This window comes from Longimicrobiales bacterium (assembly GCA_029245345.1).
GTDB lineage: Bacteria > Gemmatimonadota > Gemmatimonadetes > Longimicrobiales > Gaopeijiaceae > CALFPJ01.
In genome coordinates this window covers 461,372-515,795 of record JAQWPM010000021.1, presented here as the reverse complement: position 1 = coordinate 515,795, position 54,424 = coordinate 461,372, and the positions used below count along the sequence as shown (strand labels likewise).

The following is a 54,424-nucleotide window of genomic DNA, read 5'->3' as shown; positions in this document are numbered from 1 at the left end:
GCGGTGGTGGACGCTGTGGTGGCCGCGATTCCGGACGACGAGTGGGGTGAGATCGTTGGTGCCTTCGTCGTTGGCGTCGAGGGAGAATTCGACCTCGATGCAGTGGACGAGCATGCCAGGTCGGCGCTGAGCGATGCGAAGCGGCCCCGTCGTTGGCTGATCGATCACGAGCTCCCGCTCAATGCCAACGGGAAGGTGGATCGTTTGTTGGTGGCTGCGCTCCTGCGCGACGCCGAGGCCTAGGGTGAGGTCGAACACAACAAGGAAACGGCTGCGAGCATGGACCAGATCCAGGGGTTGGTGACCGGTCCGGAACAGGAACGGCCCACACCCGACAGCCTCTATTTCTTGCGGCGATCTCCTTGCTGTGGGAATCCGATGGAGATGCCGAATCTGAATGTCAGCAGGTTCGCTTCGGACACGTTCGGGAAGAGCGAGATGCTCCCGTCCGGGTGATCGACGATGTCGCCCTTGGTTAGGAACTCCGTCACTCCGTTCTCGTGACGTTCTACTCCGAAGTCGAGCGACACCGGCTTGTGGCCGTTCGCGATTCGCACTCTGAGTCCGCCCCCGGCGCGCCAGGCGAATATGACGTCGGCGAGATGTGTCGTGCTGAAGCTGTCGCCGTACTCGTCATCACCGAATGAGGAGCTCGTGAAGAATGTCGACAGACCCATCGTGGCGAACGCATAGGGTTCGACCGCGCCACGGGCCAAGACGATTTCCGGACCCATGCCCGCGAAGGCGATGTTGTTCGTGGTGGTGAGGTCCTCGTTGATCCGGCACCCAAAAGGGAGGGCATGGCAGAAGCGCTGGCGCTCGAGTCCATACACGAGTAAGCCCCCGTCCACTTTGAGGCGCACGTAGCCGTCTTCGTCTATCGGGAAGGCGAAACCGATCTGCGCCCCGAAAGCCTGATCGAAGAAGTAGCCGAGTTCTCCTTTGGCGTCCGCCACCAGAAAGCTGAAGTCGAAGTGGCCAGCAGGCTGCGTATGTATCCTGCGCTGCGCGCTTGCCTCGACTGCCGTCGAAAAGAGCCCGACAACCAGCATCATCCCCAACACCGCACGGCGTCTCATGATCTTCTCCCCTAGTGAGTTCGTTGGGGCCAAAGAGAGCATAAGGTGTGCCCGACTGCGCCGAGAGGTGTAAGTAGCTTGGTTACAACGAGTTAGCGTGTCTTGGGCGGCGGATTATTTCCGCTCGGGAGGGGCCTGTCGTCCCACTGAGGTGACATCCGAAGGGGACACAAAACAGCCCCGAGGCGACTGATTCGCCCCGGGGCTGTGCCTGCGCGGAACGCTGTTCTAGCGTTCGATCTTCTTCGCCGTCGCCCAAAACTGTTCGGGGCTTTCGCGTGGATCGAGCTCCGAGATATAGAGCGTCGCCGAGATCATCTCGTCCGCATACGTGCCGACCCAGATGTCGTAGAGACCGTCCGGAGCTTTCGGGATCTCGAGGATCGGGTCGCCGTCTCCGTAACTGTCATCGTCACAACGCCAGTCTGAGTTGGGCATGTTCACCAGGAGCGTCGTGTCGTCGCCCGCGATCACGTAGATGTACAGCGTAGAGCCGGAGCCATCCCAATAGAGGTCGACGTCAGGATCGTCTGCGACCTCACCGTAGCTGCAGCTTCCCTTGTCCACCGAAATCGAACCGCCAGCGGTGAGATCCATCTCCCATGGATCTGGAGTAAAACCGGCGTCTAAGGAGACGTCGCCGTAGGTCGGATCGCCTCCGGGGTCTTGCGCGGCTGCCTCGGTTGTGGCCACCGCAAAGAAGCCCAACAGGGCAAATGCGAGGATGCGATGCATGGAAATCTTCTCCGAATTAGGGGGATGGCAGGAGCCAATCATGACCTGCTCTCTCATTCGAACTTGCAAAAGTCGCACCAAGAATGAAAGGCCTGGGGGTCCCCCCGGGTTAACGCCCTCTGGCGGCCGTCCATTGGTTGGCTGAGCTCGAGGCCACTTTGCCCATCCATTTTGCAGCAACCATGGACACACTGACCTCAGTTTCCGTCGGAGCACGGTCTGTGATCCTGGCGTCCCTCGCCGTCTTTGCTTGGGTTGCGGTTCTCCTTGCCGCAGTGGGTAGGTGGGAAAGTGTGTCCCGATCTGTTGCGGACCGGAATCGCGAACTTGGCCTCCGGACGGCGTCGGGGGAAGGGTGCTCGCCTCCGGAATGCTCGAGTCCATTTTGTGGAGTACGGCGCCGTGGGACCCACTCACATACGGCGTTGGTGCCGTCCTTCTCATGGCCATCCTCATGCTGGCGAGCTACGTGTGGGCGCGTCGTGCGGTTCGGGTCGATACCGCTGAGGCGCTCAGGGCCGAATAGGTTTTACGGGACACCCTTGCTGCGATGAGGGCGCCCCGCCCATGTTCGCCTGACATGGACCAACCCAAACGACCTTCCCACTTCGTCCCGCGTACCCGCGAGGGCTGGATCGCGACGATCGCTTTTCTGGCGATCTTCCTACTCGCGATGCCTCCCGTCACGCATACGGTGCTCAATCGTGTCGAGCCGACAATCCTGGGACTCCCGTTTCTGTACGTCGCCTTACTCGTCATCTATACGGCGCTGATTGGGGTGCTCATCTGGGCACTTAGGAAGGGCGTCTGATGAGGGAGACGGCCTAGTGGAATCTTGGGTCGTGGCTACAGGATTGATCGTCCTGTACCTGTTGTTCACCATCGTTCTCGGGGTCGTCGCGAATAGGCGGCTGAGCGGGGACATGGAGGATTTCCTCCTCTACGGCCGCAAAGCCGGGTTCGTCGTCCTGTATCTGACCGTGGTCGCGTCGTTCCATTCGGCGTTCGCGTTCCTAGGGTCCGGCGGCTTCTTCTACACGCACGGAGTCGGCTTTTGGGCTGCCGGTACGTGGACGCTCTTGGTGGGTGCGATCACCTATGTGATCGGCGCTCGCATCTGGGCGCTAGGCAAAGCCTTCGGCTACATCACACCGGCTGACATGCTTGCCGACTTCTATGAGTCGGAGGCGGTCCGGGTCACCGTAGCCGTCGTCTCGGTGCTCTTCACTATTCTGTACATCCAAGTCCAGGCGCAGGGGCTCGGGTACATCATCAATATCGCGACCGATGGCAGGGTGTCCCTCAACCTCGGTACGCTGATCCTGTTGGTCGTGGCGGCGTTCTACTTAATGGCTGGTGGATTGCGGGCGGTCTACTGGACGGATGTACTCCAGGGCATCTGGATGTACGTCGCGGTTTGGGTGGGCGCGATCGTGCTCTCGTACGAACTGTTTGGCGGTCCGCTCCAGCTTTGGCAGGCCGTGATGACGGAACGGCCAGACCTCACAACGCTCCCGGGACCTAAGGGCTTCTTCTCGCCGGGCATGTGGGTGGGCATGTCGATCATGCTCTCGTTCGGCATCGTGTTCCAACCGCACATGCTGATCCGTTACTACACAGCAGTGGACGCTAAGACGATCAAGTTGTTGGGCGCGACCACGCCCATCTATCTCATGACGCTCTACCTCCCGGCGGCGCTTGTCGGCCTGGGCGGTGCGATCGTCATGCCAGGGCTCGAGGGCGCGGCGGCAGATCGGATCTTTCCGGAGCTGCTCTTCCAATACGCCTCCCCGTGGTTGACCGGGGCGATTCTTGCGGGGGCCACCGCAGCGGCGATGTCGACTCTCGACTCGATCTTGCATGCGAACATGACCGTCCTCACACGGGACATTTACCAGCGGTACGTAGCGCCTGACCGGAGTCAGGCGCATTACGTGACTGTTGGGCGCGTGATCATCGTGGCACTGCTGGTCGTCGGCTACTTCCTGACCGTGACCACTGCGGACTTCCTCGTGGTGCTCGTCACGTTGTCCGGTGCTGGTGCGCTTCAGCTCATGCCCGCGATTCTGGGGGTTTGTTTCCCGGGAGGGCGCACGCTCACACGCGTGGGCGTCGTGGCAGGGATCATTGCCGGGATGGTCACGCTGTACATCACGCTTTGGGTGTCACCGCACCCCATGGGAATGCACGGGGGTCTTTGGGGACTCCTGGTGAACACGGCAGTTGCGATGAACGTCTCGGCGTTCACCGAGGCGCCGTCACCTGAGACCATTGAACGCGTCCACGGTGAAGTGGAGCGGTTCGTATACGGAGACGGGAAATGAAGACGATCTCGAAGAAGGTGCGTCAGCAGCTGATCGCAGTGTTGTTGTTTGCAATCACTGCTGTGCCGGCGTCGGCTCAGCTCCAACAGTCCCCAGCTCCGCCGCAGGTGGGACCGGAGAACGGGTCCTTGGTCATCGTGGGCGGTGCCATGCGCTCGCCGGAGATCTTCCAGCGGTTTATCCAACTCGCTGGCGGGCCGGGTGCGCACATCGTGATGATTCCAACGGCCGGTGGTGCGGAGGAATACGACAAGTACTACCAAGGACTCAACGCGTGGCGAGAGAATGGCGCACACAACCTGACTGTTCTCCACACCACGGATCCTGCCGTCGCAGATTCGGACGAATTCGTCGCTCCGCTCAAGACCGCGGATGCCGTGTTCTTCTTTGGCGGACGGCAGTGGCGCCTCGTGGACGCGTATGGCGGGACACAAACCGAGCGTGAGATCCGTGCGGTCCTGGATCGTGGTGGCGTGATCGGGGGTTCGTCCGCTGGCGCGTCTATTCAAGGTTCGTATCTCGTTCGGGGCGACACCCGAACGAGCGAGATCATGATGGGCGACCACGAGGAAGGTTTCGGATACCTACGCAACGTAGGCATTGACCAGCACGTCCTGGCCCGCAACAGGCAGTTCGACATCATTGAGCTCATCGAGGCCCGTCCGGAACTGCTCGGTATCGGAATCGACGAGAACACAGCGATCATCGTACAGGGCGACAACTTCCAGGTTATCGGAGCGTCACAGGTATTGATCTACGACAACCAGATGACGACCGGCGACAACGGGAAGTTTTACTTCATGAAGTCGGGCGACCGCTTCAACCTGGCGACTCGTCAGTGGACGCGCGGAGCGCAGACACTGCGCCCGGGGCCGGGCGTCGAAAAGAAACCCTGGGGGAACTGAGTTAGCCTGACATGGAGACCTTCCTCACACTGAATGAGTGGCTGCTCGGGCTTGCCACCGGCTTTTCGTTCTTCGTCGAGTTCGCTCTGGTAAACCAGAATTGGGCGGCGGCGAGCAAGGTCGCCATCGGGATCCTGACCGGAATCGTCTTCATTTTGGTTGGTTCGGGGCTGTGGGTCACTGAGAACCGTGGCGAGGGATTTCTCAAGTTGTTTGCGCGGGCATTGAGCCTGGGAGGGAAGGAGTCCGGTGATCTCGTGAAGTCTCTGGCGCAGCCCACCGGTGCCAAGGAGCTGATCAAGGTCTTCGAAGCGATGGCGTCCTTGGACAAACACATCGTCGCCCGTGAGATCGAGATGATCGAGGAGTTCGCGGCGCGGTGGCGGGTCGAGCCGCCTTCGTTGAAGGAAGGGGAGCTAAGATGTGCCCGGTGATGTTGTCATGCTGCGCTTCAGCGCCGAGGATTATCTCGCGATCAAGCCGCCGGCGGAGCAGGCTGAGGAGCTGCTCGATGTCCTCCACCTCGTTGTCCAAGCGGATTCAAAGGTCTCGCCGGAAGAGGAAGTCGTCCTGGAAGAGCTGACGGGGATGATTACTCAGTATGTGACGGGCGAGGTCGGCGAGCACGAGATGTTGGAGATCGTGATCGTACCTCAGAGTGATGATCAGCTATACGCTGTGGAGTCCAGCCTTCCGGGCGTTGTCGCAAAGGAAGCGAGGGGCGGCATGGTCTTTTCTGCTGGACGGTTCTTTTCAACGCGGTACGCTGAGGCTGTGTGGGACAAATACATCCCGCTCGGCCTCTTTACAGCGAGGGTAGACGGATGATGAGGTCCTTGAAGCCAAGTCGGGCGGGAATGATGATGGGCGCGCTTTTGCTCGCGGCCTGCGAGGGCCCGCCCGAGCACATCGCCGTCGAGGAGGAGGAACACACTGCATCCGTGCAGGGCTTTCACGACGCCCGCGTGGCCGAGCTCGAAGCCCCCGACTCATGGCTGGCTCTGATTGCGCTTCATTGGCTGGAAGAAGGCGAGACGACCGTCGGCTCTGACCCGTCCAGCGACCTGGTATTGCCCGAAGGGAAGGCCGCACCGTTCGTAGGTACGGCCGTCGTGCAGGACGATGTGCTGACCTTCGTGGTTGCGGAGGGAGTGACCGTTACCCAGGGCGTAGACTCGACGCTCAACCTCCCGGCCGGCTCCGGAGCCTTCCCACCTGACATCTCGGGAGATCCCGTCGTCACTTCGGCGGAAATGGGCTCGGCAGGTCCTGGGAAGTCCAAGGTGCTTCGTAATGGGGACATCAACTGGATCCAAGTGCGCAGAAACGGCCAGTTCGCGCTTCGGGTTCGGGATAACAGCAATGCAGTGTACGAAGCCTTTACCGGCATCGATCGTTATCCGATCACCAGGGACTGGCGGGTCACGGCTCAGTGGGTTCCCCATAAGAAGACCGTTGCCGTGCCTAACGTGGTCGGCACCGTGTCAGAGCGGGAGTCTCCCGCGCACGTGGCGTTTTGGCTTGATGGGGAAAAGCACACGCTCGACGTTACGGGAGATCCGGACGCCGAGCGCTTCATGCTCGTCTTCGCCGACGAGACCAGTGGATCCACGAGCTACGGCGGCGGCCGCTACGTCTGGGTGTCGGCGCCGGACGAGGCAGGCAGAACTGTTCTGGACTTCAACTTGGCGTATAACCCTCCGTGCGTATGGACGCCGTTCGCGACTTGCCCGCTGCCGTCTCGGGACAACCGGTTGGCTACAGCCGTCGAAGCGGGTGAAATGGAATGGAAGCGCTAGCCATGGCCGACTCAAACGACCCCTCTGCACGTCCGTCCGTTACCGATCCGGAAACCCAGGAGCGCCACGCTGAGTATTGGCGGCGTAATCTCCGTTACCTCGCCGGACTCCTGGTCGTGTGGTTCGTGGCCTCGTTCGGCTTTGGGATCGTCCTCGCGGAGCCTCTGAACAACTTCACGATCCCGGGCACGGGCTTCCCGCTTGGCTTCTGGTTCGCCCAACAGGGGTCCATCTACGTCTTCGTTGTCTTGATCTTCGTCTACGTGAAGATCATGAACGACTTGGATGTCGAGTTCGGTGTAGATGAAGGGGGTGAAGCATGACGGTTCAGTCCTGGACCTTCTTGCTGGTCGCCGCATCGTTCGCGCTCTACATCGGGATCGCCATCTGGACGCGTGCGGGCTCGACGAAGGAGTTCTATGTCGCAGGTGGTGGGGTGTCGCCGCTCGCGAACGGCATGGCCACGGCCGCTGACTGGATGAGTGCAGCTTCCTTCATTTCGATGGCGGGCTTGATCTCGTTCATGGGGTACGACGGCTCGGTATACCTCATGGGGTGGACCGGTGGATACGTGCTTTTGGCGCTTCTGCTCGCTCCGTACCTGAGGAAGTTCGGTGCATTCACCGTGCCGGACTTCGTAGGCGATCGATACTACTCGCAGACCGCGCGCATCGTGGCGGTGATCTGCGCCATTTTCGTCTCGTTCACCTATGTGTCGGGGCAAATGCGAGGCGTCGGAATCGTCTTTTCGCGTTTCTTGGAAGTGGACGTGGAAGTCGGGGTGTACATCGGTATGGCCATCGTCTTCTTCTATGCCGTGCTCGGGGGCATGAAGGGGATCACGTACACGCAGGTGGCTCAGTACTGTGTGCTGATCTTTGCCTACATGGTTCCGGCGATCTACTTGTCGATAATGATCACCGGGAACCCGATCCCGCAGCTGGGCTTCGGTGGCGTCGATCCCGAGACTGGGGTGGCGTTACTGGAGGGACTGAACGGACTCCATGAACAGCTTGGGTTCGCGGCTTATACCTCGGGGACCAAGTCGACGCTGGACGTATTCTTCATTACGGCTGCGCTTATGGTGGGGACCGCAGGCCTCCCGCACGTGATTATCCGATTCTACACCGTGCCGAGGGTGAGGGACGCTCGAATCTCGGTCGGGTGGGCGCTGATCTTCATTGCCTTGCTCTACACCACGGCACCCGCTATCGCGGTATTCGCCCGAACCAATCTTCTCCACAGCGTGTCTGAGCTCCCTTACTCAGAGGCGCCTGCTTGGTTCACAAATTGGGAGGCAACGGGGCTGCTGGCGCACAACGATCTGAACGGTGACGGGCTGATTCAGTACACCGGCCCGGACTCTCCGATTGCTAACGAACTCACCGTGGACCGCGATATCATGGTGCTCGCGAACCCGGAAATCTCAGGCCTGCCTCCTTGGGTAGTCGGCCTCGTAGCTGCGGGTGGCTTGGCCGCTGCTTTGTCGACCGCGGCCGGGCTCCTACTCGTCGTGTCCTCTGCGGTCAGTCACGATCTCCTTAAGCGATCGTTATGGCCTGAAATCACCGAACGAAACGAGTTGATCGCGGCACGACTCGCGGCCGGAGCCGCCGTCGTGGTCGCTGGCTACTTAGGGATTCATCCGCCCGGCTTCGTCGCAGAAGTTGTGGCGTTCGCCTTCGGATTGGCGGCCTCCTCGTTCTTCCCAGTCATCATCCTGGGAATCTTCTCGAAGCGCACCACTCGTGAAGGAGCGATCCTGGGTATGGTAGTCGGGATCACCTTCACAGCAGCGTACATCGTCTGGTTCAAGTTCGTGCATCCTGAGATGAACTCTGCGGAGCATTGGTGGTTCGGCATCAGTCCGGAGGGCATCGGTACACTGGGCATGCTCCTTAACTTTGCGGTGACGATCGTCGTGTCGAGGTTCACACCGGCACCGCCCGCCGAAGTGCAGGCGTTGGTGGACTCAATTCGTGTGCCGCGAGGTGCCGGCGAGGCACACGAGATCAGCGCATAGGTGTGAGCGTCTTGAAGGTGTGGGTGGCGGTCGTTCTGGTAGTAGCTCTTTCCGCGTGCGCGGCGGACGAGCCTGAGCCCGAGTCGTTCGTGGATCAGGACACCAACGAGCAAAAGTTGGACGTGCTCGTCGAGCCATTCGAAGAGTTGGTGTTGCATCCTGATTCGGTCGACCAGCCGCTCGAAGGGACTGAATGGGTCCTCGAGTCGATTTTCGGCCAGCCCGTACCTGTGGGGTCACAGGCTACCCTGAGCTTCGACCGAGAAGTGGAGAGGGTCGACGGGCACACAGGCTGCAACGCGTTCACGGGGGTGTATGAACTGATGGGGACACGATTGCAGCTCAGCGGCTTCGGGCTGACCCGCCTCGCGTGCCCGTCGGGCTTTGACCGAGTCGAAGTGGATCTCCTCGAGGCGTTCCGAACGACCGGGTCGTTCAGGGTTGGACGAGACGTCCTAGAACTGATGTCGGAGACGGGCTCGGTCGCGAGTTACATCGCTCGGAACGAAGAGTGAGGCGGACCGGGTAACCCGGTCCGCCATCTGCTCAGCGCTTACGCCTCGGCGTCGCCTGCCCCTTCCTGCATCTTGAATACGGGCACCGCGGCCGCTGCGCCCACGATCGGCCCGACCGTGTAGAACCAAAGGTTCCCGAAGCCGCCGTCGCCGGCCAGCATGTCCACGAGGATCGGCCCGAACCCGACTGCCGGGTTGAACACGCCACCTGATACCCCCCCGACCGCGAAGGCCCCGCCCATGACGGTGAAGCCGATCGCCAGGCCGTAGTAGGAGTTCCCTTCGGTCGCCTTCGATGTCGCCACGTTCATGATCACGAGTGCGAGAGCGAACGTCATGAGCATCTCAGCCAGGAGCACCGACAGAGTCCCGTAGCCCTCGCCCGGAGCCGGTGCGAAGGTCCCGCCTGTAATCATGAGCACCGCGCAGGCAGCCAAGCACGCTCCTAAGAGCTGGGCCGCGATGTACGGTGCCAGGTGCTTGGCGTCGAGCGCTCCGCGTAGGTAGAGCGCGATGCTGATCGAGGGGTTGTAGTGCGCACCGGATACGTGCACGCCCATGTAAACTATGGCAATGAGTGTTGCGCCAATCGCGATGGGTGCGAGACCCACACCGGCGACTGCGGTCATGCCGATGGTGAAGACGAGAAAGAAGGTACCGATGAGTTCTGTCACATAGCGGACCATGCGTGTCCGGCTCCTGCGTGGAGGGTCGGCTACTTTTATCGACCCGCAGGACAACCCTACGGGGCGGACATTGCATCTACGGGTGTAGTTTACAATCAGCGCCCCTTCCGTCGGAGCGATACACGGATGTTACAACGTCGGTCACCTATGCGCCTTAGCGCCGCACCACTCCTTCTCGTCTTGGCCGTGATGTTACCTGGCCAACTGTTCGCCCAGGCGCCCCTTGGAGCGCCTAACGCCACGTTTCCAGAAGACTTTGGGACAATCCAAACCGTGCGTGAAATGCCGGACGGTCGGATCCTGGTCGCGGACCCTCTCGGCAAAGCTCTTTATATGGTCGACATGGACGCGGGTACGCGGACCGTGGTCGGATCTGAAGGGCAGGGCCCGGAGGAATACCTCCAGCCTGATGCCGTGTGGCCGCTCCCAGGTGACTCCACCCTGCTGGTGGATCTCGGCAATGGGCGTCTCGTCGCGCTGGGCCCAGGCCTCGGCTTTGGTCCGACCTCGCCCATCAGCTTGGGCGACCCGAGGAGCAACCTGACGCTGGCGCTTCCGCAGGGAGTTGACGGTCGCGGGAACGTGTATGCCCGGGCCATGGGTGGTCCCGGTGCCATGATGGAGGATTCGGCTGCGATCCTACGAATCAACCGTGCAACCTCGGTGATCGACGAGGTCGCCAGCTTCAAGCTCCAGGAACGAAAGCGGATTGAGTCGGGCAGTGCAGGGAACCAGAACGTCTCGATCACCCAGGTTCCGCTGTCACCAGAGGACGCTTGGGGCGTCGGCCCGGACGGATCTATCGCCATCGCGCGCGCCGGAGACTACCACGTCGACTGGATCGGGATTGATGGCACGATCGCGAGAGGTCCGGCGATCCCGTTCGATGCGGTTCGCATCGGGACCGCTGAGAAGGAAGAGTACGTTGCCGACCGAGGGCGGGCCGGGGGGGGCATCGGCATCAGCGTGGATATCAGCGACGGTGCCGTACAGATGAACTTCTCCCGCGGTGGGATGGGCGGCCCACAGGAAATCGATCAGTACGAGTGGCCGGACCGGAAGCCGCCGTTCTATAGCGGGCGTCTGAGCATCGACGGCCAGAGCAGAGTCTGGGTGCGCCGTCATGTGGACGCGGGTGACCCGTCCACGTACGACGTCTTCGACCGCCAGGGACAGCATGTCCGAACCGTGTCGTTCGAACATGGAAAACGCATTGTCGGCTTTGGCGAAGCGTCCATCTACGTGGTGTCGTTCGACCAGTTCGACCTGAGCTATCTCGAGCGGTATACACTGCCCGTGACCTGATACACAGGTGGTCGTTATGACGGAGAGGGGCGTCGGCCAATGCGGTCGACGCTCCTTATTCGCGCATCGGTTGTCCGGCGACGTACACCTGCGAAATCATCTGCGAGTTGGTGATGTCCTTCAGCGGATCCGCGTCCAGGACAATGAAATCCGCCCGCCGGCCCGCTTGGATTGTTCCCATGTCGTCCAACCCCAAGCAGTCGGCCGCCACGCCGGTGGCCGCACGTAGCGCCTGCTCGGGGGTGATGCCTGCGCCGACCATCAGCGCCAGCTCCATGTGTTCGAAGTACCCGGGGAATCGTCCCGCCGGCCCTGCGTCGGTGCCGAACGCTACGGGTGCGCCCGCGTCGATCAGCGCCTTCAGGTTACCTAACGCCTGAATCAGAGCGATCCGGTACCCGGCCGCCGTGGAACTCTCGCGGGTCCGCTCCATGAAATCCGGCTGGCTGACGCGCTCGATCTCTGACGAGTCGGCGTATTCCAAGAAGAAGTCGTCGTCGAAGTACCCTGGGCGGCTAGCGTAGATGAAGGTGCTGACCTCGCGGGTGAGTGTGGGGACGTAGCAGACCCCGCTCTCGGTCAGTGTGGTGATGAATTCCTCGTCCACATCGGTGTCGCGAACGGAATGGGCGACGAGGCCCGTACCCATTTCGAGCAGTCGTTTGGCGTCGTCGAGGTAGAAGAGATGCGTCGCGACGCTCAGCCCGCGCTCTCCGGCTACATCAAAGACGGCCTGAACCGCCTCCCATGGCATCTTCTGTGCGGTGCCCAGGTTGTCATCAACTCGGACCTTCAGCCAGTCGGCCCCCGCGTCCGCGTTGGCTTCCGCAGCAGCACGGGCCCCTTCGGCGCTCGTCGCTGCAATGACGGGCCCTGCGGCGAGAAGCCGAGCACGCGGGTCGTCCCAGGCTGCCGCGTCCCGGACTGCGAGAACCTCCTCGGAGTCACCCAGGCTATTCACGGTGGTCACACCGTATTTGGCGAACAACTCGAGGTCACTGCGGATGCGATCTGCTTCGCTTCGGACATCGTCGGGGGCCCACAGGCCGCTTACGTGTCCATGGGTGTTCACGAGTCCAGGGATGACGTACTTGCCCTCGAGGAAGACGATCTCGGCGCCTTCTGGGATCTGGCCGTCAGGCGAGACTGTCGTAAACCGACCGTCTTCAACAACGAGCGTGGCCGAAGAGGCCGGGGCTCCTGTGCCGTCCCAGACGGTCGCTCCGACGTAGGCGACCGCTTGGGCGTGGAGGTTAGAGGTCGCGATCAAGGCTGCGACGGCGAGGGTCGGGAGGATCTTTTGGGTAGTCATGAGCGCACCTTAGGACCGGGATGGCCGGTGCGCAAAGGTGCGGGCCACGTGAGAGGTCGGGCCGGCAGACCCGACCCGCTCGATCCTTCGAGTTGCGGCGCACCTCGCGGATGATCGTACTCGGACTCCGACCGAGTGATTGAGAGGTCTTGGCCTGAGAGCATCCTTGAGTTGGAGCAGCGCAGACCGTGCATACCTCTCTCCGGTCTCCGGAGGTGAGCTGGCGGTACGTCGCCTCGTGAGTCTCTCCCTGTTCTTGTCGGTTCAGGAAAGTTCTGCGGTCGCCAGCTCGCCTCCTCTTGTCTAGGGGACCACGGCTTGTCCTGTGTTGCACTTGCTTTGTGAATCCCAAAATCCGGTGTGCGGAGCGCCGTCATCAGCCACTCGTACGGGGTGCGCGCGTTCGGTGGAGATCCGGGAGTCGTCGGGCGTGAGACGATACTGAACGGACGACCGTTTGAGATTGTCGGGGTCGCGGTGAACGCTCAAGGACCCGATCCGTACACCGGCTCGCACGCCTCCTGCTCCCGCCCGGGCAGTGCCAGTCCGACCCAAAGAAGCAGCGTGGTGTCGCGTGCCTCACTCCACTGAGCCTTCAGGCTGAGTTGAGCTTGAGCGCCCGTCGTGTAGTTGAAGGTGACCGGTTCACCACCTTGGACGGACTCCTCAATGAGCCCGTCTCCGAGGGGATCTCGCACCTCGATGTCCCAGCGCCCTGACAGCCCTGGGTAGACCTGAGCGCATCCGGCGAGCGTCACACCCAACGTAGGAATTAACGGGGTAAGCAATGTGCCCTCGCCCCGTTCGACCGGGATACGTACCCAGCTGCCACCTTGCCTAATGCTCTGTAGCAGTTCGAGCGCGGATTGGCCTTGAACGGGGCTCGGGCTCATCCCCAGGAGCATCACAAACAAAGCGGCGTAGAGTTTTGACATTAGGAGGTCAGCAGTAGGCGCGGGACAACGATCCGATGATGCAATGTGTGAGCCATCAACGTGGGATCGGTTGACGCAACATGGAATTGACTCTGGCGTACGAGCAAGCGGACACGATTACATTTTCCACCATGATATCGATGAAGAGACGGCTTCCTGCCACGGTGTTGTTGAGTGCGCTCCTTCTAGCTGGGTGCGCGGAGAAGCAGCAGCCCTCAGTGAATCTAGGGGCCGAAGGCACACTTCCAGTGGATGGAGCACAGCTCCGCTATTGGACGGTTGGGAACGGTCCTCCGGTCATGATACTCCATGGGGGCCCTGGCATCGGTATCGGGTATCTGCTGTCTGAGTTGGACGCGCCTGGCTTCCCGCCAGAAGGCCTGAGGTGGGTCGCATACGATCAGCGCGGAAGTGGCCGCTCCACGGGGGCCGAAGACCCCTCTCAGATCAATATGGATCGATTTGTCGAAGACCTTGAAGCGATGCGCGTGGCGAGTGGCCAGGACCGAATCGCGTTGATGGGACATTCCTTTGGTGGCTTGTTGGCGATGCACTATGCCGTCAAATACCGAGAGCATCTCGCGGCGATGATCCTGATAGATCCGGATCCTGCAAGCCGGGCGCTGTGGTCTCGCCATGAGGAGCTCGTCGAGGCACGGCTCACCGAGAGCGATCGGATGCTGATGGCCGCGATCTCATCGGCGGAAGGCTGGGAGACGGACCCAGTACAGGTGGAGAACTACTATTTGGCGCAGTTCCAAGCTTATTTCGGGAATCGAGAGCCGTCCGTGCGGCTGCGCTTGGGGCTGGCCCAAGGTGTATACGGGAACTTCCCTGCTACTGCGCTTGTGATGCGGGAGTCGCTCGGCGACTGGGATATTTTCTCAGAGCTGGAGGGGATCGAAGTTCCTACGCTGATCCTCACTGGGGACCGCAGCGTGTTCCCGCTCAGCGCTCACGAGATGTTGCGCTCTGTCCTACCTGCGTCGGAGTTGGTCGTGTTGCCGGGTGTTGGACACTTCCCGCACATGGAGGACCCTGAGGCCTTTGCCACGATCACGACCGCATTTCTGGCCAGCGTGACGAACGGTGCCGGTTCTGAAGGTGCGGTGTCCAACTAGGTTGGACGCTCCGGTAGGTGCGCTCTAGGGCTGAGCAGCTCTAGCTTCGACCCGTTCTGCTGCATCTGCTGCATCTGCTGCATCTGCGGCTCTCTGTTTGTCCCAGTGCTTCTTCGCCTTGGCCCGGTTGCCGCAACGAGCCATCGAACACCACCTGCGCCGGCCGTTCTTGCTCGAATCGAGGAACCAGGTCACACAGGTGTTCGAAGCGCATTGACGAACGCGGTGTGGGTCGGCACCAGCCAACAGTTCGGCGGCTGAAGTCGCGATCGGGGCCAATAGAGTAAGGAGCTCCGACCCGGTCTCGTGTTCCGAGAGGCTCGAGGTGCCGTCCTCGCTCACCAGCCGGAGTGAGACCCGACTGGAGTCGAGCACCCGATTGATTGTGTGGAGACTCGAGAGGGGGATTGGGGCTTCTGAGGTGAACGCATGCATCGCTTGTTGGATTTCGTCGCGAAGTCGCGTGCCTTCTAAAAGAAGCGTTCGGGCTGCGGGAGGTGAGGCGGTGAACGAGGAACCTCCAGAGGGCAGGGCTCCACATTGGGCGAGCCACATTTCCAGTCGCCTTGGGGTGCTGATCCCCTCATGTCCCCGCCCTTGGTCGAAACGGCGTGTGTTCAAAAAGTCGAGGGACAGGGCTCCGGAGTCCCAAATGAAAACTTCTGAGTCATCAGTCATAACCTATAATATATTATTTGACCGGTTTTTTACAATATTAACCTACAAAATAAGATTAAGGGGGTTGGCTACAATGGATTGGGGAGTGATTGTCCAGGCGGTGTAACACGAGAAGGGCGACGACGTCGCTTGTCCAAAGCCCCTTCGAGCTGACGGAGGTGCGATGTATCATTCTTCCTGACCCATGCGGAGGCGGCACGAGATGAGACGCACCATTGGAGCACAGCGGGCATTCAGGGCGGCCGAGACGGTCGCGCTGGCCCTTTTGGTGACCGCTTTCGCTGTTTGGAGCCCGATTTCAGCGGTCGCACAGGCCCCGACCCTCCACTGGGTGTCTGCGGATGGGCACGCCTTGGCCGTGTGGGAGAAAAGCGTCGCCGGAGCGGACGCGGCCATTCTTCTGGTACATGGCCGAACCTGGAGCACCCTCCCGGACTTCGACCTGCAGGTGCCGGGCGAGTCACTTTCCCTCATGGATGGACTCAACGAGGAGAACATCTCCACGTACGGGGTCGATCTGAGGGGATATGGAGAGACCGACCGTGACGACACCGGTTGGAACACTCCAAATCGCGCGGTTGCTGATGTCGCGAGTGTACTTCGGTGGATCCGCGAGCGGCATCCTGATCAGCCGGTGCATTTGTTCGGTTGGTCATTGGGCTCAATGGTGTCCCAACTCACCGCCCAACGTCATCCGGACCTGATCGATCGTTTGGTGCTGTTCGGATATCCGACTCGACCGGGGGCGGAGCAGCCGTTCCAGGAGCCGTCTGCTGGTCCGCCAGCACGGGCGACGACCGCCGAAGCAGCGGCGAGCGACTTCCTTGTGGAAGGCTCCATCAGCGCACACGCCATCCAGGCTTATGTCGAAGCGGCGTTGGATGCTGACCCGGTCCGGTCTGATTGGACCTCCGGTCATCAATGGAATGACCTAGACCCAGCGGAGGTGACGACCCCCACGCTGGTTATCCACGGTGAACACGATCCTCTCGCTCCAATGGCCGCGCAGGCGGCGCTCGTGGAAGGTCTCGGCACGAGCGACAAGGCTTGGGTCGTTGTGCCGGGTGGCGATCATGCTGCGTTTCTCGAAGCGCCGAGGCCGTACTTCATTGCGGTCCTCGGAGCATTCTTATTGAGGGGCGGACTCTAGCGAGGTGCCCCATCAGGGCCAACCGAATCGCTCGAGGTCCACGCGTCGCTGGGCATTGAACTCCACGCCTTCGGCTTCGAGCAAGACTCGCTGAATGTTCTCGAACGCCGTGCCGCCCTTTCGCTCGCTTATCTCGCCCTTGGCGTTGATCACGCGTTGCCACGGCACGTCGGTACCTTCGGGAATGGCGGCCATGGCATATCCCACCTGGCGCGCGCGACCTGGAAGACCTGCCACGGTGGCGACGGTTCCGTAGGTCGTAACGCGACCCCTTGGGATCTGTCGTACGACAGCGTAGTACTGTTCGTAGGTAGCCATGGTGCCACGAGCCTGGGGAGGGCACGGCCCCGACGCAATACGGTCGTCGCCGAACATGACGACCATCACCAAGCATCGATCACCTGACTCATGAACCAGGACCGACGACAGATGACAGACCCCCGTTTCCCGAGCGGCCCGCTCGAGTTCAAGGGCAGCGCGCTCACTGCCGAAGAACGGACGGCGATGATCGAAGCGATTGCGGCACACCCGGCGAACATGCGAGCAGCGGTCGCGGAGTTGAATGACGAGCAACTGGACACGCCGTATCGCGACGATGGATGGACTGTTCGCCAGGTCGTCCATCATGTGGTCGACTCGCACCTCAACTCGTATCAGCGCTTCAAGCTGGCCCTGACCGAGGACAAGCCCACGATCCGCACCTACGACCAAGCCGCGTGGGCGGAATTGCCCGAGGCGAAGGCGGCACCGGTTGAGGTATCATTGGCACTTCTCGAGGCGCTGCACGTCCGCTGGGTCATGATGCTGAGAGATATGGAGGGAAGTGACTTCGAGAAACTCCTGGATCATCCCGAGGTGGGGGACATCAGCGCCGACCAGCTACTCGAGATCTACGGATGGCACTGCCCGCATCACGAGGGGCACATCACTGCGCTGCGGGATCGGATGGGCTGGTAGTGGATCCCTTGGAGAACAAATATGCGGCCCGCCAATCGAGCTGGCGTGCCGCATATTTTGCTTCAGGACATGCTACAGGTGCGACGTGTCCATATGCGGCTCGAAGATGACGGCGTTGATCGTCGTGTCGCCGATGTTCTCAACCGTGTGCGTCCACGACTCGTGATGCATCACGTGGCCGTCCGGGATATCGACTTCCATGGCGTCATCGCCAACGTAGATGCGTGCCTTTCCGCCACTGATGAAATACACGGTCTCGTCGGGGTGGGAATGCTGCGTGTCTTTGTGCCCCGGCGGGAGCGTCATTTCCACCACACGGAGCTTCTCGTTTTCAAAGAGCTTCTTGTAGTAGTGGGGTGAGACGTCACAAGGATCTACATAGGCCATGCGTTTTTCTCCGGTCGATGCGGAGGTGACGGGGGGCATACGGCTCATTCTGAGGCCTGGCATCGTACGGGGCGTCCACAAGAATCTCAAATTTCAAACGGAGGCTGATTCCGACCGGTCGCCGGGTGGACGCATTCCCATGGCTCGGCTACCCTTCGGCCCATGAGTGCCTTGATCGAAGAACTCCGCTGGCGCGGACTGTTACAGGACGCCACCGAGGGCGCCGCCGAACACTTGGCGGAGGCCCCCCGGTCGGCGTACATCGGATTCGACCCCACGGCTTCGAGTCTCCATGTCGGGAGCCTGTTGGTCATCATGGATCTCGTCCACCTCCAGCGACATGGCCACACTCCGATCGCCCTCGTAGGTGGTGGGACAGGGCTGATCGGCGACCCGTCCGGGAAGGAAGTCGAGCGACAGCTGATCACCAAGGAAAAAGCGGCTGAGAATGCCGAGGGCATTCGTGCTCAGCTCGACCATTTCCTGGACTTCGACGTAAAATCGAACGCCGCGGTCATGCGCAACAACTTGGACTGGCTCGGCGGATTGGCCCTGGTGGACTTTCTACGCGACATCGGAAAGCACTTCTCAGTGAATCAAATGCTGGCCAAGGAATCGGTGAAGCGCCGACTGGCTCAAGAAGACAGTGGCCTGTCGTTTACCGAGTTCGCATACGCCCTGCTCCAATCCTACGACTTCCTCGAGCTGTACCGCCGGGATGGCTGCACCATTCAGATGGGTGGCAGTGACCAGTGGGGCAACATCACCACCGGGACGGATCTCATTCGTCGTGTCGATGGCGGTAAGGCGTTCGGCGTCGTGTCACCACTCGTGACGAACTCCGCGGGCAAGAAGTTCGGGAAGAGTGAGGCCGGTAATATCTGGCTCGACCCCGAACTGACGTCGGCGTATCAGTTCTACCAGTTTTGGGTGAACACCGAGGACGCGGACGTCGTGAAGTATCTCAAGTACTTCTCGCTGCTCTCGCAGGATGAGATCTCCGAACTCGATCAGGCCACCCAAGTGGAAGCTCATCGTAGAGCCGCACAAAAAGCCCTCGCTGAAGACGTCACAAGACGTGTTCATGGTGAGACGGGTTTGGCGAAGGCCGTGCAGGCCACGGCCGCGTTGTTTGGGGGGGATCTGTCAGGCCTCTCAGCGGAGGACATCCAAGATGTATTCGCGGATGTGCCGTCCTCTGAGATCGTGCGTGATCGCCTGAGCGGCGAGGGAGTTTCGTTCATCGACCTATTGGTCGAGTCAGCTGTTGCCTCGTCGAAGGGGGACGCCCGGCGCTCCATCGAAGGTGGAGGGGTCTACCTCAACAACGTTCGAATTCAGGATGTCGAGTTCTCGGTCGAGGTGTCCAAAGCCATCGACGGCCGCTTCCTCGTGATTCGGAAGGGCAAGAAGAACTACCACCTGATAGCGCTCCAAGGCTGAACGGATCTCGGGGCATCCGAGCCAATAACGAACGGCCCAAAAAACGGGGCCGGCAGGTCTGTACGACCCGCCGGCCCCGTTTGGCCGCATCGGAATTCTAGAAATGGCTTAGAAGACGACCTGCCAACCCAGGACCATGCCCCAGTCCAGTCCGAGCTGCGGACCGGTGTACTCATGCGAGATCGGAAAGATCGCTTCCACCGAGAGACGATGGCCAGCGAAGCGGGAGCCTTCCGGCAGGTAGAAGTTCACGCCGATCGGAAGGTCGATGCGCTCACCCTCCAGGAAGAACCCGTCGTTGCCGGGGTCACGCACCGGATCGAGATCCGGATCTCCACCTTCGATCCCTGCCCAGTTCTGCCACTGGATGCGTCCGGAGACCGAGAAGTAGTCGTTGACCATGTGCGCGGCCCACATCGACGCGGTAACCGATCGTCCGAGCGCGAAGTCGCGGTCGTTGGTGCCAAGGGGCATCTGTGATTTCAGCTGTATGCCAGCCGATCCGAATTCGTTCTGCACAGAGGCCGAGATTCCGGGCAGCATCGCAAAAGTGCCAGCGCCCGGGCGCATGTCGTAAGGCAACGCCTCGGCGTTCGGAGTGCTGAACGGCGTCTCGCCGAACACGTCCTCTTTGCCGGTCGGGAGCAATGCCCCCAGCTGGATGTGCGCCTTGTACGGGCCACTATCGATGAAGTTGAACAAACCGCTGACGGATAGGTCGCCAAGCTCTTCGATCTGGTTCACGTAGAAGATGCCACCGGTGGTCAGCTGCTCGCGTTCGCGCGTGGAGTAATCCATGGTCGCGACAAACGTGAGGTTGTCTGTGGCTCCGACCGAAACCGAGAAGTTATGGGTCCGGTTCGTCAGCGTGAGGGGCGCCACCTCGTAGAACTCCAGCGTCGTCTCGAGGGCCAGCGAATCGTTCTCCAGCCAGACGCCTCGAGAACTCAACTGGCTGTAGCGATAGCTGAATTCCACGGCGCCGCGCTCGAGCGTGCGGCCGTTGGTGACGCCAATAGGCGCGTGCCCGTCCGGGCGTTTCGAGGACCAGACGTATTCTTCTTGTGCGGCGATTGGCGATGCGATCGCCAGCAATGCCACGACCAGCAGGCTCTTACGAACCATTGGATCTCCCTCCGACACGGTATTTAGCCCACACGAGGCCCCTGGGAATCTGGTGGAAAATGCCCCGACGCCCAGGAAGAAAACAAGTGTTTCCTATTTTGTCGTTGTTCGGGCGACTTCTGGGAGCACTGAATGCGGTATCCCAAAGCTATCCACAAGCAGTACAGCGTGCTCTCTCATGGCCGTGCAAAGTTCGTTCACTTGTGCCCGAATGGCGCGGGATTTCGGTGGGTCGATGTACCCGACTTCTAAGAACCAGCCTCGGTCTGCCTGGATTCTCGACAGAGCGAATACGGCGCGTACGGTCGCCAACATCTCGGACAGTCCGGGGGTCGGCGCTTTGGCGACTCCGTCGCTGAGTCGGTCGAGTAACACTCGCTCCGTATGGGCTCTCGCCAGGGTCACCACATGATCCTGGACCTCATTGAGGGCATCGAAGGAGTCCATGCCTCCGCTCAACCGCGACCGTAGCCGGCCTGCGAGGGTGCGTAGGAGGCGCTCTTCTCGATAGGCGAACGCCGCCGTGTGGAATTCGATGTCGAGGAGGTGTTTACGGTCCGTACGCCGTGTCACGACCGGATTGAGTTCGGTCAGGACCGTCTCGGCGCGTTCCGCGAGATAACGAACCACACGCCACAGCGACAGATCGTTCATTTCATCGCGGAACTGTGACAGCAGCCCTTTCGCGACCAATTGGTAGAGAACCAGGTTCGCGCCTTCGAACGTGGTGAACACGTCCGTGTCGGCCTTAAGAGCGGCGAAGCGGTTTTCAGCCAAATATCCCTGCCCGCCGCACGCCTCTCGACATACCTGTAGCGTCTCCACGGTGAGTTCGGAGGCATACGCCTTCAGGGCGGCAGCTGCCACTTCGAGCTCGGGGTCTTCACGTCCGACCGCCTCGGCGTAGTCCGACTGAAGCGCGCGGACGGCGAAGTGTGCCGCATACGTCGATGCCAACTTCGGCATCAGGGCGTTCTGGATGAGGCGGTAGTCGAGCAGGGGCTGTTCTTCCGCGCCTGCCGGTCCGAATTGTCTGCGTTGGTTGGTGTACGCGACTGCGATGGCCAGCCCGACCTTTGCCGCACTCACTGATGCAGCAGCGATGCTCACTCGACCTGCGACCAAGGTCCTGAGCATCGTAAAGAAGCGACGTCCTGAGCTGGGGATGTTGCTCTGATAGGCGCCCGCGTCATCGATCTCCGCGAACCGGTCGAGCAAGTTCTCTCTGGGGACGGCGACATGGTCGAACCAGATACGGCCGTTGTCGACTCCGTTGAGCCCCTCCTTAAATCCACGGTCTTCGATACGGACGCCGTCCAGCACTGTGCCTTGGTTGGACCGAATCGGAACGAGTATCGCGTGCACGCCGTGGTCCACGTTATCCACCAAAAGGCGAGCGAAGACTGTGGCGAGCTGTCCGTGGCAGGCGGCGTTTCCGATCCAGTCCTTGGCGGCCATGTCGTGTGGCGTGTTCACGACCAATTCGTCTGTGTCAGCGTCATACGTTGCTGTCGTCTCGAGATCGCGGACGTTGGATCCGTGACCGGTTTCAGTCATCGCGTAGCAGCCGGGCAGGTCCAATGAGCCAACAGCGGTGAGGTATCTGTTGTGATGCTGCGTCGTCCCGAGCTGTAGCACGCTCCCGCCGAACAGGCCGAATTGCACGCCGAACTTTATGACGACGCTCAGGTCTCCGTACGCGAGGGTCTCAAATGCGGCGATGGATGCGGCGGGGTCGTCTCTACCGCCAAACGCCTTTGGGTAGGCCAGCGACCCGACCCCTTCTTTCGCCAAGAACTGGATCGCGCCGAGTACGCGCTCTCGATACTCCGCCTTGTCCAATTCCAGAGGGATCGTCAGTTGTGGGGAGTCGAGCAGCTTCAGGATTCGAGTGCGTGTGTCGTTCTGGTCCCGGTCGAGGTAGGCGTTCAATGCGACCGAGTTGAAGGCCGGCTCGGGTCCCCGGGCGCTTTGTGCTGCCGGTGGTGCGCCAAACGCGCGGCGTGCTGCTTCGCCGCTGGACATACCCAATGCGTCCTCGAGCGCCCTGAGTCCCTGTATCGCTCCGTCGTGCGACCACGGCTCCTCCTGCTCGTTCGCTCGGCCCCAGAGTGCCAATCCGAGGTCGGTGAGCGAACGAAGGGCGACCGTCGGGTCAGACAGCGTTCCGATGCGGATGGAGTCGCGAAGGGAGCCGAGCTGAGAGGGTGTTGGTGGAGAGGTGGGGTCGAGCCAGCTGTATACGTGCTCTTTGGCGGAGTCCGACAGTGTCACTTGGCCATCGATATGCGTGCGCAGGGCTGCCAGTTCAGCTGCGGACAGCACTCCGTCCGCCCACGCTGTGTAGACAAAAGGAAGCAACGGCGTGACTTCGGTCACCGTTGTGGGCCAAACCTTGGGTTTGTTTTCGGAGTGTGTCACTTCAGAAGAGACTCCCTAATGAGGCCTGGGACTTGACCTCCATGCTCGCCATGTGCAACGTGCCGGCCTTCTCCGTACTTCAATATGAAGACTACTTGCGCAAGAGGCGAAAAACGATGGCCGGTCCGCTCGTTGGCGTTGTGATGGGCTCCAAGTCCGACTGGGGTACGATGGAACACTGTGTGTCTACCCTCGAGAGCCTGGGCATCGAATGCGAAGTGCGTGTTCTGTCCGCTCACAGAACACCCCACGTGGCTGCCGAGTTCGCTCAGACCGCTGAAGCGAGGGGCATTGAGGTGATGATCGCCGCCGCAGGTGGGGCCGCGCATCTCGCTGGCGTCGTTGCGTCGATGACCACTCTGCCCGTCTTGGGCGTGCCCATGGTGGGGTGGTCGCTGGACGGCATGGACTCCCTTCTGGCCACGGTTCAGATGCCCCGTGGAGTGCCCGTGGCGACCTTCGCCATTGGGAAGGCGGGTGCGGTCAATGCTGCGCTGTGCGCGGGTCAGATTCTCGGGCTCAAGCACGAAGCGATCCGCGAAGCGGTGAAGCGAGACCGTGAAGAGCGCCGTCAGGCGGTTTTGGCCGTGGGTGATCCGAGGGAGTAGTTGCTTCAGGCTGCCCCTCGCTTGAAGGCTCTGAGAGGCGGCCAGCACCTCTCGGAGGAACTTTCGGCGACCGTCGGACGGTCAGTCTCCCGCGGTTCCGTCTACGTGACGCTGGATCGCATGGAGGGAAGATCGCGACGTTCGTCACGATCCCTCTCATTCTGGGTGCTGTCGCGCCGTTCGCCGTCTATGTGCCGACTCGCCGGGCGAGCTCAGTCGATCCGGGTGGAGCCCTTAGGAGTGAATCGCTAGCAGATGAACGTCAGCCCGCGGGCGGCCCTTCTGGATGCAACGGACATTCGGGGGGCTGCGCGCGGGTCCAGCTCAGCCCAGCGATCTTCCAGCCGTCGTCGGTTTGGAGCAGGGTCGCCGCGTCGATTCCGCAGTGGCTGAACGTGGAGCCCGCATAGAAATCGTACGGAGCCCACACCGTCGCGATGGCTCCGTTGATCTGCACCTCGGGATCCCACATTCGCTCGATCAGAGGGACCTCGCTTGTGGTGATTCGTGTGGCGAGCCCGTCCAGATCAGCAGTGCCTGAAGTGCGCGTTCCGTTGCTGTCTTGGACGAAGTGCATGACGAGGTCTTCGTCGGCCAAAGACCGGAGCAGCGCTGCGTCGCCGGTAGCCAATGCATCGAAGACCCCTTGGAGGACGGCGATCACTTCGGCCTCTGCTTCATTTGGCGAGGCGGCGGCGGCGGTGGCCGGGGGTGTCTCGGGGTCGCATGCTGCGAGGACGACGAGACATGCGAGCAAGGGCAGACGCGGCATGGAGGGCCTCGGTGTAAAAGTCATGAGGTGATAGGGTGGATGAGCACCAACATGGCGACTCGTTGGAATGAGCGCACCAGGTGATACGCACTGACTTTCCGTCCTTTGAGCCAGCAAGCTTCCATCACATGCCTCTGGTACGTATCGTATGGGCGTGATCGCCGCCCCGGCTGGGACTCCGGGGCGGCGCTTCCTTTCCCCCCGGCCTGATCGGCCGGGTGAGCCACGTTGAAGCGGTCCGAGGTATTCCCAATGCTCGAAGAAATCAAAAGCAAAATCGAAGGCGAGATCGTCAAACTCATGCACGAGTTGAATGTTGAGCTTCCGGAACGCATCAAGATTGCGCTGGAGCACGGGGATCTTCGCGAGAACTCCGAGTTTAAGGCCGCGAAGGAGCGTCAGGTGTTCGTCCAGGCGCGCTTGAACCATCTGACGTCCAGGATGACGGAGTTGTCGAAGATCGACATCACCGAGATGTCGGCGGACAAGGTGGGCTTCGGCTCAAAGGTGAAAATTCGGGATCTCGAGATGGGTGAGGACTTTGAGTTCTCCGTCACCGCAGGTGATTTCATCGACCTGGACGGGGGGCAGGTGTCGCTGGCTTCGCCAATCGGTCAGGGCCTGCTAGGCGCGAGCGAAGGCGAGGAAGTCACGATCTCGCTGCCCAGGGGTGATCGGCAGTACAAGGTGCTCGAGCTGACGACGCTCCCTCAGCAGATGGACTCGGACGGGTAGGAACGGACCGTCGGGTCGTTCTCAATCGAGCGACTCCACGTAGTCGATCGCAGCTTGCACTTCCTCCGGCACGATCCAGTGCCCGATGGGATAGTCTTCCGCGGCAAACTGCACGCCTGCGGCCTGGAGTCGCTCTCGTCCGCGTATTGCGAGCTCGTGAGGGATGCTTGGGTCTCTCAGACCGTGACCCCAGAAGATGGGGGCGGGGCCCGGTGAGAGCGCCGAGAAGGGCACCTCGAGCGACGCCGGAACGAATCCCGAGAAATTTATAGCGGCCGCGATCTTCCCCGGTCGTGTGAGCGCGTACGACATGCTCATGGTGCCGCCTTGGGAAAAACCACCCAGGACGACCCGACCCGGCTGAAAGCCGACGATCTTGGGGATCTCCAAGAGGAACGCATCGAGCGAGGCTAAGCTCTGGGCAAGCGTGTCTTCCATCACGCGATCTTCTTCCACGTAACGGTACCACGCCCAGCCGGGGCCGTAGCCCCATGGATGGCCAGGGTAGGGAGCCTGCGGAGTAACGAGCACCCAGTCGTCGGGCAGCGCGGGGCGAAGGGCCTGCAAGTCTCCCCTGTGACTGCCACGGCCGTGCAGGAGCACGGCAACGGTCCCCCCATCGTGGTCCGAAGAGGACCGATTTATGTCGTATTGGAGCACGGTGTCAGTCTGTGTCGAAGCGTGTTGAACCGGGGAGAGCGAGTTCATTCTATCCCCACTTTGGTCGTTCACGGAAGCGGTGCGAGCGACGCTGCGATGGAAGAGCGTTGGGTTTCCAGCCATTCCGGGAGCTTCAGGTGTGTCCCCAGCTCGGTTTCGTCCTCGTCCACGGAGAAGCCTGGGCCGTCTGTGGCGATCTCGAGCAGCAGCCCGTCGGGAGCGCGGAAGTAGATGCTCTCGAAGTAGGTGCGCTCCATGACCGGGCTGACGTCCACGCCCAAAGCAACAAGGTGTTCACGCCATTCTAGCTGTTGCTCGGCGCTCTCAGCCCTGAACGCTATGTGGTGAGTCTGCCCGATTCCGGGTCGTTCCCGTAGCGTCGAGCCACTCCAATCGAACAGAGTCAGTGACGAATGTGGACTCACTGATTGGCCGTCGTAGTCCGCCCAGAAGTAGTGCTTCGTCTGCCCGTCGTCTTGGTTGTACGTCTTCTTCACCAGCTTTAGGCCGAGTGCCTCTTCATAGAAGGCACCCACTTGCTCCAGACGGTCCGTGATTGCGGAGATGTGGTGGATGCCCTGCAGGTGCATGTCAGGTGTGATGACCGGGACCGGCTCAGGGTGAACGGCGGACACGATGGCGGCATTGTCACGCCCGCTGGGGAGCCGTTCCTCGGGGGGGATGAGCAGCTCTCGCCCCAATGCGTGTGGTGGTTCGTCGATCGCATAGCCGGGACCCGCCGTGGCGATCTCTAGGATCTGTCCGTCGGGATCCGCGAAGTACAGTGACTTGAAGTACCCACGGTCGATCGGACCGTCCGAAGGCACCCCCGCGTCCGTCAGGCGACGCTTCCACTTGAGGAGGGCTTCTGGCGTGGCGACGCCGAGAGCGAGGTGGTGCACCCCGCCCGCGCCCCATTGTCCTTTGCGGGCGTGCGGCCACTCGAAGAAGGTGAGGATCGTTCCCGGACGCCCTCCATCGTTGCCGAAGTAGAGGTGGTACGCGCTTGGGTCGTCGAAGTTGACGGTCTTCTTTACGAGCCCGAGACCTAAGAGTTCACCGTAGAACGCAAGCGTTGTAGGCGCGTCCCGTGAGACCATCGTGATGTGGTGAAAGCCGCGCGTGGTAAGCGTGTTCGGCATCTTGACCTCGTTTTGTACAAAGCTGTACTACGAGACAATATTTGATCCTTAAGAGTTGTCAATTAATCAAAAGTACATCCGGGTCTTTCGGTGTCTCAGGCGTTCCGGTTACTGAGCCTCGGCAACAAAGGATGTCACCATCCCCAGGTTGAAATGCGGCTCCGCGTCAGGGGTGTCCCGGAAGTTGCACCGCAGCACATACGTCTGTCCCGCCTCGACATCGACCGTGAGGATGCCCCAACTCGTTTCCCCTGGGCTCGCGAAAAGCACACCACCAATGGCTTCGAACGTGCCCTGGCGTGACGCACTGTTCTTGAATGCGTGCATTACGCCCCTACTCTCAAAGTTGATAATGGCGTGTCAAAGGGGTATTGCAGGCGCAGTGAAGGCGTAATCGACACCCGTCACCGTGACATCCGGAATCTCCTCCGCGAGCACTTCGGCGGGTGGGGGCGGGGCGGAACATCCTGTGAGGGCCGCCGAGACCACCAGTGTGGCTACGAATTTGATTGGTGTACGTCCGCGTTCATCGATGCCATGCAATGCGTCTTGGTCTCGGGAGAGAGAGAGAGGCCGCGTCGTAGGGGTGCGGGCTTGAGAGTTCGCGGCTCAATACTCAGCTGCCGGAATTGATGGCCATTGAGCTACCCGCCGGAGCGTAGCGCTTCGACGACCTCTCGCAGTTTCAGAACTCCGTCCACGAGCCGGGGACCTGGCCGACCGAGATAAGGTTCGCCCACGCAGAACACGCGGCCCTCCGTGACGAACGAAAGCTCGGACCAGGCCGCATTCCTCAGGACGACGTCCGGCCGGTATTTGTCAGGGTGCACACCACACCAGGAGAGCACCACAGCGTCCGGCGCGAGATCCACCACTTCCTGGTCGGTCATGGGTCGGCTCTTGTGGTCCTCGTGTCCGAGGACAGCCCGAGCTCCCGCAGCCGCCAGCACGCCCACGACCCAGGACTGCTTGCCGGGCGTGATGACCGGCTTCGGCCACCATTGGACCAGAATGGAAGGCGCGTCTTCCGGGAGGGGAGATCCCGAAGCCACCGTAAGAACAGCCTGCATGTCGGCCACGAGTGCTTCCGCTCGCTCCGGGACACCGAGTCGCGCACCAATATCACGGACGTCGCGGTACACGTCGTCGATCGATATCGGTTCGGGGGCTATGAAGGGCAGGCCCACCGCCTCGAGTCGCTCGACGACGTGTTCGTGCCCGGGGACCGTGAGTGTAGCGAGGACCAGGTCCGGTTCGAGTGCGGCGACTCTTTCGATATCGATGTCGAGGTCGGGTCCGACCTTTGGCAACGAGGCCACGACGTCGACTGGGAAGTCAGAGTGGTCGTCTACTCCCACAAGCATGTCCGCACAGCCGAGCGCGCAGACGATTTCCGTGTTGGAGCAGGCAAGAGAGACGATTCGCATGAGAGACCGTTACCCCCGTTGCCTCCCACGGTTCGCCAATTCGGGCGCGGTGCCTCGTAGCGGGACGAAGTGGCGTGCGAATACTTTGGGGTATGTCAAAAACCTCATCTGCGATGTTGGCGCTCGGCACTGTGGCGCCTGACTTCACGCTACCGGAACCGGCCACGCACCTAAATCGTTCACTGGCCGACTTTGCTGAAGCCGAGGCGCTCGTGGTCGTCTTTTTGTCGAACCACTGCCCGTTCGTGAAACACCTGGCGGACCACTTCTCAGCGTTCGCATTGGAATACGAGGCGAAGGGAGTCGCAGTGGTGGGCATCATGTCCAATGACGTCGAGAAATACACCGCCGACGCACCGGACAGGATGACGGAGGAGGTCGCATGCCGGGGTTACACGTTCCCGTACCTCTTCGACGAATCGCAGGACATCGCGAGGGCATACCAAGCCGCTTGTACGCCTGACTTCTTCCTGTTCGACGCCACCCGAAGACTTGTGTACCGCGGCCAGTATGACGGGAGTAGGCCGTCGCTACCTACCCCGGTGACCGGCGGTGACCTGGGTGCCGCGATCGACGCCGTGCTCGCAGGGGACGGCCCCCTGAATCCGCAGATTCCCAGTGTTGGGTGCAACATCAAGTGGAAGGCTGGGAACGCCCCTGCTCGGTTCGGCTAAAGCGACGAGAAGCGTGCGGTTTCCGATCTGCAACCCAGATGGCCGTGCATACGTCTAGAACAGGTAGCGAGGCCAATAAGCGTCCGTCGGCTCCGGCCCCCCAAGCGACCCGACTCGGACCTCTGGAATGAACGTCGTAAAGCACGCCTCCCGTAGACTCGCGAAGACCCCGTTCCTAACCGGGGTAGCTGTCTTCTCACTGGCCCTGGGGATCGGAGCCAACGCCGCGATTTTCCCGGTCTTCGATTAGATGTTGCTGAAGTTGTTCCCGGTTCACGAGCCGGAGCGGTTGGTCAACCTTGCGGCGTCAGGGCCCAAGTATGGCTCGACGTCGTGCGGTTCAGCCGAGACCGATCTCGGCGGGATTGCGGCTCACCTGCGCTTTTGGGGGCCAACATCTCATCGACCGAGAGCACAACGAGAGGGGTCTCAGCGTCCTACTTCTCCTGCTGGGTATTCCGCCGTCCATGGGGCGCCTGTTTGGTCCGCCCGACGATGAGCCTGTACGACTTTGGGGAGCGCCAGCTAGGGCTCGACCCGAACCTGCCGGTGGAGAATACCAAGGCGCTCGAAGCCCAGATGAATGAGGACATCTTCGAGGACCGCCTCTTCAGCACGCTTGCGGCAGTTTTTGTGGCTGTGCATTTGCCCGCGAGGCGGGCTTCTAGGGTCGACCCGATTCACACCCCCAAGCACGAGTAGGATTGAGGGCTGCCAGTGGTGCGGTCACCTTGTTGCCGGCAGCTCACACCTCTACTCTCGGATGAAACCCGTCACCGGCGTGGCGGGCACGTCCCAGTAGCTGGAGTTCTTCATGCGTTGTCGTGTTCTCGCAATTCTCGCGCTTCTCGCCGTTGTATTGGCTTCTGCCGCGTCCGCTCAGGACCGCGACTACGTCAACGGGCGTTCCGCGTCCGACGCGGATGTGCCCCCGTTCAGCGGCGCCGTCTGGGTCGGCCCGACTCTTTATCTATCCGGAACGCTAGGACTCGGACCGGATCGTTCGGTGCCGGCGACGGCAACTGAGGAAGCGCACAACGTCCTCGGCAATATGAAAGCGGTGCTCGAAGAAGCCGGACTGACCATGGACGATCTTGTGAGCGTGCAGATCTTCTCGTCGGACGTCTCCGACTACGACGCCTTCAATGCCGTGTATCGGACGTACTTCACCCAAACGTATCCGGCACGAGCGTTCATTGGAGCCGGGACTTTGCTCTTTGGCGCGCGGTTCGAAGTGATGGGGATCGCTACGAGAGCGGGTTCGTAATAGCCGACGCGACGTATAGGCGTAAAAAAGGACGCCACCGGACGTACGTACCGGTGGCGTCCAACTGCCCGAGCCCGGCGCGATGGCCGGGTACAGCGCGAACAGCGACTACTGCAGTGGTTCGGCTAGATGCCGTCCCAGCGATCGCGTGCCTTTGCCAGGCTGGACAGTGTACAGGGACTAGACAAGGGGTCACCTCCTGTTTCAAGACGACAGTCAGGCAGAACGCCGGCGGGCTCGAGGCCCGCAGTCCAGGACCCTCAACTTCTGGGTTTTGGATCCTGGCCTAGACTGAAAACCGTTTGTTTCCGGTCGACGCCACTATACGAAACGGAATTCGCGAGTGCAAGTACTGTGCTATACCACGGGTGGGGGGAGGGGAATGACGACATGGCACGGGTAGTAGCGCTTTGGCTTGGAACAGCGGCGCCGGTGGCTGCACAGGATGCCGAGGCATGGCGGGGCTTTTTCGCCGCCGGCCAGGAGGGGCTCGGAACCGAGGGCTCTTCTGCGTATGCCGAGCAGATGGCGTTGGCTGCGGAGAATTTGCCCGCGGGTCATCTCAATTGACCCTTCGCGCAGTACCACACCGCTCGTGGGGGGGGGCTCGTGGGAGACGCGGATGCGGCGGTCTCATGGCTACAGGTTGCATGGGACGAGGGGATCGAATCCCTGATGATCTCGTTCGCGGCGTGCGACCCGTCCTTTGACGGAATGAATACGTTGCCCGCCTTTGAAGAGGTCATGGGTCTAGCGAGGGAGATGGAGTTGGGTGTGGAGCGGCTCGGCGGGTCCGTGTACCGCCTTTCCGGTGCAGGCTCCAACGTGGTCGCGCAGGTGGGTGATGACGGGGTCTTCCTCATCGATACCGGATACTTCCCTGTGTTCGCCTCCCTGCAGAGGGCGGTTTCGTCGTTGGAGTCCGGGGAGGTCTCCCGTCTGTTGATTACACATCCGCACGACGACCCCGTGGGGGTCGCAGCCGAACTGGGCACGGTCGCGACCGTGTGGGCCCATCCTGGGACCACGGCGGCTATGGACGAGCCGTAGGTGTTCATGGAGGGCGTGGAGATGCCGGCGAAAGAAGCCAGTGCAGGGCCCGGTGTCGAAATCGCGTCGGACACGATCATTGTCGTGAACGGAGAGGAAGTCCGGATTTTCGCGACTCCGGCCCACACACCCGGTGACCTCGTGATCTATTTCACAGAATCAGGCGTCGTCGTAGGCCTGCTTGAGCAAGAAGCCGGCGACACCGACGGCGACGCTGATCCAAATGAGACCAATAAGCGTTGTCGGGATGTGGATTAGGTCCGAGAGCATCGCGGCATCGGATCGGATGCCTGGCCGGTCCAGCACATCGCTCTTGATGTCTAGGATCGCATAGAGGACGCTGACGAGGCCGAGCGTGAACAGAAGCCCGCGGTTCATATTCGGTCCCATCTTCTTCGCGGCCATGAACATGGTGAGGCCGAACGCGATGCCGAACATCATTCCGAAGCTCCCACGCACGAAGAACAAGGTGAGGATGACCACCATCACACCAATGAACCCGTTTACCCAGTCGGTTCGGACCTTATCAGACCGTGCGGCCGTGAACATCATGGCGCCCCAGAACAGACTCCCCAGATAACCTGCTGTGAGCGTGATGAACGCGCTGCCGCCGAAGCAGTAACACGCGCCGCCCTGCCGCGGATCGAGCGTGATCTTCTCGATGCCACCACCTGTCGCTACGGAAGCGATGGCATGGCTGATCTCGTGCAGCAGCACCACGAAGATCTTCAACGGGTACGCGAGTGATGTGTCCCAAAGGAACCAGAGCGCGGCAAAAAATGCCACGAAGCCCAGGATGAACTTGAGCTTTCCTTTCGATTCAGTCGCCATGTATCCACTTGGTTGAAGGACTCAGACTTGAGACGCCTCTCGGTGCACTACGGTTGCAGGCGGGGTGTTTGTTCCAGGTCTGGCTTCAGCCCCCGCTCGCCGCGATCGTGATTTCGTACGGTCGCCGCAGTAATGCGTCGTGGGTAGCAAGAGCCGTGCGCGCGAGACCCGCGTTCTGGGCGGGATCAGCCAACGCCGCGAGAGCGGCCACTGCAACCGCGGCAGAAGTAGCACCGTAGCTGAACCCGAGTTGGTTCCCCCACTGGTACGTCTGGTCGTCCCAAGCGCGTGCGAGTTCTGCCCGTTCGCCGGCAGGAACCGACAGCCCCCGGCGCGTCGCCTCTGCGATGGCCGCGGTGCGTCGGGCCAGTTCGTCGCCAGCGCCTTGGGCCTCGAGCCAGGCGGACAAGACCGCGGACGGATCTTCGATCCGGTCGGCGATCTCTCGAGACATGATGGAACGCCCTTCCGAAAACGGTACGACCGTTCGGTCGTCGAGGCGCAGAATGTGGTACCCGTACTGCGTCTCCGTGACCGGACTGATGTCTCCTGGCTGGAGCGCGAGCGCGGCAGCCCAAAACTCCGGCACCCATGCGCCCTCTCGCCCGGGCACCAGCAAGCCCTGGCGGCCTTCTGCCCCTGGCTCTTCGGAAAACGCCGCAGCTGTTTCGGCGAAGTCTGCTCCTGATTGCAGCAACGCCATGGCTCGGGCCGCCTTCTCGGACGCTGCCGTGCGATGTTCGACTGATCTCCACCGCTCACTGAAGAACAGGATATGGCGGACGGTGAGTTCCCACTCTGGATCGGTGAGGTAACGCGCTTCCAGGACGTCGTCTCCCACGTTGTTCTTTTCTAACGTGAGGTCAGCCGCCAGGATCCCAACCAGCCGGTCGGCTGCCCACTCGTCCACGAGTGGTTCACCGAGTGCATGGGTGGTCGAGTCCGACACCGCCAATGCGAACGCCGTCAGGCGAATGAGGTCGTTCCGGCGCGCGTTAGACAGACCGAGGAGTTGGTCCTGTGTGTAGCCTACCGGACCCACGGTGATCGCGGGCGGGGCGGCGTCACCGCACGCCATTGTGGCGGCGACGAGCAGAAAGGTCGAGCGGCGAAGTGTGGCAGTGTGCATGTAGAGAAATTGGCCCCGCGCGTCGCGGGTGCCAACACATGCCGGGTCTTAGGACCGTTCTGGACCGCCTTCCGAAGGTGTCCAGTGTCGTCCAAGCCCGGCCACCCAAAACAGCTTCTTGAGGGACCTAGTTCCCACGCCGGGGGTTGGACCGCCGACGCTCCCCCTCTACCGTGTTGATGTGACCGTTTTCGCCCTACTCCAGATTGAGCCGCCCGGCGGCCTCACCGAGGCGCTCTCCCAAAGCCCCCTCATGGCTTTGGTCGTGCTGTTCGGCGCCGGCGTGCTGACGAGCCTCACTCCGTGTGTGTACCCCATGATTCCGATCACAAGTGCAGTGATTGCGGGGACGGCTCGGGAGAATCAATCGAAGCGACGCACGCTTGCCCTGACGCTCACGTATGCTGTCGGCCTCGCCACACTGTATGCGACGCTCGGCGCGATCGCCGGGGTCTCTGGACAAATTTTCGGCACCGTAAGTGCGAGCCCTTGGACGAGACTTGCGATCGGAAATCTTCTGGTCGTCTTCGCGCTGGCCATGCTCGATGTGTTGCCCGTACCTGTCCCGCGTCGACTCATGGACTTCGCGAGCAAGAGCGAAGGAGGCTCCTACGGCGCGGTGTTCGGCATGGGTGCCATGTCCGGTGTTGTTGCAGCGCCGTGCGGAGCGCCGGCTTTTGCCGTCGTGCTCACCTGGGTCGCCGCGACGGAGGCCGGGCTGATGGGCTTCGTCTACCTCTTCGTGTTCTCGCTCGGGATGACGACGCTACTGATCGCCGTGGGGCTCTTTTCGGGAACTCTCGCGCTGCTTCCGCGTTCGGGAGCATGGATGGTGTGGGTGAAACGGGCGGCGGCCGTGCTCATGCTCGGAATGGCGGAGTACTACTTCGTAATCGCCGGCTACAACCTTTGAGGTAAACAAGTGTCACGTATCGAACAAATCTCGACCCTCACGACCCGGACGGCGTTCGTGCTCGCGCTTTTCCTTGCCCTTCCGACATCGGGCTCAGCCCAGGCGGCAGGTGAAGGCTCGGTGTCCCTGGCCTACGGGACCATGGGTCCAGGTGCGGAAGTCGAGGACCTCGACGGCAACAAGGTCGACCTGATCGACTACGTGAAAGGAAAGCCTGCGCTTCTCGAGTTTTGGGCGACCTGGTGTGAGCAGTGCGAAGCTCTCCAGCCGCAGATGGACGAGATCCAAGAGCGATACGGCGACGAAATCAACGTCGTGGCCGTGGCCGTCGGGGTCTCTCAGAGCGTGCGGCGCGTGAAGCGTCACCTAGAGGCGCACGATCCGGGATATACGTACCTGTGGGATGGACGAGGCGCCGCCGTGCGTGCTTACAACGCGACGACAACGTCCATCGTGGTCATGCTGGATGCGGACGGGAATGTGGCCTACACCGGAGTCGGCACCGCGCAGGACCTCGTCGGTGCGGTGGAGCGTCTACTCGGGAGCTGATTGATCTCCTGAACAACGAAGGGCCCGGTGCAAGTGAATCGCACCGGGCCCTCGTGTGTTTAGGACCCCTCGCCTAGTTGGCTTCGGGCTCCGGCGTCACACGGTCGATCACTTCGGCCAGCTCTTCATAGGCCATCGGATCATTCTGGTTAAACGACTTAATGGTGTGTGCGATCCGGCCGTCTGGCCCGACCACGATCACCGCGCGGCTGTCTACCATGTTGTTGTTACGGAGTCCGCCACCGAACGCTGCATACGTAGCACCGTCGTTGTCGGCGTCGCTCGCGAACAAGAACGGGAAGTCCTCGTCCTTGAGCCAGGATCCGAGCTCCTCTTGCGAGTCGTTCGATACCCCGATTAAGACAACGTTCTGTCCTGCATTGAAAAGGCTTGCGTACTGATCACGGTACGCTGTCATCTGAACTGTTCACCCACGCGTTCTGACGCGGAAGAAGAACGCGAGGACGACCGTTTCGCCGCGATAGTCACTCAGGCGCACGTCATCCACGAGCGTCCCATGTCGGGTTGCTCCTGGTAGTGCGAAGTCCGGAGCCATCTCGCCTACGGCGAGAAGGTCTGAACCATCCTGAGCGCTAGCATCGGCCGGCGCGCCCAACGCGATCACTCCCGCGAGCAGACCGAACGCAATCGCTTTGCGCATGGTGTCTGTCTCCAGTGTGTGCGGTAGGGTCGAACACTCAATATCGGACGCGTTCGCCGAACCGGCCAGAGCGTCGGGGTGCGGACTTCGCGAACCGATGCGAGCGGGAGCGTTCACGGGCACCCATGGCTTCGCGTGGCCGACTCGTCTCTTTTCCCAGACTCCATCGAAATCAATCCAGTTCTGACCATCATGTCGCTCGCGGGCCGAGTAGCGGACGGCGTGATCGAAGACCTCAGAGAAGAGACCTCAAAAGCGTGAAGCTCACCGGTGGCGCAATCGTGAGGCGGGCGCTCGAAGACGAGGGCATCGACCTGACGTTCGGCGCGCTTTCCAACTTCACGACGTGGATCAACAAGGCATCGCACGCCCGGTGGTGAAGCAGACATTCCTTCCTGCGACGGGGGAGGAGTTGTATGACACCATCCGTGCGGCGTGCAGGGTTGCCCGTTCGGGCGCCCCTGGGCCGTGACCTGCTACCGGCTCCGCGGGTTAGTTCTCTTCGCCCCCGCGCATCATGACAGTCCGAATTGGGAACGGGATGTCGATGCCTTCGTCGTTGTACCGCTTGTGCAGTCGTTTGATGAAGTCGTGCTTGATCGGTCCCTGGCTCTCGAAATCGCCGACCATCATGCGGACTTCGAAGTCGATGCTGGACGCGCCGAAGGAGTGGAAGCGCACCAGGGGCTCCTCAGAAGTTTCATCTCCCTTCGTGTTCTCAAGCACCGATCGCGCCACCTCGAGCGTCACGGCTTCTACGTGCTCCAGATCGCTGTCATAGCTCACGCCGACTTCGACACTGACCCACAATGCGGTCCGCGGAAGAGTGAAGTTCTTCACGATGGACGACGCGAGCACCGAGTTCGGCACCGCGACCAGGTTCCCGTCTGGGAAGGTCTGCATGGTCGTGTTACGCCCCTTCACATCAGTGATCCATCCCTCTTCACCTGAGGAGAGTCGGACGTAGTCATTCTGTCGGACCTGTTGGGAGAGAATGATCTGAACGCCGGCGAACAGATTCCCCAGCGTGTCCTGCAGGGCGAGCGCGACTGCGAGCCCTCCGATTCCTGCCGCGGTGATCAGCGGCGTGATGTCGATTCCAAGGTTCTGGAGGATGATGAACACACCCAAGACGCCGACCGAGAGCCTTACGAGGTTCACGACCAGCGTGGGGGAGCCGATCGCACCGCCCGATTGCCCTGACAACATCTCGACGGCGCCGCCCGTAAGTCGCATTCCAGCGACGACGACCGAGCCGATCACAACAACAGTCAGCCCGCTCACAGCCGTGCTCAGGAGCAAGGGGTCGACCCCGCCCACGTTCAGCGCGAGGTAGATCCCACCTGATGTGAAACACACGGTGGGTACTCCCCTGATCGACGAGACCGCCAAGTCGTCCCAGGCGGCTTTCGTGCGGGCGGCCAGCTTGCTCGCTCGCTGAACCACGAATTTCTCGACGAGCAGGCCCAGAACGAGGCCCCCGAGGGAAAAGGCGGTCCATTGGACCCAGCTTGGGCTCAAGAAGTCCATCAAAAGGCGCCTAGAAAATGGTGGCGGGCATGGTCAGCAGCGCCGCATAGAGATCGATAGCGTACCAGAGGTTGGCGATCCGAAGGTTCTCATCTGGGGCATGCTGATTGTTGTCATGGTTCGCGGTCGGGACGATGATCGCCGGCTTGCCTAGGAGCTCCGTAAATGGAGTCAGGGGCAGGGTGCCACCCATACCGGGCGCCACGACCAGGGAGCCCTCACCGAAGGCCAGATCCGCAGCAGCCGATGCCGCGGCCATGATGCTCTGGGCGAACGGGTCGCTCATGGACGTGCGGGCCGCGAGTGATCCGCCTCCGCCCGTGACTTTGGCGATGCGGGGATACCGGAGCCGGGTCTCCATGTCGGGGTCTTCACTGACGATGTGGAAGCCTTGGCGCTCGATGTGATCGCGGATGAGTTGGGAGAGGTGGGCTGGGTCATTTCCCTTCACGAGCCTCACCCCGAGTGAGGCTACTGCCGTGTTTGGAATGACATTGCGCGCCAATCTGCCTGTGTTACCGCTCGTGATGCCGCGCACGTTGAGGGCCGGAACCATGAGTCGCTCCGGCAGAGACTCGGGTGCGCCTTCCGTGACAACGAGTCCGAGTTCTCTCTTAAGCTCACCGTCCCAGTCGGGCATCGCGGCGAGCGCAGCCATTTCTTCCTCACCGATCGGGTCGACGGTGTCATACCAGCCGTCGACGAGCACGTTGCCGTCCTGGTCCTTCATGGACGCCAGTAGGTGTGCGAGCACATTCCCTGTGTCTGGTGCCCAATTGCCGTAGTGACCCGAGTGCAGATTCCGCGTGGCTCCGTACACCGTCACCTCGAGGCTGCCTGAGCCTCGCACCCCGAACGTGATCTGCGGCCGACCGCTGGGGTGGGCCGGCCCATCGAAGAAGAGCCAGATGTCGATCGGATCCAAGCGGTCGCGGTGTTCTTCCATATACGCCGGCAGATTCCGGGATCCCGCTTCTTCTTCACCGTCGAAGAAGAAGACCAGATTCGACGTTGGTGCTATGCCGGAGTCTCGGAACGAGCGTAGAACGGGGAGAATCGCGGCGATGGGCGCCTTGTCATCGCCAGCTGAGCGTGCGTACAGCCGCCACTCGGGGTTCACCTCATCGCCGTCTTGTGGGAGGGGAATCACTTCCCCGCCGTCGGGGATTGGCGCCGTGTAGAGTGTGGGGTCGAACGGTGCGTTGGTCCAATTCGCGGGATCTACGGCCTGCCCATCGTAGTGCACGTATATGCCCAGCGTTCTTGCGGCCCCGGGCACGTTGATCTCACCGTAGACGAGCGGGGACGCACCTTCTCTCGTGAGCAGTTCCGCGTCGACGCCTACTTCCAGCAACTCGTCGCGGATGTACTCGGCCGCGCGGACGATCTCTGGGGTGAACGCCCTGTTTGGATAGGAGAGCAGTTCAGCGAAGTCACGAACGATGGCGGGCTCGTTCGCCTCGCGGTACGCTCGGGCGACGTCAGCGCCTGATTGAGCCTGGAGCGCTCCCGAGCAGAGGATCGCGGCCGTGAGGGCGGCGCACAGAAGACGGGCGTTCGACATGTGTGGTCCCGGTTTGGTCGGCGTGACAGCGGAATGGCGTTGGTTGCGGGGCCAACTTAGTCGCTATCCGAGGAACCAATCCAGTGCTTCGGTCACGACGTTCCTCGGGAGTACGTGACCGCCTTCGAATTCATGACAGGTCACGTGGTACGTTCAGTCTTTCAAAGTGGGCACGATTCGGTCACGGCGCTGCCTGATCTGGAGAAGTGTGTCCTCTGTCCCATGTGATACGTAGATCGGCGGTTTCCCGACCCGAATGAACGATCTCCCCGACCAGTACCTCACCCCGCTCCTCCCCTCACTTGGCTTCGTTTCCCCAGGTGCATGTAGGACGAGGTGAGGAGTCGCTTTCGTCCGGGGGAAGGTCCGTTACGTGCCTACGATCCCCAGGAGCCACGCGCACACGATCGCTCCGTAGATCCCCAGGATGTATCCGGCGACCGCCATGAGGAGGCCGACGGGTGCCATCGCAGGATGGTAGACCCCCGCCACAACGGGCGCCGACGCTGCTCCGCCGATGTTGGCCATGCTGCCTGTGGCGACGAAGAAGAGAGGGGCCTTCACGATGCGAGCCGCCGCATACAGCACAAGAACGTGGATCGCGATCCAGACTGCGCCGGCCAGGAGGTACACCGGGGCGTCGAGTACTGCCCTCAGATCCGCCTGCGCGCCGATACCTGCCAAGAGGAGGTACAGCGCTGTATAGCCGAGCCCCGATGCTCCGACTTTTTCCAGGTTGCGGAGCGGCGTGAAGGACAGGATGAGGCCGCCCGTCACCACGATCAGGATCGCCCACGTGGTGTTGCTGATGATCGTGGGGTCGCCGAGCGTCGGGAACAGCTGGCCCAACTCGTACGCCCCGACAGCACCCGCCATACCCAGCCCGATCATAACGATCGCGTCCCGGAGTGTGGTGGGTTGGCGATCGTGGTCCATCTCGGCGAGGCGCTTGTTGGTCTCTTCGATGATCGCCGTGTTCGCGTTGGTCGCCTTGTCGAAACGGGCTTGGAAGCCACAAAAGGCGATGAGAATACCCATCCATCCGTAGCCGACGACCGTGTCCACCACGATCACCGGCCCCATTGCGTCTGCGGATGTTCCGACACTTTCGGCAATGGCGACCATGTTCGCAGTACCGCCGATCCAGCTTCCAGAAAGCGCGGCGAATCCGGTCCACGCATCAGCGGGTAGGAATCCCTTGAAGAGCATCAGAGAAATCGGGCCGCCGATCACGATTCCCACCGTACCGGCCAGGACCATGAACAACGCGGTGGGGCCGAGCTTGATGATGCTTCCCACATCGATGGAGACCATCAGGAGCAGGAGCGCGAACAACAGGAGATACGGAACGGTCCAGTCGTAGAGCGCATTCGACGCGGGCGTGATGCCGAACGTCGTGGTCAGCATCGGGATGAAGTAGACGTAGATCACCGGTGGCACGACGTCGAACAGCTTCTTGAAGCGCGGTAACTCGGACACCCAGAAGATGAATGCGACGACCCCGGCCAAAAAGCCGAATACGACCATGGGGTCGTTGAGGAGTGCGGTGGACTCGGCTTCCATATGGACTCTAGGTTGAGGTCGAGAAGGGTCCAATGGGGCCTGCCGAGGCCCTTGGGGTCAAGTGCCCCGCCGATGTGCGTCTGAAGAGGCGGGCCGCCAGGCACGTACCTTCAGCGAGAACCGAGGACTCGCTGGGAGATCAGCAACCGTGTACACAACCTGTATGTTCTGCACCAAGCCTCTCGGCTCGAACGAAGTCGTAGAGACGTTTCCGGTGGGGCGCCGATTGGCTTTCGACGCGACGCGGGGGCGCTTGTGGGTGGTATGCCGGAAATGTGAGCGGTGGAACCTCACTCCCCTTGAAGAGCGCTGGGAAGCGGTCGAGGCGTGTGAGAGGATCTTCCGCGGAACCCGGGTACGCGTCTCGACGGACAATGTGGGGTTGGCGCGGCATCCTGAGGGATTGGAGTTGGTTCGGATCGGGGAGCCGTTACGTCAGGAATTCGCTGCCTGGCGATACGGAGACCAGTTCGGCCGTCGTCGGAAACGTAAGATCTTGGTCGGCGTCGGAGTCGCAGCGGTCTTCGGGGGAGTGATCATCGGGGGTGCTGCCACCGGCATCATCAGCGGCGTAGCCCTCTCGCAGGGCGCCAACTTTTACAACGCATGGATGAACGGGCGCACACTCGTGAAGGTGCGTACGGACGACGGTCGGGTGATCAAGCTGAAGCGACCCGACCTCCTCGGGACACGAATTCGCGCTTCCGACGACGAGCTCGGCTTCAAGGTCGAGGTCCGAAAAGGGAAGAAGAAGGAGTGGCATGAGGGTGAGCAGGCGCGCAAAACCGTCGGTGCGATCCTCCCCAAGCTGAATTCCATGGGCGGTAAGCCCGGCACGGTGCTCGACGCGGTGACCGAGATCGAGTCCCATGGCCATCCAAGCGAATTCCTTCACGACGTCGCCGACGGAGATCGGTTTCTCGATAAGAAGGGAGTGCCCGGCTACATCAACAAGATGCCGAAGCCGACAAAACTGGCGCTCGAGATGGCGCTGCATGAAGAACAGGAGCGACGGGCCCTCAATGGCGAACTGTGGCTGCTGGAGCGCGCTTGGGAGCAGGCAGAAGAGATCGCTGCGATCTCAGATAACCTTCTCCTACCCGAAGGTGCGGACGATTTCGTAACGGCTCATGCGCCGGCGTCGGGCGAGGGCGGGCGCTAGAGCGTGTCCCCAGGGGTCACCAGAGGTGTCCCCGCCCTTGGCAGGACGGTGTCCCCCGGAAGCTCGGTGAGCTCCGGGGGAATCGCGGTCTCGACGTGCATCCACGACACGATCGACCAGAAGATGCCGATCACCACGAGCGCGATCACGGTGGTCTTCATGTCGAAGCGTTTGCCTCGAATCTGCTTCAGCATGCTAGTGCCGTGTTCCCCGAACCTCTAGGAAACGACACGGCTATCGGTCCTCGGTCGCAGTCCGCGGGTTGTCCTTCAGGAGCGCATTGAAGAGCAACTTGAACGTGCCGTGCGTCTGCCCCCGGTGCTGCACGCGGAAGCCATACATGAGGATCCGGCCGCTGCCGTACTCGACGTCGAGCACCGCGCCTTTTCCTGCCAAGTGCTCCGCGCCCTCGAGAAGCCCACTCATGAGGAGTTCGTCCGGGTTCTCAGCCCAACGTCCGACCGCCCGAATGCGCCCGGCCTCGCCGCCAAAGCCGGTGGGCTCGTACGCGCGCCCGCCCGCCCATTTCCCGGCGACCGACTCAGGTGAGCCCATGGTGAGCGGATGGTCCGTATCCAGCTCGATCTTCAGGAGCGAGGTCGGCAGGAAGAATCCGTCATCCTGGCCGAGGCCCTGGGCCGCGTTGCGCACCGGAACCCCGAATCGCTCGATGACCAATTCGTCCGCCCTCTCGAGGGTTACGAGCGTGCCGCCGCCCTGGGTGAACGCTTTGAGGTTGTCGACACCTTCTTCGCCGATTCCACCTTGGTACTCCGGCGGCGCCTGCGTTTCCGATGCGCCGTCGATAAGTCGGGTGAGTGAGATCTCTGATGGAATCACGATGACATCGAAGCGCTCGAGAAGATTGCCTTCACGGACGTCCTCGTTCGAGAGTGACTCGTAGGCGTAGTCGAAGTCCTCCAGGACGAGTCGCGTCCAGCCCTCGTCCATCGCTGCTGCCCAGCCCTGATACACGCCGACGCGTGCGGACTGCTGCGCCACAGCGTTCGTGATCCCGGAAGGATCGGCGCTGATCGTCAGTCCGATCTCATTCGACACTTCGTTGAGCATCTGGCGCGCCTGCGGATCCGACGCCGCCACCAGGAATACAGGGCCGTCGTCGGACTCGGCCTTCGAGACCGACAGCCCGCCATCCATCAGCCGGTTCACGACTTGGTATGCACGGGTGATTTCAGCGCTGAATGCGTACCACCTGTCAGCCGTCGGGAGTGCAGGGGGCGTCAGAGGTCCACCCATCGCGGGAGTCGTAGCGACCTCGAAGTCATCGTCCACTCGTAGAACTGCGACGCCCATCTGCATGGGCATGGTGTAGGCAGCACCGTCGTAGTTGCGCACGTACGGTCCGTCCGGCCATTCGTGGAGCAGCTCCCGTCGACGCGGCTCGATCAGGTCGAGGACTGCGGCACGGCCAGGCTGTGCGCCGTAGATGATCCAGGAGCCTGCAGGGAAGGTCCGGAGTTCTTCATCGGCCTCGGCATCTTCGTGGTCGCCTTCGCCTTCGTCGTCGTCTTCTTCTTCATCGGCCTCGGCATCCTCGTGGTCGTCTTCTTCTTCGTCTTCGTCTTCTTCGACATCCTCGTGGTCGCCTTCGTCCTCATCGCCGCCTTCTTCGCCCTCGTCCTCGCCTGCGGCTTCCATTGATCCACCGTCCGGCGACTCCCAGAGGTCGAACTCGACGGTGGCCTCGAACGACTCGGTGGCCTGGTGGACCTCTAGTCCTTGGAGCACCAGCTTGCTCACCATCTCCGCCGCTGCCACGGGGTCCGACTGGTCGATTGGGATCACGTAGGCGTTGGGGCCCTCGGCCTGACCTTTTTCGATGGTCTCAGAGGCCATCTGCCAACGTCCCATCACGTAGTGCTCGCGGAATTTGGCGCTCTGCTCGAGGAAAGACATCGCGGCGATGGTCTGATAGTCCACGATGTCGCCGAGTGTCCATTCGCCACCCATCCACGGGTCGACGAAGGCCATCTGGAATCCGTACTGTCCGAGGCCGCGCCCTGGGGCTGCGCCGCGCTCAAGAGCCGCGAGGCTCACCGTGTCAGGACTCGCGATCCGTGCGCTCGCGGTCTCTGTCAGCAACGCGACGATGTTGTGATACCGACCAGTCAGTGCGCCTTCCTGGCCCCAGATGCGGTACATGGAACCCGTGACCACACCTTGTTTTTTTTCGGCTTGAAGGTCGGCGACCATGCCACCGCCAATGAATTGGAGCTGCTGCCACTGTAGGGGGTGAACGTCTGGGTTCATCGGGTCGGGGTAGGGCGGCACGAAGATGCGCGGACCGCTACTCCCCATCTGGTGCTGATCGAGATAGAGCTGGGGATACGTCTTGTGGTACATCGCATCCATCCAATACTGCGTTTCCACCAGGTTGGCCTGGAAGAAGTCCCGGTTGTTGTCGTGTCCTGCGTAGTGGTGGTAGAGCCAAGGCATGCGGGCCCGTTCGTAGTCTGTACCCACGTTCTTCCGGTACCAGTCCGTGACGAGGACCTGTCCGTCCGGATTGGCGGAGGGGATAAGCACCGTCACGACATCGTCGAGAATCGCACGGGTGACCTCATCGTTTCCCGTGGCCAACAGGTAGATCAAGTCGACGCTGGTCTGAGACGACCCGATTTCCGTCGAGTGGATGTTGTGGTTGATGAACGACGTGGCAGGGAGGTTCTGCGCGATGCGTTCGGCTTCCTCTTGAGAGATCCGACCCTCCGCGATCCGCTTTGATGCGTCTCTGATTTCATCCAGCCGGGCCAGGTTCGCTGGCGAGGACACCGTGATGGAGATGTACGGGTTCCCTAGCGTGGTTGCTCCCGCAGTGTCGATCTGAATACGATCGGACCCGTCGGCTACGATGGTGAAGTACTCGAGAATTTCGTCCCAGCGGGCGAGTTCCTTGTCGGTTCCCATCGGGTACCCGAAGTGCTCTTCGGGCGAGGGAAGCTGCTGTGCGTTGGCGGAACTGAACGACATTGACGCAGCAGCGACGGTAATGACGAGAGCGCGTGTGAGGTGTGTGGCGCGCACGAGTGCCTCCGGGTTTTCTGCGAGTGGATTCAACCGGGCGCCGAATCTATGGCGGTGCCCTTGGGACGGGCGAGGGGTCCTACCAACAACCTCCATGCTCGGGTACATTTTACGCCGCATCCGAAGCGGTTGTGGGATGCGCAAATGGGGCCATAGCTCAGTTGGGAGAGCACTGCCTTTGCAAGGCAGGGGTCGCCGGTTCGAGCCCGGCTGGCTCCACTTGGAATAGCACGAAGCCCTTCAACGCCCTGCGGCGTTGGGGGGCTTTTGCGTGCGGGTCTCTCCACACGAGCAGTGACGCGAACAGTGTCGAAGGACCCGCGCGCCCCAGGCCGCGCCAAGGTGCCAGTGGCGGAGTCTCTCACAGCACTATTACGAACCCGGCAGGTCCTATTGGCTGCGCCGGGCGCTCCGGGCGCTGAACGCCATGGCACCGAGGACAAGCGCAAAGCCCATGAGCGTTCCCCCGGGCGAGTCGTCATAGGCGCCGAACACGGCGAGGGCCCCGCCCAGCGCGGCGATTCCGATCGGTGTGACGGCATTCAAGACGTGCTTCACGATTCTCTCCTTAGTCAGCGAGCTGGCGCAGCGTGCTTTGCTATGGAAAGAGCTGCAAGTCCCGGACCACAGTGACGGTCCTCTCCGTGGAGATTCGTCTGGCCTGTCACGAGCCGGCGTCCTAATAACAAACAGTTACCGACTTTGTTCGCTGCGCTCACTAAGACGAGCACGGCTCGCGTTAAGAGCCGCGGCGGCACCCTGCAACGTATGGTCACGGCGACCGGGAATGGGCCGGCCACAATCCAGGCTGCCGCCGACGCTGTTTCGGCGAATGTCACCGTGGATGTCTTCCAAGGGGTCGCGACCGTTTCCATCGAACCATCCCTGGTTCAGCTAGCCTAGAAGGACCATGTCAGGGCGATGGAAGCCCTGGCCTCGGACGCCCTCGGGGCCGCAGTCGAGCGTCGTCCCCGAGGTGTCTTGGCTTTCGGCCGACGAAGAAAAGCCTCGACCAGAGGGGAAGTCGCTGGAGCTCGTGAGCGAAGTGGCCGGCACGTCGCTCACGAGCGTGGCTAGGAGGCGCAGCGTCGCGGGCACGAACCCCAGGGGGCCCCGCAGGGTCAACCCCTCCGCTTCTGGGCCAGGATCCCCGGTGTGGGACACCGTTGCGCATTGTCGTTGGGGACACGCCGGGTGTTTCCGAATTTTGCGAGGCATGTGCCGTGATCCCTTGTTCCAGCGGGACGGCGACCTGCGCAATCACAATACTCCCGGACGAGACACAGTCAGCCCGGGTGCCATGCAGAAGTCTGCGATTCCATATTGGGCGAGTCTCGCTAGTCTCCATGGGACTTCGCAACTGCGCCTCACCCTGACACTTCGATGACATGGCCAAGAACGCTTCCTTCGACATCTCAACCAGCGTGGACCTACAAGAGGTCGACAACGCGGTGAACATGGCGAACAAGGAGATCGCGACGCGATACGACTTCAAGGGCACGAAATGCACGATCGAGTTCGATCGCGCCGCCGGTGCGGTGAAGGTGGACGCGGATGACGAGTACAAACTTCAGGCCGTCATCGGGGTGCTTCGCGAAAAACTGATCCGCCGTGGTGTCCCGGTGAAGAACATGGACGAAGGGGACGTGGAGCTGGGCTCGCTGGGTCGGGCTCGCCAGTCGATTGGGCTCAAGCAGGGAATCGACCAAGAAAGCGCCAAACGAATGTCCAGAGACATCAAGGACGCCGGCTTCAAGAAGGTCCAGGTATCAATCCAGGGCGAAGAAGTCCGTGTCACGGCGCCCAGTCGTGACACCCTGCAGGAGATCATCACGTTCGTGAGGTCCAAGGACTACGGCGTCGAACTCCAGTTCGGGAACTACCGCTAGGCCGAGCGGTTGACGGGGTAAAGTCCGAGCTAGCTCCTTCGGCAATCGAATAAGAGCTAGTTTTCTGGCTGATTCATCGGCTTGAACTTCCTAGCTTATTGGAGCCCCTCCAGGTGAGCGTTTACGACCACATCGCCAAAATTCTCGCGGAGGAATATGAAGTTGATGAGGCCGTAATTCGCCCGGATGCGTCGATGGCCGAGTTGGGGCTGGACTCCCTCATGGTCGTCGAGTTTCTCTTCTGTATCGAGGACGAATTCGAGATCGAGGTGCCCGAGGAACGTGCTGAGTTTGCTACGCTCGGAGAAGCGGCGGCACTCGTCGACACGCTGATTGCCGAGAAGGGATAACGGTTCAGGGTGCCGCGCCGGGTCTTCATTTCGAGCGTAGGGATGGTGTCCCCGCACGGGAGCGATCCTCGTGCGGTCTTCGATGCGGTGTTCGCAGGCGAGTCGGCTGTACGTCTCTGCCGGACCGGCACGGACGAATTCGGCGGCGATGCTCTCCTCGCACTGTCCGACTTCGACCCGTCTCCTCGTATTTCCAAGGCGCAGGCCCGGCTGCAGTCCCGAGCGGCGCAGATGGCTGTGTGTGCCACGCATGATGCGCTGGAGGCCACCGGACTCTTAGGCGGTACCCAGTCCCTTCAGGACACAGGCGTCTATATGGGATGCGGACTTGGAGGATCTGAAGTTCTACAAGACGCATATCGCGTGTACTTCGTTCGGAAGAGTCGGCGGCTTAATCCCGTCACAGTGCCTTTGATCATGGCAAGCGGACCCGCTTCTCACATGTCGATGCGATTCGGTGCCCGGGGGCCATCCCACACCTTCTCAGTCGCGTGCGCTTCGTCATCGGTAGCGATTGGAGAAGCATTTCGGGCGATTCGCGACGGATATATCGACCGAGTGTTGGCAGGGGGCTCGGAGGCGATGCTCAACGACGGGTCGGTGGCTGCCTGGCAGCGCCTAGGGGTGATGGCGTCGCCCCATCCGAACGGCGCTCAGGCGTCGAGTCGACCCTTCGACAAGGACCGCACGGGTCTCGTGCTCGGGGAGGGATCCGTGGTCCTGGTCCTCGAGAGTGAGGAGGTTGCCGCTGAGCGAGGCGCCGATCCCATCGCGGAAATCGTCGGTTACGGTGCCTCCAGTGATGCCCACAATCTCACTGAGCCGGATGCAGATGGTCAGGAGCGAGCGGTGCGGGCCGCCCTGGCCGATGCTGGCGTCGATGCTCGCGATGTCGGATATGTGAACGCGCATGGCACGGGCACGCTGGCCGGGGACGCAGTCGAACTCGACGTGATGGCCCGTGTCTTCGGGCCAGGCGCCCCGGGCGTAGCCGTGAGCTCGACCAAGTCGGTTCACGGGCATCTCGTGGGCGCGGCCGGCGCACTTGAATGTGTCCTGACCGCCTTCGCTTTGAAGCTGGGCCAAATCCCCCCGACCGCACATTTGGAGGCCCCCACGCCCGACACCGACATTGATCTCGTTCCACGCGTGGGGCGAGCAGCCCCCGAAATGAAGGTCGCCCTGTCGAACTCGTTCGCTTTCGGCGGGTCGAATGCGACCCTGGTGCTTAAGCGGACCTAGCTACCAGGCCAGACTCAGCCGCGCTCCCAGCGTACAATCGATCGCGAGCGTGTCAGCTGGGACATCCTCCTGGAAACTCGCCTCCCAGCTCGATACCGGACCCACCCGGCCAGCGAGCCCGAACACGAGGTTTGCCGCCGCTTGATCCACTTCGCGGTTTCTGAAACCCCGTAAGACGGGAGTCCCCGCCGAGTACTGGATTAGCGCGGAGAAGTTGTCCCCCATCGAGTGTTCTGCGCCCAGCATGAAGAAGGCCGCGCCGGAGCTCAGGATTCCGTCTAAGTCAAGATCGGAGCGTAGCTCCGGATGCGGTCCCGTGGAAGTGCCAGGCCCTCGGCTCGACGGTCTCCAATCGCTCGGTCATGGGATTGAAGAAGATGCTGTGGAGCGGGCCACCTTCTTTGAAGGTAAGGGGCCCGAACGAAGGTGTTTGCGCGGCTGCTGGAAACGACACGAGCGCCGCTCCGGCGAGCGCGATGAACGCTGCGCTCTGTGGCTTTGAAAAGTTCACGCCGGATTTTTGTGCGAGGTGCTGCTTCAGTCCAGCCCCCGGCCCCGGGGAGCGCGCTCAACCAACCAACGGACTGGGTCGTGCGGGACTGGGCCTCGCGCCGTATTATGCCGCGAACGGTCAAGGTTGCTGGGCCTCTTCCGCAGCCTTCGGACGTCCCATTTGTAGGAGCATCTCGATGAGTGATGCGGATTCAGTAGAGTTGGTGGAGACCAAGTTTTCCAGGCGGACTTTCATCAAGGGTGTGATCGCCGTTGGCGCGACCGCATCAACTACCAGCCAGTTCCTTGGCCGCCCGGGTCTGGCGTCAGCCCAGACCATGCCGGGTGCGGCCGAACGCCTGATTACCCTGCGCGTGAACGGCCAGGACCGTCCGGTGGACATTCTGCCGAACGAGACGCTGGCGATGACGCTCCGATATCGACTCAACCTCACCGGCACCAAGCTCGGCTGTGACCGAGCGGAATGTGGTGCGTGCACGGTGTTGGTCGATGGAGTCAACCAGTATGCATGCTCGATGCTTACCCATCAGGTACGTGGCAGAGCGGTGACTACCATCGAGGGCCTCCAGGATGCAGAGACCGGCGAACTCAGTACCGTACAGCAAGCCGTTGTCGAAGAGGGGGGCTTCCAGTGCGCGTTTTGTGCTCCGGGTTTCATCATGAGCATGACCGCCATGCTCGACGAGAACCCGACGCCGACCCGCGAAGAGGCCGCACAGGCGTTGTCAGGCAATCTCTGCCGGTGCGCCGACTACGACAAAATCCTCAACTGCGCGATGCGAGCTTCTGAACTCGCACAGCGCGCCTAGGAGGAGATCGATATGGCCGAGAAACTGATTGGAACCGACATCGCGCCCCCGGACCTCATCGCGAAGATCACGGGTCGAGCCAAGTACTCGGAGGACTTCCGCCGCGACGGCATGGTCTTCGCCAAACTCCTCCTCAGTCCGATGCCGCACTGCCGAGTTCGAGGCGTCGACGCGACGCGTGCTCTGGCAATGCCAGGTGTCGTAGGCATTCTCAGAGCGGAGGACGTTCCGCAGCGAGATGGACCCCGCGAGGCGGTTCTCACCGACGAGCCGCATTACGAGGGCGAGCCCATTCTCGCGATTGCTGCCGAAACCGAAGAACTCGCGGCCGCAGCCATCGAGATGATCGACCTCGATCTCGAGCCACTCCCGTTTGTGATCGACCCGCTCGACTCGCTTCGTCCCGGTGGGCCGAACGCATATTCGGAGGGAAACCGGTTCGCGGACGATGAGTGGACCGATGTGAAATGGACCGAGGCAGACTTCGAGGCCATCGATGCTGGCCAAATGCCCGATGCCCAGGCCGTCAGTGAATGGAGCAAGGGCGACCCCGATGCTGCGTTCGCTGCGGCGGACGTCATCATCGACGAACAGATCGTGCACCAGTCGCTTACACACGATCCCATGGAGCCGCGCTCCACTATGGCCTATTGGGAGAACGGCAAACTCTACGCTCACGTATCAACCCAGAGTGCCCAGAGGACGAAGTTCGGCCTGGCGCGGGCCCTGGATATGGATCCCGAAAATGTGATTCTTGTCGCCGAGTACTGCGGCGGTGGGTTCGGGTCCAAGATCTCAGGTTCCACCGTCATGCAGCTCCCGGCGTTCTTCTCGCGGAAGATCAACCGGCCGGTCATGCACCGCGTGACCCGGGCTGAAGAGCACTACTATGGTCGCGCACGCCCCGGCTTCCAGTCATGGGTGAAGATGGCGTTTCAAGCAGACGGTAAATGCACGGGGATCGACCTCTTCATTGTGGAAGAGGGTGGCGCATACGGGTCGGGGGACAACGGCTCTGCCGGGATGATCGCCGACCTCGTCTACACGCCGCAGAACATGCGCTTCCGTTCAGTATCGATGTATACGAACACGCCGCCCAAGGCTGCTCAGCGCGGACCGGGTGGCGCACAGATCATCTCGATGCTCGAGCCGATGCTGGACAAGGCCGCTCGAGAGCTGGGGATCGATCGATACGACATCAGGATGCTAAACGCACCCGAGGGCGATGTGGTATTCGGACCGCGCGACTCGACGCTCACGAGTGTTCATGCCAAGGAGGCGCTCGTCATGGGCGCCGAGATGTTCGACTGGCAGGGCAAGCTGGAGCTGTCGGGTCGGCAAGAAGGCACGAAGGTCACCGGGATCGGGATCGGACTGTCGCCTTATACGGCGGGTTCTCGCGGCTTCGATGGCCTCATGATGATCCGCCCGGACGGAAAGCTGTACGTCCACCAGGGCATCGGTAACCTCGGCACGCACTCGATTGCCGACACGGCTCGCCCTGCAGCTGAGATCCTCGGACTCAACTGGGATCAAGTCGAGATCGTATGGGGCAACTCAAGCCAAGGTATGCCGCGCAGCTCCGTGCAGGCGGGCTCTCAAACGACCCACGCGCACACTCGTGCGAACCACGCTGCGGCCATGGACGCGCTGGATAAAATCCAGCGCCTGGCAGCCCGACGAATGGGCGGATCACCCGGCGCGTATAGCGTGGACAACGGCAGGGTGTCAGGGCCAGGTGGCAGCATGACATTTGCTCAGATCGCGCAGGCTGCGATTGCCGCAGGTGGTGCGTTCGATGGCCACGACCTCCCGGAAGATATCCATCCAGAGACGGTGCCCGCCGCCGAGGGTTTGGCCGGGACAGGGCTCATGGGCGTCGCCAAAGACAACTACGGTGGTGAGGGCGGGATCTACTCGTGGGTTGCTGGCTTCGCGTTGGTCGAACTCGACATCGAAACGGGCGTCGTAGACCTCAAGGAATACGTCGGCATCACGGACTGCGGCACGGTGATCCACCCGCGAAGTCTTGGTGCTCAGGTCTTTGGCGGGAGTATCCAAGGCATGGGTATGGCCATGACCCAACGCTGGGTCTTCGATCCGCAATACGGCGTACCGTTCGCGAAGCGTTTTTACACGGCTCGCCCTCCTGGCATCCTCGACGTGCCGCCTGATTTGAAGTGGGGCGCTGTCGGAATTCCAGATCCACAGTCTCCCGTCGGAGCGAAGGGGATCGGTGAACCCCCTGTCGGCGCAGGCGCAGCCGCTCTTACGACGGCCGTCGCGGACGCGATGGGTGGCCAGTGTCTGTGCCGCACACCGCTGACACCTGACATCATTCTGGCGGAACTCGAGGGTCGCGAACGCGCCCACGGCCGCCTTGACCAGCACGTCGGCTAGGAGAACAGAAATGGCAATCATCAGAGATATGATTCCGGCATTCGATCTCCTTCAGCCGACCAACGTGGATGACGCGTTGGCGCTTCTCGCCGCACACGGCGAAGAGGCGTGGGTGCTCGCAGGCGGTCTCGACAGCTACGACTGGTTCAAGGACCGGATCAAGAAGCCCAAGGTGGTTATCGATCTCGGAGCTGTGCCCGAGATGACCGGCATACGCGACGTAGAGGGCGGGCTCGAAATCGGTGCGATGACGACGCTCACCGAAGTGGCCCGACACGCTCGCGTGAGAAATGGGTATGCATTGCTCGCGGATGCGGCGGAGCATGTCGCGACGCCTCAGATTCGAAACCAGGGCACGGTGGGTGGAAACGTGGCCCAGGATACGCGGTGCTGGTACTACCGGAGTGGCTGGCCGTGTTATCGGGCGGGTGGAAATACCTGTTATGCTGCGGCACCGAAGGCGATGAATCGCGAGCACTGCATCATGGGTCGTTCTAGGTGTGTTGCCGTGAACGCATCAGACACGGCACCTGCGCTGATCGCGCTCGATGCGAAGATGATCGTGCGCAATGAGAGGCGCCCTGGCGTTCATGACGCGGAGGATTTCTTCATCGGGCCGGCCATCGACATCACACGCATGACGGTCCTGAAGTCGGAAGACTTGTTGACCCACATCCACATTCCTGCGGTGTGGGCCAACGCGAACTTCTACTACGAGAAGATTCGCGACCGTGGGTCTTGGGACTTTCAGCTCGTGAGCGTCGCCGCGGCTTTTCAGGTGTCGGGAGGCACGATCTCGGACGCGCGCATCGCCGTGAACGGCGTGGCTCCTTATCCAGTCCGCCTCGACGCCGTCGAGCGTTTGGTGATCGGGAGCAACGGCGATGAATCGGTCGCGACGGCGGCAGGGGAACTCGCGGTTGAAGGTGCGCGTCCACTCCGTCATAACGACTACAAGATTCCAATGATGCGGAATCTCGTTCGCCGCGCTGTCCGGAGTGCCGTCTGATGGAATTTTGGCGCACTGCGGCGAATCCGTGGGGTCAGGATGTCCTGATCGGGGTGTCTTGGGACCTCATGTGGGCTGCGATTATTGCCGCGGTGCTCTTCGTCGTTGGCCACGCAGTGTGGTTCAAGACGCGCCCCGCGGTAGAACATTCGACCGAGAGTCCCGACGCTGCGGGACTCCCAGATAAAATCGAGAGACATTCTTTGGCCGCGAGGCTTTTTCACTGGACGATGTCTTCATCGATGATCGTCCTACTCGTGACCGCGTTCGTGCCGGTTCTCGGGCTGCAGTTCGCGTGGGTGGAGATCCATTGGATCGCGGGCGTGGTGCTGACCGCGACCATCATCTACCACGTGATTCACTCCATCGGGTGGCAGGACTTCTGGGCGATGATGCAGATCAATGTCCCGGAAGGGCTGGCGACGTTGAAACACGTGATGTCGCCCAAGGCGCCGGAGCCGCCGAAAGCGGGGAAATATCCGTTCGATCATCGACTCTTCCATCACGCCATCGTAGTCGTCGGACTCGGCGTGATCGCCACGGGTTTGCTCATGATGGTGCGGATTGATACGCCGTTTTGGACCCGTAACCCTTATTTGCTCTCAGATGGGCTTTGGGGTGTTGTGTACGTAGCGCACGGGCTGTGCGGAGTGTCGCTCATTGTCATGACGGCATCACATATCTACTTCGCCCTGCGCCCAGAGAAGCTCTGGATCACATGGTCCATGGTTCGCGGCTGGATCGACAAGGAGCACTACGTGGAACATTTCGATCCCGAGAAGTGGGTCGTGAGTGAGCTTCCAAAAAGCGCCGCCGCCTCCGGTGCCGCCACCGATGCATCCGTGAGCGCCCCGCGCGAAGACCAGGCCTGATTTTGTCTGCCCAGCTTACTTGATCCGGAGTTCCAGTGTCCGCGCTGCGTGACGACGTGAAGGGGCGCATCGACGCCATTGAAAAAAGCTATGAATACCTTCTGGCTTACGCGGCCCAAGGGCTTCCGAGCGATGTAGGCTCCAAATCTGGTGGGCAGCTCAGGGAGTACCTGAGCAAGGCTGTGTCTGCTATCGACGGCCTTGCGGACGCCCTCACAGGACTCGCCCAGGAAGAGGCGCTCGAGCCCGCCGGGCAGTGGAGTGACGTGCTCGATGTCATAGCGCGGGACGCATCGGACACGCTTGCTGCTGTGCGTCTCGTGTCTGCCCAGGCGTCCGTCAGTTCTCAACTCATCGACAACCTCAATGCCAACATCCATCTCCGTGCTTTGCTCACGGATCTCTTTCTAGTGGATGAGCTCATCGGCACTTGAGAGTGCTTCGGGAATGACTCCGCTCCTTGTTATTGCCGGCCTGATGCTTGTGGCATCCGGGGTCGTAAAGCTGCGTGCGGCGGAGCGGGCCAAGTTGGGCGTCCCTCTTCTGTCGATCGTCGAAGTCTTCGCGGGACTGGCTTTGTGCGTGACAACCTTCGTGTCCCCGCCCGAATTGGACATGGGCTTTCGCCTGATGGTAGGCGCGATGGTCCTGCTTCTTGCGTCGTCGGGAGGCATGGCCATGAAACTCTCCGGTCAGAGGAAGAAACGAGAAGATTCAGAGGGGGTTAGGTTGATGACCTACGTCAAGTACATTTCCCGCCGGAACGATCCTAGCGAATAGCATCAACTAGAAAGAAACTTCAATGTCGACCCTGCAGGCCCTCGGAAATCTCGGCGAGTTCATCGGTGCGCTCGGTGTTGTGATTTCATTGGTCTACCTCGCTGGCCAGATGAGTCAGAACACGACGTCGGTCCGTGCGGCGTCGTTCAATTCGATGGTGCAGAACAGCATTGGCCTTCTTGAGCATTCGTTTCGGGACTCGGAATTCGCGGCGTTTCTTGCCCGAGCCGAGTCGGAGCCAGAGTCGCTGACGCCGGCGGAGAAGATCCGCTGGGATTCATATATGACCGCGGTGTGGCGCCATTTCGGCAACTTGGTGTACCAGTACCGTGTGGGTGCCCTGGACGAACAGATGTGGCTGGCCTATTCGGCCACCAT

Annotated in this window: 67 protein-coding genes and 1 tRNA gene (2 of these 68 cut by a window edge); 41 read left to right on the top strand and 27 right to left on the bottom strand. The window is 61.5% G+C overall.

Annotated elements, in window-relative coordinates; all coding sequences use genetic code 11:
- Nucleotides 1–243: the 3' end of an AMP-binding protein gene (locus P8L30_13385; protein ID MDG2241189.1), read on the top strand. Its footprint begins 1,095 nt before the window's first position; 243 of the gene's 1,338 nt are visible here — the last part of the coding sequence; its start codon lies off the left edge, out of view; its stop codon occupies nt 241–243.
- A gap of 98 nt (nt 244–341) precedes the next feature.
- Here P8L30_13385 and P8L30_13380 read toward each other — a convergent pair whose 3' ends face one another.
- Together P8L30_13380 and P8L30_13375 are read right to left on the bottom strand one after the other, a co-directional pair.
- On the bottom strand, nt 342–1,079 hold the full coding sequence (locus P8L30_13380; protein MDG2241188.1) for a hypothetical protein: 738 nt from the start codon (nt 1,077–1,079) through the stop codon (nt 342–344).
- A 228-nt stretch (nt 1,080–1,307) separates the two neighbouring features.
- On the bottom strand, nt 1,308–1,814 hold the full coding sequence (locus tag P8L30_13375) for a hypothetical protein (GenBank protein MDG2241187.1): 507 nt from the start codon (nt 1,812–1,814) through the stop codon (nt 1,308–1,310).
- A 370-nt stretch (nt 1,815–2,184) separates the two neighbouring features.
- On the opposite strand from P8L30_13375, the gene P8L30_13370 reads away from it, so the two are divergent.
- From P8L30_13370 to P8L30_13325, 10 genes are read left to right on the top strand one after another with little or no spacing between them, the layout of a single operon-like run.
- Complete coding sequence (locus P8L30_13370; GenBank protein ID MDG2241186.1) at nt 2,185–2,340, top strand: hypothetical protein; 156 nt, start codon at nt 2,185–2,187, stop codon at nt 2,338–2,340.
- Nucleotides 2,341–2,394: 54 nt separating this feature from the next.
- A complete protein-coding gene (locus P8L30_13365) occupies nt 2,395–2,625 on the top strand; it encodes a hypothetical protein (protein ID MDG2241185.1) in 231 nt (76 codons plus the stop codon).
- Between the two features lie 16 nt (nt 2,626–2,641).
- Complete coding sequence (locus tag P8L30_13360; GenBank protein MDG2241184.1) at nt 2,642–4,138, top strand: sodium:solute symporter family protein; 1,497 nt, start codon at nt 2,642–2,644, stop codon at nt 4,136–4,138.
- Nucleotides 4,135–5,043 (top strand): cyanophycinase, encoded by a 909-nt coding sequence (locus P8L30_13355; protein ID MDG2241183.1) that lies wholly within the window; start codon nt 4,135–4,137, stop codon nt 5,041–5,043. The genes P8L30_13360 and P8L30_13355 overlap by 4 nt, the downstream gene beginning before the upstream one ends.
- A gap of 11 nt (nt 5,044–5,054) precedes the next feature.
- Nucleotides 5,055–5,477, top strand: a complete 423-nt coding sequence (locus P8L30_13350) for a hypothetical protein (protein MDG2241182.1) — start codon at nt 5,055–5,057, stop codon at nt 5,475–5,477.
- Nucleotides 5,467–5,871, top strand: a complete 405-nt coding sequence (locus P8L30_13345) for a hypothetical protein (GenBank protein ID MDG2241181.1) — start codon at nt 5,467–5,469, stop codon at nt 5,869–5,871. Before P8L30_13350 ends, P8L30_13345 begins: the two co-directional genes overlap by 11 nt.
- Nucleotides 5,872–5,879: 8 nt before the next feature.
- A complete protein-coding gene (locus P8L30_13340; protein ID MDG2241180.1) occupies nt 5,880–6,842 on the top strand; it encodes a DUF1684 domain-containing protein in 963 nt (320 codons plus the stop codon).
- Between the two features lie 2 nt (nt 6,843–6,844).
- A complete protein-coding gene (locus P8L30_13335) occupies nt 6,845–7,165 on the top strand; it encodes a DUF4212 domain-containing protein (protein MDG2241179.1) in 321 nt (106 codons plus the stop codon).
- Nucleotides 7,162–8,865: a cation acetate symporter gene (locus P8L30_13330; GenBank protein MDG2241178.1), complete on the top strand. Its 1,704-nt coding sequence runs from the start codon at nt 7,162–7,164 to the stop codon at nt 8,863–8,865. The genes P8L30_13335 and P8L30_13330 overlap by 4 nt, the downstream gene beginning before the upstream one ends.
- Before the next feature lie 2 nt (nt 8,866–8,867).
- Nucleotides 8,868–9,380 (top strand): META domain-containing protein, encoded by a 513-nt coding sequence (locus tag P8L30_13325; protein ID MDG2241177.1) that lies wholly within the window; start codon nt 8,868–8,870, stop codon nt 9,378–9,380.
- A gap of 38 nt (nt 9,381–9,418) precedes the next feature.
- Here P8L30_13325 and P8L30_13320 read toward each other — a convergent pair whose 3' ends face one another.
- Nucleotides 9,419–10,066 carry an aquaporin gene (locus P8L30_13320; GenBank protein MDG2241176.1) on the bottom strand — a complete coding sequence of 216 codons (648 nt, stop codon included), beginning with the start codon at nt 10,064–10,066 and terminating at the stop codon, nt 9,419–9,421.
- A gap of 147 nt (nt 10,067–10,213) precedes the next feature.
- Here P8L30_13320 and P8L30_13315 point away from each other — a divergent pair, with 147 nt between their 5' ends.
- Nucleotides 10,214–11,371 (top strand): hypothetical protein, encoded by a 1,158-nt coding sequence (locus P8L30_13315; protein MDG2241175.1) that lies wholly within the window; start codon nt 10,214–10,216, stop codon nt 11,369–11,371.
- A 55-nt stretch (nt 11,372–11,426) separates the two neighbouring features.
- On the opposite strand, the gene P8L30_13310 is transcribed toward P8L30_13315, so the two are convergent.
- Together P8L30_13310 and P8L30_13305 are read right to left on the bottom strand one after the other, a co-directional pair.
- Nucleotides 11,427–12,683, bottom strand: a complete 1,257-nt coding sequence (locus tag P8L30_13310) for an amidohydrolase family protein (GenBank protein MDG2241174.1) — start codon at nt 12,681–12,683, stop codon at nt 11,427–11,429.
- Between the two features lie 485 nt (nt 12,684–13,168).
- Entirely contained in the window at nt 13,169–13,618 is a 450-nt protein-coding gene (locus tag P8L30_13305; GenBank protein ID MDG2241173.1) for a hypothetical protein, read from the bottom strand.
- A gap of 140 nt (nt 13,619–13,758) precedes the next feature.
- Between P8L30_13305 and P8L30_13300 the strand changes: the two genes are divergently transcribed.
- Nucleotides 13,759–14,739: an alpha/beta fold hydrolase gene (locus P8L30_13300; protein MDG2241172.1), complete on the top strand. Its 981-nt coding sequence runs from the start codon at nt 13,759–13,761 to the stop codon at nt 14,737–14,739.
- Between the two features lie 24 nt (nt 14,740–14,763).
- Here the strand turns inward: P8L30_13300 and P8L30_13295 are convergent, their stop codons facing one another.
- The gene (locus P8L30_13295) at nt 14,764–15,417 is read right to left on the bottom strand and encodes an ABATE domain-containing protein (GenBank protein MDG2241171.1); all 654 of its coding nucleotides are present in this window, start codon (nt 15,415–15,417) and stop codon (nt 14,764–14,766) included.
- Nucleotides 15,418–15,619: 202 nt separating this feature from the next.
- On the opposite strand from P8L30_13295, the gene P8L30_13290 reads away from it, so the two are divergent.
- On the top strand, nt 15,620–16,567 hold the full coding sequence (locus P8L30_13290; GenBank protein MDG2241170.1) for an alpha/beta fold hydrolase: 948 nt from the start codon (nt 15,620–15,622) through the stop codon (nt 16,565–16,567).
- Between the two features lie 12 nt (nt 16,568–16,579).
- On the opposite strand, the gene P8L30_13285 is transcribed toward P8L30_13290, so the two are convergent.
- A complete protein-coding gene (locus tag P8L30_13285) occupies nt 16,580–16,885 on the bottom strand; it encodes an MGMT family protein (GenBank protein MDG2241169.1) in 306 nt (101 codons plus the stop codon).
- A gap of 111 nt (nt 16,886–16,996) precedes the next feature.
- Between P8L30_13285 and P8L30_13280 the strand changes: the two genes are divergently transcribed.
- Nucleotides 16,997–17,524, top strand: coding sequence for a putative metal-dependent hydrolase (locus P8L30_13280; protein MDG2241168.1), 528 nt, complete (start codon nt 16,997–16,999; stop codon nt 17,522–17,524).
- A 72-nt stretch (nt 17,525–17,596) separates the two neighbouring features.
- On the opposite strand, the gene P8L30_13275 is transcribed toward P8L30_13280, so the two are convergent.
- Nucleotides 17,597–17,950 (bottom strand): cupin domain-containing protein, encoded by a 354-nt coding sequence (locus P8L30_13275; protein MDG2241167.1) that lies wholly within the window; start codon nt 17,948–17,950, stop codon nt 17,597–17,599.
- Between the two features lie 123 nt (nt 17,951–18,073).
- Here P8L30_13275 and tyrS point away from each other — a divergent pair, with 123 nt between their 5' ends.
- Complete coding sequence (gene tyrS / locus P8L30_13270) at nt 18,074–19,354, top strand: tyrosine--tRNA ligase (protein ID MDG2241166.1); 1,281 nt, start codon at nt 18,074–18,076, stop codon at nt 19,352–19,354.
- Nucleotides 19,355–19,462: 108 nt separating this feature from the next.
- Here tyrS and P8L30_13265 read toward each other — a convergent pair whose 3' ends face one another.
- A complete protein-coding gene (locus P8L30_13265; protein ID MDG2241165.1) occupies nt 19,463–20,479 on the bottom strand; it encodes a hypothetical protein in 1,017 nt (338 codons plus the stop codon).
- 93 nt (nt 20,480–20,572) lie between these two features.
- Entirely contained in the window at nt 20,573–22,900 is a 2,328-nt protein-coding gene (locus tag P8L30_13260; GenBank protein MDG2241164.1) for an acyl-CoA dehydrogenase, read from the bottom strand.
- 116 nt (nt 22,901–23,016) lie between these two features.
- Between P8L30_13260 and purE the strand changes: the two genes are divergently transcribed.
- Nucleotides 23,017–23,508, top strand: coding sequence for a 5-(carboxyamino)imidazole ribonucleotide mutase (gene purE, locus P8L30_13255; protein ID MDG2241163.1), 492 nt, complete (start codon nt 23,017–23,019; stop codon nt 23,506–23,508).
- Between the two features lie 262 nt (nt 23,509–23,770).
- Here the strand turns inward: purE and P8L30_13250 are convergent, their stop codons facing one another.
- A complete protein-coding gene (locus P8L30_13250; GenBank protein ID MDG2241162.1) occupies nt 23,771–24,280 on the bottom strand; it encodes a nuclear transport factor 2 family protein in 510 nt (169 codons plus the stop codon).
- A gap of 252 nt (nt 24,281–24,532) precedes the next feature.
- Here P8L30_13250 and P8L30_13245 point away from each other — a divergent pair, with 252 nt between their 5' ends.
- On the top strand, nt 24,533–25,015 hold the full coding sequence (locus P8L30_13245; protein ID MDG2241161.1) for a GreA/GreB family elongation factor: 483 nt from the start codon (nt 24,533–24,535) through the stop codon (nt 25,013–25,015).
- Between the two features lie 21 nt (nt 25,016–25,036).
- On the opposite strand, the gene P8L30_13240 is transcribed toward P8L30_13245, so the two are convergent.
- From P8L30_13240 to P8L30_13225, 4 genes are all read right to left on the bottom strand, one after another.
- Nucleotides 25,037–25,723, bottom strand: a complete 687-nt coding sequence (locus P8L30_13240; protein ID MDG2241160.1) for an alpha/beta fold hydrolase — start codon at nt 25,721–25,723, stop codon at nt 25,037–25,039.
- A 20-nt stretch (nt 25,724–25,743) separates the two neighbouring features.
- Nucleotides 25,744–26,817: a VOC family protein gene (locus tag P8L30_13235; protein MDG2241159.1), complete on the bottom strand. Its 1,074-nt coding sequence runs from the start codon at nt 26,815–26,817 to the stop codon at nt 25,744–25,746.
- Between the two features lie 108 nt (nt 26,818–26,925).
- Complete coding sequence (locus tag P8L30_13230) at nt 26,926–27,144, bottom strand: hypothetical protein (GenBank protein MDG2241158.1); 219 nt, start codon at nt 27,142–27,144, stop codon at nt 26,926–26,928.
- A gap of 317 nt (nt 27,145–27,461) precedes the next feature.
- The gene (locus P8L30_13225; protein ID MDG2241157.1) at nt 27,462–28,244 is read right to left on the bottom strand and encodes a helical backbone metal receptor; all 783 of its coding nucleotides are present in this window, start codon (nt 28,242–28,244) and stop codon (nt 27,462–27,464) included.
- A gap of 92 nt (nt 28,245–28,336) precedes the next feature.
- On the opposite strand from P8L30_13225, the gene P8L30_13220 reads away from it, so the two are divergent.
- The 6 genes from P8L30_13220 (at nt 28,337) to P8L30_13195 (ending at nt 31,235) form a co-directional block, all read left to right on the top strand.
- Nucleotides 28,337–28,918: a thioredoxin family protein gene (locus P8L30_13220; GenBank protein ID MDG2241156.1), complete on the top strand. Its 582-nt coding sequence runs from the start codon at nt 28,337–28,339 to the stop codon at nt 28,916–28,918.
- Between the two features lie 127 nt (nt 28,919–29,045).
- The gene (locus tag P8L30_13215; GenBank protein MDG2241155.1) at nt 29,046–29,168 is read left to right on the top strand and encodes a hypothetical protein; all 123 of its coding nucleotides are present in this window, start codon (nt 29,046–29,048) and stop codon (nt 29,166–29,168) included.
- 245 nt (nt 29,169–29,413) lie between these two features.
- Complete coding sequence (locus P8L30_13210; GenBank protein MDG2241154.1) at nt 29,414–29,620, top strand: hypothetical protein; 207 nt, start codon at nt 29,414–29,416, stop codon at nt 29,618–29,620.
- Nucleotides 29,621–29,732: 112 nt separating this feature from the next.
- A complete protein-coding gene (locus P8L30_13205; protein MDG2241153.1) occupies nt 29,733–30,185 on the top strand; it encodes a RidA family protein in 453 nt (150 codons plus the stop codon).
- A gap of 390 nt (nt 30,186–30,575) precedes the next feature.
- A complete protein-coding gene (locus P8L30_13200; GenBank protein ID MDG2241152.1) occupies nt 30,576–30,755 on the top strand; it encodes a hypothetical protein in 180 nt (59 codons plus the stop codon).
- 105 nt (nt 30,756–30,860) lie between these two features.
- A complete protein-coding gene (locus P8L30_13195) occupies nt 30,861–31,235 on the top strand; it encodes an MBL fold metallo-hydrolase (GenBank protein ID MDG2241151.1) in 375 nt (124 codons plus the stop codon).
- Nucleotides 31,236–31,394: 159 nt separating this feature from the next.
- Here the strand turns inward: P8L30_13195 and P8L30_13190 are convergent, their stop codons facing one another.
- Together P8L30_13190 and P8L30_13185 are read right to left on the bottom strand one after the other, a co-directional pair.
- Entirely contained in the window at nt 31,395–32,066 is a 672-nt protein-coding gene (locus P8L30_13190) for a M50 family metallopeptidase (protein MDG2241150.1), read from the bottom strand.
- 85 nt (nt 32,067–32,151) lie between these two features.
- On the bottom strand, nt 32,152–33,195 hold the full coding sequence (locus tag P8L30_13185; GenBank protein MDG2241149.1) for a peptidylprolyl isomerase: 1,044 nt from the start codon (nt 33,193–33,195) through the stop codon (nt 32,152–32,154).
- 181 nt (nt 33,196–33,376) lie between these two features.
- Here P8L30_13185 and P8L30_13180 point away from each other — a divergent pair, with 181 nt between their 5' ends.
- The gene (locus P8L30_13180) at nt 33,377–34,108 is read left to right on the top strand and encodes a cytochrome c biogenesis protein CcdA (protein ID MDG2241148.1); all 732 of its coding nucleotides are present in this window, start codon (nt 33,377–33,379) and stop codon (nt 34,106–34,108) included.
- 9 nt (nt 34,109–34,117) lie between these two features.
- Nucleotides 34,118–34,657 carry a TlpA disulfide reductase family protein gene (locus P8L30_13175; GenBank protein MDG2241147.1) on the top strand — a complete coding sequence of 180 codons (540 nt, stop codon included), beginning with the start codon at nt 34,118–34,120 and terminating at the stop codon, nt 34,655–34,657.
- Between the two features lie 73 nt (nt 34,658–34,730).
- On the opposite strand, the gene P8L30_13170 is transcribed toward P8L30_13175, so the two are convergent.
- Nucleotides 34,731–35,075, bottom strand: coding sequence for a redoxin domain-containing protein (locus tag P8L30_13170; protein ID MDG2241146.1), 345 nt, complete (start codon nt 35,073–35,075; stop codon nt 34,731–34,733).
- A gap of 9 nt (nt 35,076–35,084) precedes the next feature.
- Nucleotides 35,085–35,318 carry a redoxin domain-containing protein gene (locus P8L30_13165; GenBank protein MDG2241145.1) on the bottom strand — a complete coding sequence of 78 codons (234 nt, stop codon included), beginning with the start codon at nt 35,316–35,318 and terminating at the stop codon, nt 35,085–35,087.
- Between the two features lie 78 nt (nt 35,319–35,396).
- Between P8L30_13165 and P8L30_13160 the strand changes: the two genes are divergently transcribed.
- Together P8L30_13160 and P8L30_13155 are read left to right on the top strand one after the other, a co-directional pair.
- A complete protein-coding gene (locus tag P8L30_13160) occupies nt 35,397–35,579 on the top strand; it encodes a GMC oxidoreductase (GenBank protein ID MDG2241144.1) in 183 nt (60 codons plus the stop codon).
- Complete coding sequence (locus P8L30_13155; GenBank protein MDG2241143.1) at nt 35,576–35,698, top strand: hypothetical protein; 123 nt, start codon at nt 35,576–35,578, stop codon at nt 35,696–35,698. The genes P8L30_13160 and P8L30_13155 overlap by 4 nt, the downstream gene beginning before the upstream one ends.
- Nucleotides 35,699–35,810: 112 nt before the next feature.
- On the opposite strand, the gene P8L30_13150 is transcribed toward P8L30_13155, so the two are convergent.
- The 3 genes from P8L30_13150 to P8L30_13140 form a co-directional block, all read right to left on the bottom strand.
- The gene (locus tag P8L30_13150; protein MDG2241142.1) at nt 35,811–36,848 is read right to left on the bottom strand and encodes a mechanosensitive ion channel family protein; all 1,038 of its coding nucleotides are present in this window, start codon (nt 36,846–36,848) and stop codon (nt 35,811–35,813) included.
- A gap of 10 nt (nt 36,849–36,858) precedes the next feature.
- Nucleotides 36,859–38,412, bottom strand: a complete 1,554-nt coding sequence (locus P8L30_13145) for a M20/M25/M40 family metallo-hydrolase (GenBank protein MDG2241141.1) — start codon at nt 38,410–38,412, stop codon at nt 36,859–36,861.
- A 369-nt stretch (nt 38,413–38,781) separates the two neighbouring features.
- Nucleotides 38,782–39,975 carry a DUF819 family protein gene (locus tag P8L30_13140; protein ID MDG2241140.1) on the bottom strand — a complete coding sequence of 398 codons (1,194 nt, stop codon included), beginning with the start codon at nt 39,973–39,975 and terminating at the stop codon, nt 38,782–38,784.
- Nucleotides 39,976–40,138: 163 nt separating this feature from the next.
- Here P8L30_13140 and P8L30_13135 point away from each other — a divergent pair, with 163 nt between their 5' ends.
- Nucleotides 40,139–41,137, top strand: a complete 999-nt coding sequence (locus P8L30_13135) for a hypothetical protein (GenBank protein MDG2241139.1) — start codon at nt 40,139–40,141, stop codon at nt 41,135–41,137.
- Here the strand turns inward: P8L30_13135 and P8L30_13130 are convergent.
- Complete coding sequence (locus tag P8L30_13130) at nt 41,134–41,331, bottom strand: hypothetical protein (GenBank protein MDG2241138.1); 198 nt, start codon at nt 41,329–41,331, stop codon at nt 41,134–41,136. The two genes, P8L30_13135 and P8L30_13130, sit on opposite strands and share 4 nt — an antisense overlap.
- A gap of 40 nt (nt 41,332–41,371) precedes the next feature.
- Nucleotides 41,372–44,182, bottom strand: a complete 2,811-nt coding sequence (locus tag P8L30_13125) for a M14 family metallopeptidase (GenBank protein MDG2241137.1) — start codon at nt 44,180–44,182, stop codon at nt 41,372–41,374.
- A gap of 146 nt (nt 44,183–44,328) precedes the next feature.
- Between P8L30_13125 and P8L30_13120 the strand changes: the two genes are divergently transcribed.
- Nucleotides 44,329–44,401, top strand: a tRNA-Ala gene (locus P8L30_13120).
- A gap of 171 nt (nt 44,402–44,572) precedes the next feature.
- Here the strand turns inward: P8L30_13120 and P8L30_13115 are convergent.
- Nucleotides 44,573–44,740 carry a hypothetical protein gene (locus P8L30_13115; protein ID MDG2241136.1) on the bottom strand — a complete coding sequence of 56 codons (168 nt, stop codon included), beginning with the start codon at nt 44,738–44,740 and terminating at the stop codon, nt 44,573–44,575.
- Between the two features lie 144 nt (nt 44,741–44,884).
- Here P8L30_13115 and P8L30_13110 point away from each other — a divergent pair, with 144 nt between their 5' ends.
- From P8L30_13110 to P8L30_13095, 4 genes are all read left to right on the top strand, one after another.
- Nucleotides 44,885–45,085: a hypothetical protein gene (locus tag P8L30_13110; protein MDG2241135.1), complete on the top strand. Its 201-nt coding sequence runs from the start codon at nt 44,885–44,887 to the stop codon at nt 45,083–45,085.
- Nucleotides 45,086–45,570: 485 nt separating this feature from the next.
- Nucleotides 45,571–46,071, top strand: a complete 501-nt coding sequence (locus tag P8L30_13105; protein ID MDG2241134.1) for a YajQ family cyclic di-GMP-binding protein — start codon at nt 45,571–45,573, stop codon at nt 46,069–46,071.
- A 113-nt stretch (nt 46,072–46,184) separates the two neighbouring features.
- Entirely contained in the window at nt 46,185–46,421 is a 237-nt protein-coding gene (locus P8L30_13100; GenBank protein MDG2241133.1) for a phosphopantetheine-binding protein, read from the top strand.
- Between the two features lie 9 nt (nt 46,422–46,430).
- Nucleotides 46,431–47,663: a beta-ketoacyl-[acyl-carrier-protein] synthase family protein gene (locus P8L30_13095; protein ID MDG2241132.1), complete on the top strand. Its 1,233-nt coding sequence runs from the start codon at nt 46,431–46,433 to the stop codon at nt 47,661–47,663.
- Here the strand turns inward: P8L30_13095 and P8L30_13090 are convergent, their stop codons facing one another.
- Nucleotides 47,664–47,909 carry a hypothetical protein gene (locus tag P8L30_13090; GenBank protein MDG2241131.1) on the bottom strand — a complete coding sequence of 82 codons (246 nt, stop codon included), beginning with the start codon at nt 47,907–47,909 and terminating at the stop codon, nt 47,664–47,666.
- 37 nt (nt 47,910–47,946) lie between these two features.
- Nucleotides 47,947–48,174 carry a hypothetical protein gene (locus tag P8L30_13085; protein ID MDG2241130.1) on the bottom strand — a complete coding sequence of 76 codons (228 nt, stop codon included), beginning with the start codon at nt 48,172–48,174 and terminating at the stop codon, nt 47,947–47,949.
- Nucleotides 48,175–48,352: 178 nt separating this feature from the next.
- Between P8L30_13085 and P8L30_13080 the strand changes: the two genes are divergently transcribed.
- The 7 genes in view from P8L30_13080 to P8L30_13050 are tightly spaced (at most 35 nt apart) and all read left to right on the top strand, a layout consistent with a single transcriptional unit that may run on beyond the window.
- Nucleotides 48,353–48,985, top strand: a complete 633-nt coding sequence (locus tag P8L30_13080; protein ID MDG2241129.1) for a (2Fe-2S)-binding protein — start codon at nt 48,353–48,355, stop codon at nt 48,983–48,985.
- Between the two features lie 12 nt (nt 48,986–48,997).
- Complete coding sequence (locus P8L30_13075; GenBank protein MDG2241128.1) at nt 48,998–51,385, top strand: molybdopterin-dependent oxidoreductase; 2,388 nt, start codon at nt 48,998–49,000, stop codon at nt 51,383–51,385.
- A 10-nt stretch (nt 51,386–51,395) separates the two neighbouring features.
- The gene (locus P8L30_13070) at nt 51,396–52,394 is read left to right on the top strand and encodes a xanthine dehydrogenase family protein subunit M (protein MDG2241127.1); all 999 of its coding nucleotides are present in this window, start codon (nt 51,396–51,398) and stop codon (nt 52,392–52,394) included.
- On the top strand, nt 52,394–53,266 hold the full coding sequence (locus P8L30_13065) for a cytochrome b/b6 domain-containing protein (protein MDG2241126.1): 873 nt from the start codon (nt 52,394–52,396) through the stop codon (nt 53,264–53,266). The genes P8L30_13070 and P8L30_13065 overlap by 1 nt, the downstream gene beginning before the upstream one ends.
- Before the next feature lie 35 nt (nt 53,267–53,301).
- The gene (locus P8L30_13060) at nt 53,302–53,700 is read left to right on the top strand and encodes a hypothetical protein (protein ID MDG2241125.1); all 399 of its coding nucleotides are present in this window, start codon (nt 53,302–53,304) and stop codon (nt 53,698–53,700) included.
- Nucleotides 53,681–54,046 carry a hypothetical protein gene (locus P8L30_13055; protein ID MDG2241124.1) on the top strand — a complete coding sequence of 122 codons (366 nt, stop codon included), beginning with the start codon at nt 53,681–53,683 and terminating at the stop codon, nt 54,044–54,046. Before P8L30_13060 ends, P8L30_13055 begins: the two co-directional genes overlap by 20 nt.
- A gap of 22 nt (nt 54,047–54,068) precedes the next feature.
- Nucleotides 54,069–54,424, top strand: partial view of a hypothetical protein gene (locus P8L30_13050; protein ID MDG2241123.1) — the 5' portion only. It continues 145 nt past the right edge of the window; 356 of the gene's 501 nt are visible here — the first part of the coding sequence; its start codon is at nt 54,069–54,071; its stop codon lies off the right edge, out of view.

Coding starts and splice junctions, on each gene's coding strand:
- P8L30_13380 (MDG2241188.1), bottom strand. CDS start 1,079: ATGAGACGCCGTGCGGTGTTGGGGATGATGCTGGTTGTCGGGCTCTTT.
- P8L30_13375 (MDG2241187.1), bottom strand. CDS start 1,814: ATGCATCGCATCCTCGCATTTGCCCTGTTGGGCTTCTTTGCGGTGGCC.
- P8L30_13370 (MDG2241186.1), top strand. CDS start 2,185: ATGCTCGAGTCCATTTTGTGGAGTACGGCGCCGTGGGACCCACTCACA.
- P8L30_13365 (MDG2241185.1), top strand. CDS start 2,395: ATGGACCAACCCAAACGACCTTCCCACTTCGTCCCGCGTACCCGCGAG.
- P8L30_13355 (MDG2241183.1), top strand. CDS start 4,135: ATGAAGACGATCTCGAAGAAGGTGCGTCAGCAGCTGATCGCAGTGTTG.
- P8L30_13350 (MDG2241182.1), top strand. CDS start 5,055: ATGGAGACCTTCCTCACACTGAATGAGTGGCTGCTCGGGCTTGCCACC.
- P8L30_13335 (MDG2241179.1), top strand. CDS start 6,845: ATGGCCGACTCAAACGACCCCTCTGCACGTCCGTCCGTTACCGATCCG.
- P8L30_13330 (MDG2241178.1), top strand. CDS start 7,162: ATGACGGTTCAGTCCTGGACCTTCTTGCTGGTCGCCGCATCGTTCGCG.
- P8L30_13320 (MDG2241176.1), bottom strand. CDS start 10,066: ATGGTCCGCTATGTGACAGAACTCATCGGTACCTTCTTTCTCGTCTTC.
- P8L30_13315 (MDG2241175.1), top strand. CDS start 10,214: ATGCGCCTTAGCGCCGCACCACTCCTTCTCGTCTTGGCCGTGATGTTA.
- P8L30_13310 (MDG2241174.1), bottom strand. CDS start 12,683: ATGACTACCCAAAAGATCCTCCCGACCCTCGCCGTCGCAGCCTTGATC.
- P8L30_13305 (MDG2241173.1), bottom strand. CDS start 13,618: ATGTCAAAACTCTACGCCGCTTTGTTTGTGATGCTCCTGGGGATGAGC.
- P8L30_13300 (MDG2241172.1), top strand. CDS start 13,759: ATGAAGAGACGGCTTCCTGCCACGGTGTTGTTGAGTGCGCTCCTTCTA.
- P8L30_13295 (MDG2241171.1), bottom strand. CDS start 15,417: ATGACTGATGACTCAGAAGTTTTCATTTGGGACTCCGGAGCCCTGTCC.
- P8L30_13290 (MDG2241170.1), top strand. CDS start 15,620: ATGAGACGCACCATTGGAGCACAGCGGGCATTCAGGGCGGCCGAGACG.
- P8L30_13285 (MDG2241169.1), bottom strand. CDS start 16,885: ATGGCTACCTACGAACAGTACTACGCTGTCGTACGACAGATCCCAAGG.
- P8L30_13280 (MDG2241168.1), top strand. CDS start 16,997: ATGACAGACCCCCGTTTCCCGAGCGGCCCGCTCGAGTTCAAGGGCAGC.
- P8L30_13275 (MDG2241167.1), bottom strand. CDS start 17,950: ATGCCCCCCGTCACCTCCGCATCGACCGGAGAAAAACGCATGGCCTAT.
- tyrS (MDG2241166.1), top strand. CDS start 18,074: ATGAGTGCCTTGATCGAAGAACTCCGCTGGCGCGGACTGTTACAGGAC.
- P8L30_13265 (MDG2241165.1), bottom strand. CDS start 20,479: ATGGTTCGTAAGAGCCTGCTGGTCGTGGCATTGCTGGCGATCGCATCG.
- purE (MDG2241163.1), top strand. CDS start 23,017: ATGGCCGGTCCGCTCGTTGGCGTTGTGATGGGCTCCAAGTCCGACTGG.
- P8L30_13250 (MDG2241162.1), bottom strand. CDS start 24,280: ATGCCGCGTCTGCCCTTGCTCGCATGTCTCGTCGTCCTCGCAGCATGC.
- P8L30_13245 (MDG2241161.1), top strand. CDS start 24,533: ATGCTCGAAGAAATCAAAAGCAAAATCGAAGGCGAGATCGTCAAACTC.
- P8L30_13240 (MDG2241160.1), bottom strand. CDS start 25,723: ATGAACTCGCTCTCCCCGGTTCAACACGCTTCGACACAGACTGACACC.
- P8L30_13235 (MDG2241159.1), bottom strand. CDS start 26,817: ATGCCGAACACGCTTACCACGCGCGGCTTTCACCACATCACGATGGTC.
- P8L30_13230 (MDG2241158.1), bottom strand. CDS start 27,144: ATGCACGCATTCAAGAACAGTGCGTCACGCCAGGGCACGTTCGAAGCC.
- P8L30_13225 (MDG2241157.1), bottom strand. CDS start 28,244: ATGCGAATCGTCTCTCTTGCCTGCTCCAACACGGAAATCGTCTGCGCG.
- P8L30_13220 (MDG2241156.1), top strand. CDS start 28,337: ATGTCAAAAACCTCATCTGCGATGTTGGCGCTCGGCACTGTGGCGCCT.
- P8L30_13215 (MDG2241155.1), top strand. CDS start 29,046: ATGAACGTCGTAAAGCACGCCTCCCGTAGACTCGCGAAGACCCCGTTC.
- P8L30_13210 (MDG2241154.1), top strand. CDS start 29,414: ATGAGCCTGTACGACTTTGGGGAGCGCCAGCTAGGGCTCGACCCGAAC.
- P8L30_13205 (MDG2241153.1), top strand. CDS start 29,733: ATGCGTTGTCGTGTTCTCGCAATTCTCGCGCTTCTCGCCGTTGTATTG.
- P8L30_13200 (MDG2241152.1), top strand. CDS start 30,576: ATGGCACGGGTAGTAGCGCTTTGGCTTGGAACAGCGGCGCCGGTGGCT.
- P8L30_13195 (MDG2241151.1), top strand. CDS start 30,861: ATGATCTCGTTCGCGGCGTGCGACCCGTCCTTTGACGGAATGAATACG.
- P8L30_13190 (MDG2241150.1), bottom strand. CDS start 32,066: ATGGCGACTGAATCGAAAGGAAAGCTCAAGTTCATCCTGGGCTTCGTG.
- P8L30_13185 (MDG2241149.1), bottom strand. CDS start 33,195: ATGCACACTGCCACACTTCGCCGCTCGACCTTTCTGCTCGTCGCCGCC.
- P8L30_13170 (MDG2241146.1), bottom strand. CDS start 35,075: ATGACAGCGTACCGTGATCAGTACGCAAGCCTTTTCAATGCAGGACAG.
- P8L30_13165 (MDG2241145.1), bottom strand. CDS start 35,318: ATGCGCAAAGCGATTGCGTTCGGTCTGCTCGCGGGAGTGATCGCGTTG.
- P8L30_13150 (MDG2241142.1), bottom strand. CDS start 36,848: ATGGACTTCTTGAGCCCAAGCTGGGTCCAATGGACCGCCTTTTCCCTC.
- P8L30_13145 (MDG2241141.1), bottom strand. CDS start 38,412: ATGTCGAACGCCCGTCTTCTGTGCGCCGCCCTCACGGCCGCGATCCTC.
- P8L30_13140 (MDG2241140.1), bottom strand. CDS start 39,975: ATGGAAGCCGAGTCCACCGCACTCCTCAACGACCCCATGGTCGTATTC.
- P8L30_13135 (MDG2241139.1), top strand. CDS start 40,139: ATGTTCTGCACCAAGCCTCTCGGCTCGAACGAAGTCGTAGAGACGTTT.
- P8L30_13130 (MDG2241138.1), bottom strand. CDS start 41,331: ATGCTGAAGCAGATTCGAGGCAAACGCTTCGACATGAAGACCACCGTG.
- P8L30_13105 (MDG2241134.1), top strand. CDS start 45,571: ATGGCCAAGAACGCTTCCTTCGACATCTCAACCAGCGTGGACCTACAA.
- P8L30_13090 (MDG2241131.1), bottom strand. CDS start 47,909: ATGCTGGGCGCAGAACACTCGATGGGGGACAACTTCTCCGCGCTAATC.
- P8L30_13080 (MDG2241129.1), top strand. CDS start 48,353: ATGAGTGATGCGGATTCAGTAGAGTTGGTGGAGACCAAGTTTTCCAGG.
- P8L30_13075 (MDG2241128.1), top strand. CDS start 48,998: ATGGCCGAGAAACTGATTGGAACCGACATCGCGCCCCCGGACCTCATC.
- P8L30_13070 (MDG2241127.1), top strand. CDS start 51,396: ATGGCAATCATCAGAGATATGATTCCGGCATTCGATCTCCTTCAGCCG.
- P8L30_13065 (MDG2241126.1), top strand. CDS start 52,394: ATGGAATTTTGGCGCACTGCGGCGAATCCGTGGGGTCAGGATGTCCTG.
- P8L30_13055 (MDG2241124.1), top strand. CDS start 53,681: ATGAGCTCATCGGCACTTGAGAGTGCTTCGGGAATGACTCCGCTCCTT.